57 protein-coding genes (1 of these 57 only partly in view) are annotated in these 57,671 nt (G+C 43.9%); 18 read left to right on the forward strand and 39 right to left on the reverse strand.

The window, feature by feature from the left end; all coding sequences use genetic code 11:
* A protein-coding gene (locus BV11031_RS13330) for an aldo/keto reductase (protein WP_010329203.1) crosses the window boundary here: on the reverse strand, window positions 1-36 show its 5' portion. It extends 960 nt beyond the left edge of the window; 36 of the gene's 996 nt are visible here — the first part of the coding sequence; its start codon is at window positions 34-36; its stop codon lies beyond the left edge, outside the window.
* A 196-nt stretch (window positions 37-232) separates the two neighbouring features.
* Between BV11031_RS13330 and sigM the strand changes: the two genes are divergently transcribed.
* The 3 genes from sigM to BV11031_RS13345 are packed head-to-tail and all read left to right on the forward strand — an operon-like array spanning window position 233 to window position 2,068.
* On the forward strand, window positions 233-724 hold the full coding sequence (gene sigM, locus BV11031_RS13335; protein ID WP_003224177.1) for an RNA polymerase sigma factor SigM: 492 nt from the start codon (window positions 233-235) through the stop codon (window positions 722-724).
* Window positions 714-1,790, forward strand: a complete 1,077-nt coding sequence (locus tag BV11031_RS13340) for an anti-sigma factor (protein WP_082246323.1) — start codon at window positions 714-716, stop codon at window positions 1,788-1,790. Before sigM ends, BV11031_RS13340 begins: the two co-directional genes overlap by 11 nt.
* Complete coding sequence (locus tag BV11031_RS13345) at window positions 1,778-2,068, forward strand: anti-sigma-M factor (RefSeq protein ID WP_010329201.1); 291 nt, start codon at window positions 1,778-1,780, stop codon at window positions 2,066-2,068. Before BV11031_RS13340 ends, BV11031_RS13345 begins: the two co-directional genes overlap by 13 nt.
* Window positions 2,069-2,301: 233 nt before the next feature.
* Here BV11031_RS13345 and BV11031_RS13350 read toward each other — a convergent pair whose 3' ends face one another.
* Window positions 2,302-2,730 (reverse strand): GNAT family N-acetyltransferase, encoded by a 429-nt coding sequence (locus BV11031_RS13350; protein WP_026014472.1) that lies wholly within the window; start codon window positions 2,728-2,730, stop codon window positions 2,302-2,304.
* Window positions 2,731-2,839: 109 nt separating this feature from the next.
* Between BV11031_RS13350 and pdxR the strand changes: the two genes are divergently transcribed.
* The gene (gene pdxR, locus BV11031_RS13355) at window positions 2,840-4,243 is read left to right on the forward strand and encodes a MocR-like pyridoxine biosynthesis transcription factor PdxR (RefSeq protein WP_010329199.1); all 1,404 of its coding nucleotides are present in this window, start codon (window positions 2,840-2,842) and stop codon (window positions 4,241-4,243) included.
* Window positions 4,244-4,276: 33 nt separating this feature from the next.
* Here the strand turns inward: pdxR and BV11031_RS13360 are convergent, their stop codons facing one another.
* The 4 genes from BV11031_RS13360 to citA form a co-directional block, all read right to left on the reverse strand.
* A complete protein-coding gene (locus BV11031_RS13360; protein ID WP_010329198.1) occupies window positions 4,277-5,632 on the reverse strand; it encodes a sodium-dependent transporter in 1,356 nt (451 codons plus the stop codon).
* A gap of 120 nt (window positions 5,633-5,752) precedes the next feature.
* The gene (gene bcaP, locus BV11031_RS13365) at window positions 5,753-7,150 is read right to left on the reverse strand and encodes a branched-chain amino acid transporter BcaP (RefSeq protein WP_010329197.1); all 1,398 of its coding nucleotides are present in this window, start codon (window positions 7,148-7,150) and stop codon (window positions 5,753-5,755) included.
* Window positions 7,151-7,400: 250 nt separating this feature from the next.
* Window positions 7,401-8,270 (reverse strand): SDR family oxidoreductase, encoded by an 870-nt coding sequence (locus BV11031_RS13370; protein WP_010329196.1) that lies wholly within the window; start codon window positions 8,268-8,270, stop codon window positions 7,401-7,403.
* Window positions 8,271-8,343: 73 nt separating this feature from the next.
* Window positions 8,344-9,444, reverse strand: a complete 1,101-nt coding sequence (citA, locus tag BV11031_RS13375) for a citrate synthase CitA (RefSeq protein ID WP_010329194.1) — start codon at window positions 9,442-9,444, stop codon at window positions 8,344-8,346.
* Between the two features lie 108 nt (window positions 9,445-9,552).
* Between citA and citR the strand changes: the two genes are divergently transcribed.
* Window positions 9,553-10,428: a transcriptional regulator CitR gene (citR, locus tag BV11031_RS13380; protein WP_129550775.1), complete on the forward strand. Its 876-nt coding sequence runs from the start codon at window positions 9,553-9,555 to the stop codon at window positions 10,426-10,428.
* Window positions 10,429-10,497: 69 nt separating this feature from the next.
* Here citR and lytE read toward each other — a convergent pair whose 3' ends face one another.
* Window positions 10,498-11,508 carry a peptidoglycan endopeptidase LytE gene (gene lytE, locus BV11031_RS13385; RefSeq protein ID WP_010329190.1) on the reverse strand — a complete coding sequence of 337 codons (1,011 nt, stop codon included), beginning with the start codon at window positions 11,506-11,508 and terminating at the stop codon, window positions 10,498-10,500.
* A 536-nt stretch (window positions 11,509-12,044) separates the two neighbouring features.
* Here lytE and phoA point away from each other — a divergent pair.
* Window positions 12,045-13,421, forward strand: coding sequence for an alkaline phosphatase PhoA (gene phoA / locus BV11031_RS13390; protein WP_010329189.1), 1,377 nt, complete (start codon window positions 12,045-12,047; stop codon window positions 13,419-13,421).
* Window positions 13,422-13,451: 30 nt separating this feature from the next.
* On the opposite strand, the gene spoVR is transcribed toward phoA, so the two are convergent.
* Window positions 13,452-14,858, reverse strand: a complete 1,407-nt coding sequence (gene spoVR, locus BV11031_RS13395; protein ID WP_010329187.1) for a stage V sporulation protein SpoVR — start codon at window positions 14,856-14,858, stop codon at window positions 13,452-13,454.
* A gap of 164 nt (window positions 14,859-15,022) precedes the next feature.
* Here spoVR and BV11031_RS13400 point away from each other — a divergent pair, with 164 nt between their 5' ends.
* The 3 genes from BV11031_RS13400 (at window position 15,023) to lytF (ending at window position 18,690) form a co-directional block, all read left to right on the forward strand.
* Window positions 15,023-16,549: a mechanosensitive ion channel gene (locus BV11031_RS13400; protein WP_010329186.1), complete on the forward strand. Its 1,527-nt coding sequence runs from the start codon at window positions 15,023-15,025 to the stop codon at window positions 16,547-16,549.
* Window positions 16,550-16,659: 110 nt separating this feature from the next.
* Window positions 16,660-17,100 carry a nitric oxide-sensing transcriptional repressor NsrR gene (gene nsrR / locus BV11031_RS13405; RefSeq protein ID WP_010329185.1) on the forward strand — a complete coding sequence of 147 codons (441 nt, stop codon included), beginning with the start codon at window positions 16,660-16,662 and terminating at the stop codon, window positions 17,098-17,100.
* Window positions 17,101-17,250: 150 nt separating this feature from the next.
* On the forward strand, window positions 17,251-18,690 hold the full coding sequence (gene lytF, locus BV11031_RS13410; RefSeq protein WP_010329184.1) for a peptidoglycan endopeptidase LytF: 1,440 nt from the start codon (window positions 17,251-17,253) through the stop codon (window positions 18,688-18,690).
* A 42-nt stretch (window positions 18,691-18,732) separates the two neighbouring features.
* On the opposite strand, the gene BV11031_RS13415 is transcribed toward lytF, so the two are convergent.
* The gene (locus tag BV11031_RS13415) at window positions 18,733-19,056 is read right to left on the reverse strand and encodes a YqzG/YhdC family protein (RefSeq protein ID WP_010329183.1); all 324 of its coding nucleotides are present in this window, start codon (window positions 19,054-19,056) and stop codon (window positions 18,733-18,735) included.
* Window positions 19,057-19,253: 197 nt separating this feature from the next.
* On the opposite strand from BV11031_RS13415, the gene BV11031_RS13420 reads away from it, so the two are divergent.
* Window positions 19,254-19,496, forward strand: coding sequence for a YhdB family protein (locus tag BV11031_RS13420; RefSeq protein WP_003224139.1), 243 nt, complete (start codon window positions 19,254-19,256; stop codon window positions 19,494-19,496).
* A 14-nt stretch (window positions 19,497-19,510) separates the two neighbouring features.
* Here the strand turns inward: BV11031_RS13420 and BV11031_RS13425 are convergent, their stop codons facing one another.
* The 9 genes from BV11031_RS13425 to BV11031_RS13465 form a co-directional block, all read right to left on the reverse strand.
* Window positions 19,511-20,032, reverse strand: a complete 522-nt coding sequence (locus BV11031_RS13425; RefSeq protein WP_010329182.1) for an NADPH-dependent FMN reductase — start codon at window positions 20,030-20,032, stop codon at window positions 19,511-19,513.
* A complete protein-coding gene (locus BV11031_RS13430) occupies window positions 20,029-20,676 on the reverse strand; it encodes a response regulator (protein ID WP_010329181.1) in 648 nt (215 codons plus the stop codon). Before BV11031_RS13430 ends, BV11031_RS13425 begins: the two co-directional genes overlap by 4 nt.
* 2 nt (window positions 20,677-20,678) lie before the next feature.
* Window positions 20,679-21,815, reverse strand: coding sequence for a GAF domain-containing sensor histidine kinase (locus tag BV11031_RS13435; protein WP_010329180.1), 1,137 nt, complete (start codon window positions 21,813-21,815; stop codon window positions 20,679-20,681).
* Between the two features lie 152 nt (window positions 21,816-21,967).
* Window positions 21,968-23,713, reverse strand: a complete 1,746-nt coding sequence (locus tag BV11031_RS13440; protein WP_010329179.1) for a phospho-sugar mutase — start codon at window positions 23,711-23,713, stop codon at window positions 21,968-21,970.
* A gap of 131 nt (window positions 23,714-23,844) precedes the next feature.
* Window positions 23,845-25,512 (reverse strand): glycerol-3-phosphate dehydrogenase, encoded by a 1,668-nt coding sequence (gene glpD, locus BV11031_RS13445; protein WP_026014471.1) that lies wholly within the window; start codon window positions 25,510-25,512, stop codon window positions 23,845-23,847.
* A gap of 141 nt (window positions 25,513-25,653) precedes the next feature.
* Window positions 25,654-27,144 carry a glycerol kinase GlpK gene (gene glpK, locus BV11031_RS13450; RefSeq protein WP_010327773.1) on the reverse strand — a complete coding sequence of 497 codons (1,491 nt, stop codon included), beginning with the start codon at window positions 27,142-27,144 and terminating at the stop codon, window positions 25,654-25,656.
* An 18-nt stretch (window positions 27,145-27,162) separates the two neighbouring features.
* Window positions 27,163-27,987 (reverse strand): glycerol uptake facilitator protein GlpF, encoded by an 825-nt coding sequence (gene glpF, locus BV11031_RS13455; protein ID WP_010327772.1) that lies wholly within the window; start codon window positions 27,985-27,987, stop codon window positions 27,163-27,165.
* Window positions 27,988-28,164: 177 nt separating this feature from the next.
* A complete protein-coding gene (glpP, locus tag BV11031_RS13460) occupies window positions 28,165-28,740 on the reverse strand; it encodes a glycerol uptake operon antiterminator GlpP (RefSeq protein ID WP_010327771.1) in 576 nt (191 codons plus the stop codon).
* 30 nt (window positions 28,741-28,770) lie between these two features.
* Window positions 28,771-30,123: an aspartate aminotransferase family protein gene (locus BV11031_RS13465; protein WP_082246267.1), complete on the reverse strand. Its 1,353-nt coding sequence runs from the start codon at window positions 30,121-30,123 to the stop codon at window positions 28,771-28,773.
* Window positions 30,124-30,597: 474 nt separating this feature from the next.
* On the opposite strand from BV11031_RS13465, the gene BV11031_RS13470 reads away from it, so the two are divergent.
* Window positions 30,598-31,107 (forward strand): MepB family protein, encoded by a 510-nt coding sequence (locus BV11031_RS13470; RefSeq protein WP_010327769.1) that lies wholly within the window; start codon window positions 30,598-30,600, stop codon window positions 31,105-31,107.
* 95 nt (window positions 31,108-31,202) lie between these two features.
* Here BV11031_RS13470 and BV11031_RS13475 read toward each other — a convergent pair whose 3' ends face one another.
* From BV11031_RS13475 to BV11031_RS13490, 4 genes are all read right to left on the reverse strand, one after another.
* Window positions 31,203-32,744: a bifunctional GNAT family N-acetyltransferase/carbon-nitrogen hydrolase family protein gene (locus tag BV11031_RS13475; protein WP_010327768.1), complete on the reverse strand. Its 1,542-nt coding sequence runs from the start codon at window positions 32,742-32,744 to the stop codon at window positions 31,203-31,205.
* Window positions 32,745-32,758: 14 nt separating this feature from the next.
* Complete coding sequence (locus BV11031_RS13480; protein ID WP_010327767.1) at window positions 32,759-33,421, reverse strand: HAD family hydrolase; 663 nt, start codon at window positions 33,419-33,421, stop codon at window positions 32,759-32,761.
* Window positions 33,422-33,546: 125 nt separating this feature from the next.
* Window positions 33,547-33,969, reverse strand: coding sequence for a CBS domain-containing protein (locus BV11031_RS13485; protein ID WP_010327766.1), 423 nt, complete (start codon window positions 33,967-33,969; stop codon window positions 33,547-33,549).
* A gap of 136 nt (window positions 33,970-34,105) precedes the next feature.
* Window positions 34,106-34,504, reverse strand: coding sequence for a YhcU family protein (locus BV11031_RS13490; RefSeq protein WP_010327765.1), 399 nt, complete (start codon window positions 34,502-34,504; stop codon window positions 34,106-34,108).
* A gap of 109 nt (window positions 34,505-34,613) precedes the next feature.
* On the opposite strand from BV11031_RS13490, the gene BV11031_RS13495 reads away from it, so the two are divergent.
* Window positions 34,614-35,522 carry an RluA family pseudouridine synthase gene (locus BV11031_RS13495; protein WP_010327764.1) on the forward strand — a complete coding sequence of 303 codons (909 nt, stop codon included), beginning with the start codon at window positions 34,614-34,616 and terminating at the stop codon, window positions 35,520-35,522.
* Between the two features lie 29 nt (window positions 35,523-35,551).
* Here BV11031_RS13495 and srtA read toward each other — a convergent pair whose 3' ends face one another.
* Window positions 35,552-36,148, reverse strand: a complete 597-nt coding sequence (gene srtA, locus BV11031_RS13500) for a sortase SrtA (RefSeq protein WP_010327763.1) — start codon at window positions 36,146-36,148, stop codon at window positions 35,552-35,554.
* Complete coding sequence (gene yhcR, locus BV11031_RS13505; RefSeq protein ID WP_010327762.1) at window positions 36,145-39,723, reverse strand: sortase-dependent nonspecific endonuclease YhcR; 3,579 nt, start codon at window positions 39,721-39,723, stop codon at window positions 36,145-36,147. The genes srtA and yhcR overlap by 4 nt, the downstream gene beginning before the upstream one ends.
* Before the next feature lie 152 nt (window positions 39,724-39,875).
* On the opposite strand from yhcR, the gene BV11031_RS13510 reads away from it, so the two are divergent.
* Window positions 39,876-40,526, forward strand: a complete 651-nt coding sequence (locus tag BV11031_RS13510; protein ID WP_026014412.1) for a spore coat protein — start codon at window positions 39,876-39,878, stop codon at window positions 40,524-40,526.
* Here BV11031_RS13510 and BV11031_RS13515 read toward each other — a convergent pair.
* Window positions 40,458-41,426 carry a gluzincin family metallopeptidase gene (locus BV11031_RS13515; protein WP_010327760.1) on the reverse strand — a complete coding sequence of 323 codons (969 nt, stop codon included), beginning with the start codon at window positions 41,424-41,426 and terminating at the stop codon, window positions 40,458-40,460. The two genes, BV11031_RS13510 and BV11031_RS13515, sit on opposite strands and share 69 nt — an antisense overlap.
* A gap of 122 nt (window positions 41,427-41,548) precedes the next feature.
* Window positions 41,549-42,130, reverse strand: a complete 582-nt coding sequence (locus BV11031_RS13520; protein WP_010327759.1) for a YhcN/YlaJ family sporulation lipoprotein — start codon at window positions 42,128-42,130, stop codon at window positions 41,549-41,551.
* A 149-nt stretch (window positions 42,131-42,279) separates the two neighbouring features.
* Between BV11031_RS13520 and BV11031_RS13525 the strand changes: the two genes are divergently transcribed.
* The 3 genes from BV11031_RS13525 to BV11031_RS13535 all read left to right on the forward strand — a co-directional run bounded on the left by BV11031_RS13525 (window position 42,280) and on the right by BV11031_RS13535 (window position 44,145).
* On the forward strand, window positions 42,280-42,720 hold the full coding sequence (locus BV11031_RS13525) for a hypothetical protein (protein ID WP_041952517.1): 441 nt from the start codon (window positions 42,280-42,282) through the stop codon (window positions 42,718-42,720).
* Window positions 42,721-43,271: 551 nt separating this feature from the next.
* The gene (locus BV11031_RS13530; RefSeq protein ID WP_010327757.1) at window positions 43,272-43,601 is read left to right on the forward strand and encodes a PadR family transcriptional regulator; all 330 of its coding nucleotides are present in this window, start codon (window positions 43,272-43,274) and stop codon (window positions 43,599-43,601) included.
* Window positions 43,576-44,145 (forward strand): DUF2812 domain-containing protein, encoded by a 570-nt coding sequence (locus tag BV11031_RS13535; RefSeq protein ID WP_010327756.1) that lies wholly within the window; start codon window positions 43,576-43,578, stop codon window positions 44,143-44,145. Before BV11031_RS13530 ends, BV11031_RS13535 begins: the two co-directional genes overlap by 26 nt.
* A gap of 250 nt (window positions 44,146-44,395) precedes the next feature.
* On the opposite strand, the gene tcyP is transcribed toward BV11031_RS13535, so the two are convergent.
* Window positions 44,396-45,787: an L-cystine transporter TcyP gene (gene tcyP, locus BV11031_RS13540; protein WP_010327755.1), complete on the reverse strand. Its 1,392-nt coding sequence runs from the start codon at window positions 45,785-45,787 to the stop codon at window positions 44,396-44,398.
* 171 nt (window positions 45,788-45,958) lie between these two features.
* On the opposite strand from tcyP, the gene BV11031_RS13545 reads away from it, so the two are divergent.
* A complete protein-coding gene (locus BV11031_RS13545) occupies window positions 45,959-47,038 on the forward strand; it encodes a diguanylate cyclase DgcK (RefSeq protein WP_010327754.1) in 1,080 nt (359 codons plus the stop codon).
* A 2-nt stretch (window positions 47,039-47,040) separates the two neighbouring features.
* Here BV11031_RS13545 and BV11031_RS13550 read toward each other — a convergent pair whose 3' ends face one another.
* Window positions 47,041-47,871: a MetQ/NlpA family ABC transporter substrate-binding protein gene (locus tag BV11031_RS13550; RefSeq protein WP_010327753.1), complete on the reverse strand. Its 831-nt coding sequence runs from the start codon at window positions 47,869-47,871 to the stop codon at window positions 47,041-47,043.
* Between the two features lie 432 nt (window positions 47,872-48,303).
* Between BV11031_RS13550 and cspB the strand changes: the two genes are divergently transcribed.
* Entirely contained in the window at window positions 48,304-48,507 is a 204-nt protein-coding gene (gene cspB, locus BV11031_RS13560; RefSeq protein WP_003224086.1) for a cold shock-like protein CspB, read from the forward strand.
* 91 nt (window positions 48,508-48,598) lie between these two features.
* Here the strand turns inward: cspB and BV11031_RS13565 are convergent, their stop codons facing one another.
* The 11 genes from BV11031_RS13565 to yhbH form a co-directional block, all read right to left on the reverse strand.
* Complete coding sequence (locus tag BV11031_RS13565; RefSeq protein ID WP_010327752.1) at window positions 48,599-49,540, reverse strand: ABC transporter permease; 942 nt, start codon at window positions 49,538-49,540, stop codon at window positions 48,599-48,601.
* Window positions 49,533-50,450, reverse strand: a complete 918-nt coding sequence (locus BV11031_RS13570; RefSeq protein WP_010327751.1) for an ABC transporter ATP-binding protein — start codon at window positions 50,448-50,450, stop codon at window positions 49,533-49,535. Before BV11031_RS13570 ends, BV11031_RS13565 begins: the two co-directional genes overlap by 8 nt.
* Before the next feature lie 21 nt (window positions 50,451-50,471).
* The gene (locus tag BV11031_RS13575) at window positions 50,472-51,170 is read right to left on the reverse strand and encodes an ABC transporter ATP-binding protein (protein ID WP_010327750.1); all 699 of its coding nucleotides are present in this window, start codon (window positions 51,168-51,170) and stop codon (window positions 50,472-50,474) included.
* A gap of 1 nt (window position 51,171) precedes the next feature.
* Window positions 51,172-51,537, reverse strand: coding sequence for a GntR family transcriptional regulator (locus BV11031_RS13580; RefSeq protein WP_010327749.1), 366 nt, complete (start codon window positions 51,535-51,537; stop codon window positions 51,172-51,174).
* A 2-nt stretch (window positions 51,538-51,539) separates the two neighbouring features.
* Entirely contained in the window at window positions 51,540-52,301 is a 762-nt protein-coding gene (locus tag BV11031_RS13585) for a hypothetical protein (RefSeq protein ID WP_010327748.1), read from the reverse strand.
* A gap of 165 nt (window positions 52,302-52,466) precedes the next feature.
* Entirely contained in the window at window positions 52,467-52,841 is a 375-nt protein-coding gene (locus BV11031_RS13590) for a hypothetical protein (RefSeq protein WP_010327747.1), read from the reverse strand.
* A 12-nt stretch (window positions 52,842-52,853) separates the two neighbouring features.
* On the reverse strand, window positions 52,854-53,384 hold the full coding sequence (locus tag BV11031_RS13595) for an NAD(P)H-dependent oxidoreductase (RefSeq protein WP_010327746.1): 531 nt from the start codon (window positions 53,382-53,384) through the stop codon (window positions 52,854-52,856).
* A 22-nt stretch (window positions 53,385-53,406) separates the two neighbouring features.
* A complete protein-coding gene (locus BV11031_RS13600; RefSeq protein ID WP_010327745.1) occupies window positions 53,407-55,005 on the reverse strand; it encodes an MFS transporter in 1,599 nt (532 codons plus the stop codon).
* 40 nt (window positions 55,006-55,045) lie between these two features.
* Window positions 55,046-55,711: an HlyD family secretion protein gene (locus BV11031_RS13605; protein ID WP_082022490.1), complete on the reverse strand. Its 666-nt coding sequence runs from the start codon at window positions 55,709-55,711 to the stop codon at window positions 55,046-55,048.
* A gap of 39 nt (window positions 55,712-55,750) precedes the next feature.
* The gene (locus BV11031_RS13610; RefSeq protein WP_010327743.1) at window positions 55,751-56,209 is read right to left on the reverse strand and encodes a MarR family transcriptional regulator; all 459 of its coding nucleotides are present in this window, start codon (window positions 56,207-56,209) and stop codon (window positions 55,751-55,753) included.
* Between the two features lie 159 nt (window positions 56,210-56,368).
* Window positions 56,369-57,547 carry a sporulation protein YhbH gene (gene yhbH / locus BV11031_RS13615; protein WP_010327742.1) on the reverse strand — a complete coding sequence of 393 codons (1,179 nt, stop codon included), beginning with the start codon at window positions 57,545-57,547 and terminating at the stop codon, window positions 56,369-56,371.
* Between the last annotated feature and the right edge of the window lie 124 nt (window positions 57,548-57,671).

A 57,671-nucleotide genomic window follows, 5' to 3' on the forward strand; every position in this document is an offset into this window, starting at 1 on the left:
TTTTATGCCGGTGTCTGCTATACTGGTATATTCCATTGTGCCACTCCTTCACTTTTTCACTCTCTTTTCCCCGCTGGCAAACATGTTAAACATTTCTCGGCACTATCATTTGCGGCCATTTTTAGGTACTATATAGGAATGGTGTTTGATGAGGTATAAAAAAGCCGTTTGCATGTAATGTGCAACTTTAAACCTTTCTTATGCGTGTATAACATAGAGGGGAGAAAAGGCAGTGACGATCGATGAAATTTACCAAATGTACATGAATGATGTTTACAGGTTCCTGCTCTCCATGACGAAAGACAAGCATCTTGCCGAGGACTTGCTGCAGGAAACCTTTATGCGGGCATACATACACATTCACTCCTATGATCACAGCAAAGTAAAGCCCTGGCTTTTTCAAGTGGCGCGAAACGCCTTCATTGATTACGTCAGAAAGCATAAGAAGGAAGTAACCATTTCTGATGACCTAATCGGAAGCCTCTTTCAAAATGCTGTCCAGAGCCCTGCCCATCAGGTAGAGATAAAAGAAGTGCTGACTGGTTATATGTCCGAGCTCCCCGATAATTATCGGGAGGCCTTAACGCTATATTATTTAAAAGAGTTAAATTACAAAGAAGCATCCCATATTATGAATATTTCAGAGGCGAATTTTAAAAGTGTTTTATTTCGTGCCAGACAGCGGCTGAAAGCACTTTATAATAGAGGTGTTAATGATGAATGAAGAATTTAAAAAGCGTTTTGATCAATATAAAAATGGGGAAATGAGCGACCAGGAAATGACCGCATTTGAGGAAGAATTAGAGAAGCTCGAAGTATATCAGGAACTGATTGACAGCGAGCTAAAGGACGATAACGATTGGGATGTCAGCATCAGTCCAGAAAAACAAAAAGCGATTTTAGCCTATGGGAAACGCAAGTCTTATTTACGAATTTCTGTGCTTGCCGTTATTTCGACCTTGATGATTTTGCCGCTTTGCACGCTAGGAAGCTACCTCTATTACGGAATGGGAGGAAAACAAAGCACCGGCAATGAGTTTATGGAAACCGCCGCAGTCACTGTAGCCCTGACCATGCCGAATGTTCTAGTCGATACATCCGGGCTGAAAAGCCAAGTGAAGCTGTTTGGCATGAACACCGAATTCCCGCTGCAAAAGCAAATCGGCACGAACACGGTTGCAGTGGGGAATGAACGGGTTGAAATGTTTTATAATAAAGTGAAAGCGCCGGCCGTTAATTACTACGACCTAGAAGTGCATTCAACCGGCCATTACTTTACACACCCATCAAACGCGTCTGAACAATCAACCGCAAAAGCAGACCAAACGTTAAAGATATTACCCGAAGGAACGGTATCCGAGGTCTACCTTTCCTATGACCGTGCATACCCGACAAAAGAAGTGTATAACAAATTCAAAGGCTATGATGTGAGCTTTTTATGGAACGCAATCGAAACTGAGAAAAACACAAATGAGACCGTATACGCAGAGCCGCTTGGCTATCCTGGGAAGGACTCAAAGTTTTTGGCTGCCCTTAATACAAAAGGCAGTTCCAATGGCGATCAGTTTATCAGCGCCTTGAAATTTATGTCCAAGCACGAAAAATGGGCGCAGGTTATATCAAAACGAAAAGACCTGAATGTGGATAACCGATTGGATTATGTCGAGAAAAACGGTGTTCATGTATACGGTTCGGTCGTAACAGGGCCAACGAAGGAAATCCAGCGCATGCTGAAAAACAAGTCTGTAAAATCAGCGAATGTCGGCGAGGTGGAATTATGGAACTGGTAAGAATTTTTAAAGAACACAATGTATTCGGCTGGATCTCTGTCGGGACAGCGATTCTGTCCCTGCTCTTGCTGAATTTGGCGATTATCAGCAACGTCACATTTTATTCCTATCAAATGCTTCCGTTCGCTATGGCCGCCGTTCCGTTTGGCGTGATCGAACTCTTCATCAAGAGGGGGCGCACAGGCCCCGGCCTGCTTGGCGTCATCCTCAATCTTTTTGTGATCATTTGTGTGTATACCATTGTATCTGTAGATACCAATTTACAGTTTGGCTTTTAAAAGAAAGACGCCTGAAGGGGCGTCTTTCAGATTGTTGACAAAGTCATAAAACGGTTTTCGTTTTATGACTTTGTCATCTTTTCAGCGTGATTGAAAACCCTTGAAGTCTAGGAAGGACGAGCATTGGAGCACAGCGAATGTAGCAATTCGTGAGCACCAACGCACAGGACTGACAACGAATGCGAGGGTTTGTCGACACGCTGAAAGACGCCTGAAGGGGCGTCTTTTTTGGATTACACCGTCTTTCGAAACAGGTAGCTTTCTATCGTAAAACCCATTTTGCCTGTATAAAACCGGTGTGCGTCTTTACGGTGAAGGCCAGATGAAAGGCTGACAAAGCCAAGTCCGGCTTTTCTCGCCCAGTCTGCGGCATAATCTAAAAGCAATTTGCCGTATCCCTTTGACCGGCAAGGCGCGGTAGTTACTAGATCTGCAATCCATAAATACTCCCCTTTATGAATGGAAACCCTCGGCACCGCTCCGCACAGCGCCCTGATTGCTGTCCCTTCATATAAGGCAAACAGCATATACGATTCTTTCTGCACACAGGCTTCAAGCCTTTGTAAATACGTCTCTTTATCAAGATTTGTTCTCAATTCACTCATGACTGAATATGCCTCGGCCCATTCTTCTTTTGTGGTTAATTGTTTCATATGAATCATCTTCTCAATCCCCTTTCCTTTCGTTACAATGATCATAGCGAATAAATGGCACTTCCCAAATAGCCAATATCAGAAAAAATGACCATGCCAGATATAAAGGAGACTCGAGATGGATATCACGCCGTTTCTTGATAAAAAAAGCAAAACACCACTGTATGAGCAGCTTTATACCTTTTTCAAACAAGAAATTTCACATGCGCGGATAACGAAGGGAACAAAGCTTCCGTCAAAACGCATGCTCTCCGGCTTGCTCGGTGTCAGTACAGCAACAATCGAACGTGCTTATGAGCAATTAACTGCTGAGGGCTATGTCAAAAGCAAACCGAAAATCGGTTGGTTCGCGGCGGGCGTAGAAGCAGACTTTCCAGCGGCTCCTGACCATGTTCAGCAGTCTGTGCAACATGTCTTACATGTAAAGAACGCCCCTGCCATTGACTTTCATCAAGGCAATGTTGATCCGGCCCACTTCCCCTTTAACGCATGGAGAAAAAGCATAGTAAAAAGTCTGGACCGCTATGCCGGCCACACCTCCGGAGACCCTCAAGGAGAGCCCGAACTCAGGCGCATGATTGCCCGTTTCGTCAGGCTGTCACGGGGCGTTAATTGCGATCCCGGCCAGATCATGATTGGCGCGGGAACAACTGTGCTTCTGCAGATTCTGTGCCTTACGCTAAAGCCCGGAACAAAAATCGGTTTTGAGGAACCGGGCTTTCACCGGTCAAGAAGAATGTTTGAAGCAAATCGCATGAATGTCATTCCGATTTATTCTGATGAAGAAGGCGTCCTGCCAGATGAGCTTAAAGCGAAACATCCCTATCTCGTGTATACAACCCCCTCGCATCAGTTTCCACTCGGAGGCATTATGACGATAACCCGAAGACAGGAACTGCTCACTTGGGCAAAGGAAGCAAATTCGTTCATTATTGAGGATGATTACGATGGAGAATTTCGCTACAGCGGCCAGCCTATTCCGTCTTTGCAGGGTCTTGATCCGAATGGCAGAGTCATCTATCTCGGCACTTTTTCAAAGTCACTGCTTCCTTCCTTGCGGCTCAGCTACATGATTTTGCCTCCTCTACTCATGGAATCGGTCAGAAAAAACGCTCACTTAATGAAGCAAACGGTCTCTTCCCACTCTCAAATGGCACTGGCAGACTTCATCGAGAGCGGAGAATGGCAAAAGCATATAAACAGAATGAGAGCTCTCTACCGAAAAAAACACGCTGTCCTATTAGAGGCCATACGGTCTGAACTAGGGAACAGCGTTGAGGTTCTCGGAAAAAACTCCGGGCTTCATATCCTGCTGCGGCTTTTGTTTCCGGCAAGTGAAGAAGAAGCGATTAAGGCTGCTGTCGATAACGGCGTGTCCGTCTATCCCGTATCGCCCTCTTATATAGGGCGTCCTCCAAATGTTTCTGTTTTAATCGGTTATGGCGGATTGTCAGAAGAGGACATCTGGCTTGGTATCCAAAAGCTGAAAACGGCGTGGACACCGCTGATCTCAGCTTGTTAAGCAAAACAGGCCCCGGGAACGGAGCCTGTTTTGTTAAAATGATAAAATACCGATTAAATTTAAGAATACAATAATAATGGCCAACGGCACGATAAAACGAAGCAAATAAAACCATGTGTAAAAGAATGCTTTACCTGCATTCGATCCGTTTCTCATTTCTGCCAAGAGCTCGCGCTTCGAAATTTTGAGCGGAATAAAAAGCGAAATGAACAGAGCGCCTAATGGCATCAGTACATTGCTGACAGTAAAATCGGCAATATCAAAAAACGTTTTACCGAATAGGCTTACATCGCTCAATACCCCATAAGATAAGCAGCAAGGGATTCCGACCAAGAAGATCAATAGCCCGCTCGTCCACGACAGTTTTTTTCTCTTCTTCTCGTCCCCTTTTCCGATTGTGGCGACAATAATTTCAACCATCGAAAACGCTGAGGTCAAGGCTGCAAATAAAAACGCAACGAGAAAGCCGATAAAAAACAACGTGCCGAACGGAAGCTGTTCAAAAACGGCTGGAAGCACTGTAAACAGCAATGTCGGCCCTTCATTTGGCTGAAAACCGAATGAGAAAACCGCCGGAAAAATGGCCAAACCCGCCATGAGTGTCACAATGATATTCATCACGACAATGGAGGCTGCCGAACGCGGGATGTTTTGCGTTTTCGGCAAGTAGGAGCTGTAAGTCACCATCACCGAAACCCCCAGTGTTAACGTAAAGAAGGCCTGTCCCAGCGCGAATAATATGGATTCCGGAGTCAAATTGCCGAAATGCGGCACAAGCAAAAATTTCACGCCCTCCATCGCACCATTAAGCGTGAGAGACCGAAGAACGAGCAGAATAAATAATAAAAACAAAATCGGCATGATCACCGCGCTGACCCGCTCAATCCCTTTTTGAACCCCTCTGGCGACAACCATAACAGTCAGCACCATAAAGACAAACTGAGCCGCGAGCGTCTGTACCGGATTTTGGATAATAGAGGCAAACAGGGTTCCAAACTGCGCTTGAGATAGCCCGGTAAGTGAACCAGATGCTGTTTTCACGATATACAGCAAAATCCAACCTCCGATTACACTGTAAAACGACAGCACTAAGAAACAGGCGGCTACGCCGATCCACCCCGTGAGAAACCAAGCTGTTCGCGGCGCTTCTTTTTTATATGCATCAATGGCATTCGTCTGGTTCCGTCTTCCAAATATAAACTCTCCCACTAAAAGCGGATAGCCTAAGAGGATGGTAAATAACACAAAGATAAGAAAAAAGGCGCCTCCTCCATTGGTCCCTGCTACATAAGGGAACTTCCAAATCGCGCCCAAGCCGATGGCCGAGCCGGCGGCAGCCATGACGAAACCGATTTTCGAAGCCCATTGGACTGGTTTTTGCTCAGACAATAAACGTCACTTCCTTTCCAGCCTATATTATCTCTTATTTTTGTTTTCATTTCTATAGATTCATTTGCCAATAACAGAAAAGAGAGCGCATCCTGTTTGACCGCTCTCTTGATTACTTTCTTATTGGTTTAATTTTGAATGCTTTCTTGAATACAAGAAATAGATTGCCAAGCCGATTAACAGCCACACAAGAAAGCGGACAATCGTCACCCATCCAAGATTTAAGATTAAGAACATGCAGAACACAATCGCCAGGCCTGGAATCACCGGAACCCCCGGACATGTAAAGGCTCTCGGAAGATCAGGCTGTTTCTTTCTTAATACGATCACCGCCACAGAAATGAGCACAAATGCTGACAGCGTCCCGATGTTTACCAGTTTTGCAAGTTCATCAAGCGGAACAAGTGAGCCGAGGAGCGCCGACAGCGTTCCGAAAAACCAAGTGGCGACATAAGGTGTTTTGTGCTTTGGATGCACCTTAGAGAGTGAGCCCGGCACCAGTCCGTCACGCGACATGGCAAACATGACACGTGTCTGTCCGTAAAGCATGACAAGCATGACCGTTGTCATGCCCAAAACGGCGCCAATATCAATGATGCCTGCCACCCAGTTTTGCCCGGCGCTTTGAAGAACCAGGGAAACCGGATGATCCACGCCCGCAAACTGGGCAAACGGGATAACCCCTGTCATGATCGCTGATACGGTGACATATAAAATTGTGCAAACCAACAAAGAGAAAATAATGCCTTTAGGCAGATCCTTCGCAGGATTTTTTGTCTCTTCCGCAGCAGAGGAGACAGCGTCAAATCCGATAAAAGCAAAAAATACGAGCGCCGCCGCACTGAATACGCCGCCAAAGCCCATTGGCATAAACGGCTGCCAGTTATGCGGCTTCACGTAAACGGCTGCCACCGCGATAAACAGCAGAACGACCAGCACTTTCAAGATGACCATGATGTTGTTGACTCTTTTTGATTCTTTGATGCCTAAATAAAGCAAAAACGTTATCGCCATCACAATCACGAATGCAGGCAGATTAAAGATGGTGAATGTGCCCTCCACCGCCCCCGGTGCCGCTGTTAAAGCAACCGGTAGATGAATGCCGATCCCTGACAAAAATGATTGGAAATAACCGGACCAGCCGACTGACACCGCGCTAACCGCCAGCATGTACTCTAAAATTAAATCCCATCCGATAATAAAGGCCATAAGCTCTCCCAATGTCGCATACGTGAATGTATAAACCGAACCTGAAACAGGCACACTTGAAGCAAATTCTGCGTAAGACAGGGCAGCGAATAAACAGGCAAGCGCCGCCACAACAAATGAAATGGTCAGCCCGGGACCCGCCGTGACTGCTCCTGTTCCCGTCAGCACAAAAATCCCTGTGCCAATAATCGCGCCGATCCCAAGCAATGTTAAATCGAATGCCCCTAATTCTCTTTTTAAAGATTTTTCACCGCCCGTCGCAGCGATTAAATCTTGAATGCTTTTCTTTCGAAATACGCTCCCTTTCATTCCCCTTCACCCCTAGACTGATGATCTATTTATATATTTATTTGAATTTTCTGAATTAATGAGTGACAATGACCTATTTTCTTTTTTTCCACCCTATTTGTACCGGTGAGCGAATCATTCCTTTCTCCTACACAATATTATATATAAAATCACAAAAATGAAAACAGAATTGTCAGAAATATAGACAATTTTTTATCTTGAAATATCTCCTCACATAAAAAAACCAGCTATTATGCTGGTTTTTCGTTAATCATGATGAAATAAAACGCCCGCCATTCACATGAATGGTCTGCCCTGTCATATAGGAAGATTCGTCAGACGCCAGCAGGACATAGGCGCCCGCATGCTCAACCGGCTGACCCGGTCTTCCCATTGGGGTATCCAAGCCGTGCTGTTTCACTTTTTCCTCAGGGAATGTCGCCGGAATAAGAGGTGTCCAAATCGGACCGGGCGCCACCGCATTCACTCTGATGCCTTTATCCACAAGCGACATCGCCATGGACCGCGTAAAGGAGACAATCGCACCCTTTGTGCTGGAATAGTCAATTAACGCCGTATCCCCTTCATAAGCGGTAATTGATGTTGTATTAATGACGGCACTCCCCTCTTTCAGGTGAGGCAAAGCTTTCTTCGTCATATGAAACATAGAAAAGATGTTTGTACGAAATGTCTTTTCCAACTGTTCTGTTGAAATATTGAGAATGCTGTCCTGCGGATGCTGTTCAGCGGCGTTGTTCACCAAGATATCAAGTTTGCCAAAATGGTCTACGGTTTGCTGCACAGCTTGTTCACAATGTTTCTCATCCCCGACATCTCCCGGGATCAGCAGGCAGCGGACATTTTCCTTTTCGATCCGTTTACGCGTTTCCTCTGCGTCCGAATGCTCATCTAAGTAAAGAATCGAGACATCGGCCCCTTCTTTAGCAAACGCAATAGCTGCTGCTCTCCCTATTCCGCTGTCGCCTCCAGTGATGATGGCGACTTTCCCTTTCAGTTTTCCGCTACCTTGATAGTCTTCGTCTTCTGACAAAGGCAACGGATTCATTTCTGACTCTATGCCCGGCTGTCTGTCCTGATGCTGCGGTTCTTGTCCTTCTGTTTGTCTATCCATTGGGTTCATATTCATCACTCCTAGACATGTGTTTGATACTGAACGTTACCACGTCATAGAAGCAAATAAACGGCAAAAGGTGTTATGAAAGAACTTCTTCAGGAATGGCGCCTGTATATTTCGCCGATGGGCGGAAAATCATGTTGTTTTCTGCCTGTTCCAGCACATGGGCGCACCACCCTACCATTCGGCTTGCTGAAAAGGTTGGTGTAAACAATTCATCATCAAAATCGATCGCCTTCATCACAGCCGCCGCATAAAACTCAACATTTGTGTACAGCTTGCGTCCCGGTTTGTAGATGTCAAGCAAACGAATTGCTTCTGCTTCCACATGCAGCGCAAGATCAAGATCGCGGTCATGGCCGGCCACCTCTTCTGCTTTTTGTCTCAAAGCTTCTGCCCGCGGGTCCTTCGTCTTGTACACCCTGTGGCCGAATCCCATCAGGCGCTCTCCATTTTCGAGTTTTTCCTTCAGATATGCTTCAGCATGTTCTTTTTCTCCAATGTCTTCAAGCATTTTTGTCACCGCAGAAGGGGCGCCTCCGTGGAGCGGGCCTTTCATCGTGCCAAGAGCGGCAGTAACGGCTGACACTAAATCACTCTCTGTAGATAATGTGACACGTGCCGAAAAAGTGGATGCGTTCATGCCGTGCTCCATGGCCAGAATCATATATGTTTCAAGCGCTTTCTTTTTTGCCTTTGAAGGCTGTTCACCTGTGAGCATATAATAGTAGTTTTCGACATGTCCGTACTCGGAAGATGGCGCAATGGCTTGTTCACCGCGCGCCCATCGTTTTCTATATGCAATGATTGAAGGCGTGATGGCAATCAGCCGGATAGCTTCTTCTATTCTAGGATAGAACGTGTACGTATTTTCCCCCAGTGCTGAAACAACCGTCCGCAGCACCGACATGTCGTTCATGTTGTTTGGCAGTGACTGAATCAAACGCTCGATGTGTTCCGGCAGATGCCGCACAGCAGCCAGCTGATCTTCAAATGTCTGTAATTCTTCCGATACAGGAAGCTTTCCAAATAAGATCAAATAAGCGGCTTCTTCAAAGCTGTGATTCAGTGCGATGTCTTTGGCATGATGGCCTCTGTAAATCAGGCGGCCTTTTTCACCGTCAATATGGCTGATCGCTGTTTCCACACATGTAATTCCCTTTAATCCGTAATGTACCATTTGTATTCCCCCTATCCTTTTCTGTTATTATAGTAAATATAATATTTAAAAAATATTGAATATTTTAAAGGGAATTAATTAAAAATATTAATCAGAGGGAGAGTAGAAATGGATTTCAAATGGCTTCACACCTTTGTAACTGCTGCGAAATATGAAAACTTCCGGAAAACGGCGGAAACGCTTTTTTTATCTCAGCCCACTGTAACCGTACATATCAAGCAATTAGAAAAAGAAATCAGCTGCAAACTGTTCGAACGAAAGGGCAGGCAGATCCAGCTGACTGATGAAGGCAGGGCTTATTTGCCGTATGCGCTCAGGCTGCTTGATGATTACGAAAACAGCATGGCAGAGCTTCACAGAGTGAGACAAGGCTACTCTCAAACCTTGCGGCTCGCGGTTTCTCCCCTTATCGCAGATACTGTGCTTCCTTCTGTCATGAAGCGGTACACAGCAATGAATACAGAAACAGAAATCGCAGTTACGATTTTTGAGTCGGCGGAAATCGCGTCGCTGATTAAAGCCGGGGAAGCAGATATTGGACTGAGCTGTTTGAAGGTACAGTCCTCCTCTTTAACCTGCCACTGCTTATATCAAGATCCTGTTGTCCTTGTCGCTCCGCCTGATCAGTGTTTTATGGCAGACAAAGAAATTGATGCCAAAGAGCTGCTTGAGCAATACCTGCTTTTGACCCACAATCATCCTGATTACTGGGACGACTTGCTCCGTCAAGTCAGAGTGACATTTCCATTTGTGAGAACAATGAAAGTCACTCAAACACATATAACGAAACGGTTTATCAAGGAAGGACTCGGAGTTTCATTTCTGCCCTTATCTACAGTAAATCGTGAATTGGCAGAAAAACAGATGATCAAAATCCCTTATCAATCTGTTTCTCTGCCCTATGCCGGCGCTTATGCAATCTCCCTCTATGAAAATAAGAAAGAAAAAAAATTCTTGGATTTTTTATCACATTTTCATTTTTAGAAGCAACCAAAGCGGATGTGCTCCGTCTAATGAAAAAAACCCGTTCCTATGAACGGGTTTCCTTTCACATTAGAATCTTTTCGCTCCAAGGTAACGAGGATTCCAGTAGCTGTTGTCCAGGCTGCTGATTTGAACACCGTTCGATCCTGCATGAACGAAATTGTTGTTACCGACATAAATCCCCATGTGAGAAGGGCCTGATTTATATGTTGTGAAGAAGACAAAATCACCGACAGACGGGCTGGAAATGCTCTTCATAGAACTCCAGTATCCCGCAGTGCTTGTTCTGCTCACACTTGTTTGTTTATTCAGCACGTACCAGATAAATCCGCTGCAGTCAAAGCCGGAAGTCGTTGTTCCGCCCCATTTGTATGGCGTTCCGATTAACGCCTTTGCATCAGAAACCAGCTTGCTCACATTAAGTGATGTAGTAGATGAGGCTTTGCTGCTTGACGATGATGAGCCGGAAGAAACAGTTTTTGAGCTTGTGCTTGTCCCTTTCACTTTCAACACTTGGTTGACATAGATCATATCTGATTTTAAGCCATTCAAGCTTTTTAAATGACTAACTGTCGTGCCGTATTGCTTTGCGATTTTAGACAGACTATCCCCGCGTTTCACTTTATAAGTAGAAGTAGAAGACGTTGATACCTTCGATGGACTAGAGCTGCTTGAGCTTGTTGAACCTTTCAGTTTCAGGACTTGTCCGATACGAAGCAAGTCTGACTTTAATCCATTCATTTTTTTCAGTTCACTGACTGTCATGCCATATGTTTTCGAAATTTTCCAAAGGCTGTCCCCGCTCTTTACTTTGTATGTAGAAGATGAAGAACTGGAAGAACTGCTGCTTTTTGAACTTGACGTTTTACCATTAATCGATAAAGTCTGCCCCACATAAATCGTGTCTGAACGCAGGCTGTTCTCTGATTTAATCTTACTGATGGTTGTATCGTATTTTCTAGAAATTCCCCATAACGTGTCGCCTTTTTTCACCTGGATGCTTTGTGCAGATGCCGCTCCTGCAAATAATGTCGATCCTAGAACCACTGCTGTCGTAGCTGTAACGATTTGCTTTTTCATATTTTCCTCCCCAAATAATTATATCTATATATGTATCTCTTTTTTAAATTAATCTTATTGCTTTCTATTATAAGGATAGATTCCCAACAGAAATAGTCTTGACTTCATATGACAAATTACTTAATTATTCGTTTTTAAAAAAAGTTTTTAAGGGTATAAAATATTTCATTTTCATTTCAAAGGTGACAAAAAACGCGCTCTTTTGTCATGTTCATAAGGCTATTGTTCACGACTGAGGAAATAGATGGCAATAAACTAGGAGAAACTCACATGCGGAAGAGTGAGATATAAAGAAGATTCGAGGAAAGCTGCGGTTGTTCGCAGTTTTTTTATTTAAATAAACATATCACGCAAGAACAAAGAGGTAAAGATTTTTCAGAAAAACGAATGCTTTAATTGAAAAAAGGAAAGATAACGAAACAGCAGTTTTCATTTCCTTACAATGCTTTACTTCATGTTTACACGATGAATAACCGCATTTAACAAGATTCCTCTAACATGACAAATAGAATACATAAAAGGGAGGCATGTGAAAAATGAGTTTGTTTCAGAGTATGAAATCTAAACTGCTGCCAATCGCAGCTGTTTCCGTGCTTACAGCCGGCATATTCGCCGGTGCAGAACTGCAGCAGGCCGAAAAAGCAAGTGCCAAAAAACAAGACAACGATGAGATCAGAAATGTCATTGTGATGATCGGTGACGGCATGGGAACACCTTACTTAAACGCCTACAGATCCATGAAAAATAACGGGGAAACACCAAATAACCCGAAGCTGACCGAATTTGACCGTAATCTGACAGGCATGATGATGACGCATCCGGATGATCCGGACCATAACATCACAGATTCAGCAGCCGCCGGAACAGCATTAGCGACAGGCGTAAAGACATATAACAATGCCATTGGCGTCGATAAAAACGGAAAAAAAGTGAAATCTGTGCTTGAAGAAGCCAAACAGCAAGGAAAATCGACCGGGCTCGTCGCAACGTCTGAAATCAACCACGCTACACCAGCCGCATACGGCGCCCACAATGAATCACGGAAAAACATGGACCAAATCGCCAACAGCTATATGGATGACAAAATAAAAGGCAAACAAAAAATAGACGTATTGCTTGGCGGCGGAAAATCCTATTTTAATCGCAAAGACAGGAATTTGACGAAGGAATTTAAACAAGCCGGCTATAGCTATGTGACAACAAAACAGGCCCTGAAGAAAAATAAAGATCAGCAGGTGCTCGGGCTTTTCGCAGACGGAGGGCTTGCCAAAGCGCTAGATCGTGACAGCAAAACACCGTCTCTCAAAGATATGACGGTTTCAGCAATTGACCGCTTGAACCAAAATAAAAAGGGATTTTTCTTGATGGTCGAAGGCAGCCAAATCGACTGGGCGGCCCATGATAATGATACAGTAGGAGCCATGAGCGAGGTTAAAGACTTTGAAAAAGCCTATAAAGCCGCGATTGATTTTGCGAAAAAAGATAAACATACACTTGTCATCGCAACCGCTGACCATACAACCGGCGGATTTGCGATTGGCGCAAACGGGGAAAAGAATTGGCACGCAGAACCGATTCTCGCCGCGAAAAAAACACCTGAATTTATGGCAAAAAAAATCAGTGAAGGCAAACCGGTCAAAGATGTGCTCGCCCGCTATACAAATCTAGAATTCACACCAGAAGAAATCAAAAACGTTGAGGCCGCTGCGCAGGCTGACAAAAGCAAAGGCGCCTACAAAGCCATCATCAAGATATTTAACACACGATCTAACAGCGGCTGGACGAGTACCGATCATACCGGTGAAGAAGTGCCAGTTTACGCGTACGGCCCCGGAAAAGAAAAATTCCGAGGACTGATGAACAACACCGATCAGGCAAACATCATATTTAAGATTTTGAAAACAGGAAAATAAAGAGGATGCAGAACGCTGCATCCTCTTTTTTTATAAATACCTGCGGTGAACACCTTTTCCATCGTACGAAAACATGACTTCCTTATCCTCAAGCACAGACTCGATGTGCACACTTCTGCCCCATAGCTGGAATAAGTAAGGGAGCACCTTCTCTACATATTTCAAATCCAGCTCTATGCCCTCATACCAATGCTTAATATAGAGCTCGTTATTTTTCATATAGTCGCCGTCGTTTACTGTCAAATACGGAAACCCGCCGTTTACCCGCATGCTCACGAGCTGGTCGCGCACCGACCTCCACTCTTTATCGACGATTTTATAATCTCTGCCCTGTTTTTGAAACAAATAAAGATCCTCGCGCATGACTAACTCTTTTGTTAAATAATTGCGGATGAAAGAAATATCGGATTCAATTTCCCTGACCTCAAACATCTTCTCCCGGCCCGAGTCAGACTGAACGCCCATTTTCTTCATTTCATCCGTCGGGTTATTGTACCGCTCCTCGATGTCTTCAAAAATTTTCAGCCCTAAATAATAAGGATTGATGCCTGTTTTGGATGGCTGAACAACCCCGGCATTCAGCTTGGCGAACTCGATCGCTTCATCAGAGGTTAAATCAAGCTCCCGTATAATTCGCTGGTGCCAATAGGAAGCCCAGCCTTCATTCATAATCTTTGTCTCCAGCTGAGGCCAGAAATAAAGCATTTCCTCCCTCATCATCGTTAAAATATCACGCTGCCACGGCTCCAGCTCCCGGGAATGCTCCTCGATAAAAAGCAGAATATCCTTTTCCGGCCGCGGCGGGAAAGGTTTTTTCGATTTTTTCATCTGTTTTTTCGGTTTCTTTTCATCCAAAGACCATAAATCATCGTACGGCGTTGCTGCCTCTTCCATTTCATCTTCCTCATCATCCACACTCCATAGGAGCTTCGGACGGACCAATGAAGGATCGATATGTTCCTGAATCGATAGGATCGCGTCTAAAAAAGCCTCTACTTCCTTTATGCCGTGAACCTGTTCATAATGCTTAATCCGCTCGGCCGTTGCCGCCATGCTTTCCACCATATCGCGTTTCGTGTTTTGGAAACGGCAGTTGTTTTTGAAGAAATCACAATGGGCGAGAACGTGAGCGACAATCAATTTATTTTGGATCAGTGAGTTGCTGTCCAGCAAAAAAGCGTAGCACGGATCTGAGTTAATGACCAGCTCATAAATCTTGCTTAATCCAAGATCATAATGCAGCTTCATTTTATGAAACTGCTTGCCGAAGCTCCAGTGGCTGAATCTTGTCGGCATCCCGTACGCGCCGAATGTATAAATAATTTCAGCCGGGCAGATTTCATATCTCATCGGGTAGAAATCAAGGCCGAATCCTTTTGCGATTTCGGTAATTTCCTCAATTGCCCGCTGTAATTCCTTCTTCTCCTCCGCGTTCAACCGAATCCCCCCTACTTGGACTTATCTATAATGTATGAGCCCGCCTGGCAAAAGATGATAGCCGCACTTGTGCAAGACAAAATTCACCCGGCACATTCAGCTGTTTGCCGATTTTGCCAATGGGTAATAACACACCATATTACGAAAAAAAGGAGCGATACCAATTGAATGTAGCAGACATGCTTTCTTCTTATCTCAGTAAGCTGCCAAACTTAATCATTGCACTACTCGTTTTATTAATCGGATGGGCTATCGCTAAAATTATTGAAAAAGCGGTATACAAAGGGCTCAGAAAAACAAGAATTGACGACAAGCTTTTTGCTGGGAAAAAGCCATCACGCTATTCCTCTGAAAAAGTCATAAGCAAGGTCGTCTATTTTATCGCATTGATTATCGTCTTTATTTTATTCTTTAACATTTTGCACCTGACAACAGTGGCATCACCGTTTGTCAGCATGCTTTCCGCCATTACCGCGGCTATCCCAAGCGTGCTGAAAGCCGGACTCATTCTGCTGTTAGGATGGGCTGCAGCCTCTGTTTTGAGCTTCCTCGTCAAAAAAATGGGGATGAAGCTGAACACGAGTGACAAACTGCGCAAGTGGAATGTGGTCTCTGAAGGAAAAGATATTCATCAGGCAGTCAATGCCGCTTCACAAGTTGTCTTTTATCTCGTGCTGCTTGTTTTCCTGCCGGGGGTCTTATCTTCTTTAAAAATCAGCGGCATTTCAGGTCCGTTTACAAATATGATGGAAAGCGTGCTCGCTTTTCTGCCGAAATTATTCGCAGCCGCGCTTATCGTTTTAATTGGCTGGCTTGTAGCCCGTCTTGTGCGTGACATCATTACAAATTTCCTTGCAAGCATCGGAACGGAACGATTCGCCGCACGCATGGGTTTATCGGTTTACTTAAAAGATACAAGCCTTTCAGCGGTCATCGGAACAATCGCTTATGTGCTGATTTTAATACCGGTTGTCATTTCAGCGCTTGATCAGCTGGATGTCGCCGGCATTTCGAAACCGGCTGTCTCTATGCTCAATAGCATTTTGAACATGCTTCCGAACATCATCATTGCCATTGTGCTTGTTTTAGCGGGTATATGGGCAGGAAAATGGGTGAACAGCATGGTGTCCCGACTGCTCCATCGCGCAGGCTTTGATTCTATGTTAGGAAAAATGGGCATGGGAACGGAAACATCTGCAAAGCTGTCCCTGTCTCAAATTGTCGGTATGATTGCGCAAATCATTGTCATCCTGCTGTTCACAGCGGAGGCGCTGCAAATTGTTCAGCTCCATTTTCTCGTAGAGATTGCAACTGGCATTATCGCATATCTGCCGAATGTCCTTGTTGCCGTATTCATTCTCGGAATCGGCCTCTACGCTGGAGAATTGGTGCGAAAAGTGCTTTCGAGCATCATTAAAGGCCAAGAATTCAAGTCTCTGGCGGCGATTGCCAAATATACAATTATCGCACTTGCTTTCTTTATGGCCTTGGATCAGCTTGGTGTCGCTGACACGATCGTCAATTCCGCGTTCATCATCGTGCTTAGCGGCTTCGCCCTCGCTTTCGGTTTATCCTTCGGCCTTGGCGGAAAGGATTTTGCATCACGTTATCTGTCTGCATTTGAACGCAAAATGCAAAACACTGAAATCGATAAAAACGGCAAAAACCAAAATCCGCCGCATAACATGTAAACCAAAAACGTGCGCCCAAACTGGGTGCACGTTTGTTTAAATTCCTTTTTTTTTCATTTTTCAATCGATTATGATAAGATATAGAAAATGTCTTATTCCGAGGTCTTATTATGAAATTAACGAATTATACAGATTATTCATTAAGAGTGCTAATTTTTCTGGCGGCAGAACGTCCGGGAGAACTTTCAAACATAAAACAGATTGCCGAAACGTATTCTATTTCAAAAAATCACCTCATGAAAGTCATCTACAGGCTCGGCCAGCTCGGCTACGTAGAAACGATACGCGGACGAGGCGGCGGCATACGATTAGGCATGGCCCCTGAAGACATCAATATTGGTGAGGTTGTCAGAAACACGGAAGACGATTTTAATATTGTTGAGTGTTTTGATGCGAACAAGAATCTCTGCGTCATTTCTCCGGTGTGCGGCTTGAAGCATGTGTTAAACGAAGCGCTTATGGCCTATCTTGCGGTTTTAGACAACTATACACTGCGCGACCTTGTCAAAAACAAGGAAGATATCATGATGCTTTTAAGAATGAAGGAATAATATAGATTCCTTCTTTTTTTATGTCCTTTTTCCCCCTTTTTGTTAAGAAAATTGGGCTGTTTTAAAAAAAAGGCAAAACGATGAGACGAAGCTGCCGATATAAAAAAGAAATAGCAAATTCAAATCAGTGGGGGAAAAAGGAGAGCTCAGATGAAAAAGAAATTAGCAGCAGGGCTGACAGCTTCTGCGATTGTCAGCACAACCTTAGCAGTCACACCAGCTGAAGCAGCAACGATTAAGGTCAAAAGCGGAGATTCTTTATGGAAACTGGCCCAAAACTACAATACAAGCGTGGCAGCCATCACATCCGCCAACCATCTTTCGACTACCGTTCTGTCGATCGGCCAGACGCTTACCATTCCAGGCAGCCATTCCGGAACTTCATCTACTTCAAGCTCAACAACCAAAAAGAGCGGAAGTTCTGTTTACACAGTGAAAAGCGGTGATTCACTTTGGCTGATCGCAAATGAGTATAAAATGACGGTGCAGGAACTAAAAAAATTAAACGGACTCAGCAGCGATATGATTCGTGCAGGGCAGAAATTAAAGGTATCCGGCACGGTTTCTTCAAGCTCCAGTTCTAGTTCCAGTACAAAGAGCAGTTCCACAAAGAGCTCTAGCTCTTCATCTTCTGCCGGAACATACAAGGTGCAGCTTGGCGATTCGCTTTGGAAAATCGCAAACAAAGTCAACATGTCCGTCGCCGAACTAAAGGTCTTGAATCACTTAAAATCAGATACCATTTATGTGAATCAAGTGTTGAAAACAAAATCAAGCGGCTCTGATACGTCTTCCAAAGACACTTCATCTCATTCGAGCCAACCTTCAGCTACAAAGACTTATACTGTAAAAAGCGGAGATTCACTTTGGAAAATTGCAAACAACTATAACTTGACTGTACAGCAAATCAGAAAAAGCAACAGCCTAAAATCTGATACGCTATACGTCGGGCAAGTGCTGAAGCTGACAGGTAAAGCATCTTCAGGCGCTTCCACACCGTCATCGTCTTCTTCGTCAAATGCAAGCTCTGGCACGGCGACAACTACATACACGGTGAAAAGCGGCGACTCCTTATGGGTGATTGCCCAAAAGTTTAACGTAACAGCGCAGCAAATCCGAGAAAAGAACAATCTAAAAACGGATGTCTTGCAGGTTGGCCAAAAGCTGGTCATTAACGGGAAAGCTTCCCACTCTTCCTCATCCGGTTCTTCAAACACGTCCAGCTCAACAAGCGCGAAGATTAATACAATGATTGCCGCCGCTAAAGAACAGCTTGGCGTTCCGTATCGCTGGGGAGGCACGACACCGGCCGGATTCGACTGCAGCGGTTTCATTTACTATGCACTGAACAAAGTCACATCCGTATCAAGATTAACGGCAGCCGGATATTGGAATACAATGAAACCTGTCAGCCAGCCTGCTGTCGGAGACTTCGTGTTCTTTTCAACATATAAAGCCGGCCCTTCTCATATCGGAATTTATCTCGGTAACGGGGAATTCATTAACGCCAATGATTCTGGAGTTGTCATTTCCAGTATGAACAACTCTTACTGGAAACAGCGCTATCTCGGTGCAAAACGATACTTCTAAAGCAGAAACTGTATGGCCGTAGCGGCTGTACAGTTTTTTTGATTAGAGCCGGAAAACGTTAATGCTGATCATATGTTTTGTCACCGGATGAAAATAGACTTCGGCCCGAACAGAAAAGGTGTCGTCATTCTGTCTGACCGTCACCCGAAAGACATCTTTTGTTTGCTGATCATTCACCTCAGTCCGCCCCATATAAGCGTAATCAGAAAATGAAGCGTGCTTATATTCATCCTGAATTCTGCTCCAGGCGAGCTGTTCCCACTTTTGAACAGATTCGTTTGTGTCCGCTGAATGCCCTTTTGCAGCCATTGATACAATGATCAATCCGCAAAAAAGCAGCGCAATGGAATACGGCAGAGATTTCATATTTTCAGTCTCCTGTGCCTAGATTAAGTTCTCTCATAGGTTTTCCAAAAGCAATGGCTTCATTCAGGCATTTTGATTTTATGTCTCCCTCTTATTGCTACCCTGTACTGCCGCAGACGCCAAGTTTTGCAACGTCAATAACATGGGATGCGGCATAAACTAATCATGAACTTCTCACAAGAAAGGAGAAGCGATTCATGGATTATGCCGATTACGATAAAGCGCTATATTACACCCACCGTTCCCAATGGGATAATTTATTAATTTTAATGGTGCGTACAGAGGATGATTTGTTATCAAAACGAATCGAGCATTTTCTGCACGCTTATCATTTTGAACAGGATTACGCCGTCCTGGAAAAGATGCTGTATTCCCTTCTCCGTTATATTGATCATGCCACAGAGCTGACATACGAAGACCAATTAGCCTTGCTCACATAAACAAATCCCGGCGTTTAAACGCCGGGATTTCCTTTTGCAAACATGCTAAGTTCTTGGATGAGCTCTTTTATGCTGTTCGTTATAGGTTCCGTCAATGCAGCCTTTTCAATATCAATGTCCACCGGATCAACCACAAGCTGCTTCGGAATCACATTGGCGTAAACACCCCGCATCACAGTTCGCATATTGTTCAGGGCGTTAATGCCGCCTTTTCCGCCTCCCGCCACTGCCAATAAAGCAACAGGCTTATATTTGAATTGTTCGCTGCTTAGAAAATCCAACGCATTTTTTAAAGAACCGCTCATTCCGCTGTGATATTCAGGCGATAATAAGACAATCGCGTCCGCTTGGGCAACCCGCCGCTTTAGCTCCTGTACCTGTAAATGTTCTAATTGCTCCGCCTCACCATTAAAAATCGGCAATATAAACCCGCTTAGATCAATCAGGTCCGTGTGATACAGCTTAGAAATACAAGATGCGGTTATTCTTGTTCTGCCATGTTTTCTGGGTGAGCCATTTATCACTAACATGTTCATGTCGCGATCTCTCCATTCAGGTTATATTTCACTACGAAAAGCGCTGCTTGCGTGCGGTCGGCCACTTCAAGTTTTGCTAAAAGATTCGACACATGGGTTTTCACTGTTTTTTCTGAAATAAACAAGGCTGCCGCGATTTCTTTATTGCTTTTCCCGTTCGCAATTTCGTTCAGTACGTCCTTTTCCCTGCGTTTTAATTGATAAAATTTTTCTTTTGCCGGATCATGCTGCTTTCTCATATGTGTCAGCACATGGGGCATAATAGCTGGAGAAAGCTTGTATTGGCCGGCATGCACTTGTCTTAGTGTTTTCAACAATTCCTCGGGCTCTGTATCCTTTAATTGATATGCCTTCGCTCCCGCCTGAAGCGCGGGGATGACGTGATCCTGGTCGGAGTAGCTCGTCAGCACAATGATATTGATCCCCGGAAATTGCTGCACTGCTTTTTTTATGGCTTGTATCCCATCCATTTCGGGCATGGACAGATCCATCAGCACAAGGTCGGGCTTTGTTTCCTCAATGATACGAAGTGCTTCTGTTCCGGTTGCAGCCTCTCCGGCAACTTCAATATCGTTCTGGGTGGCAAAGAAAAAACGAAGCCCCTTTCTGACAACATGGTGATCATCTGCAATTATAATTTTCATTGCTAAGCCCTTCCTTTCTGATCGGTTAGCGGAAGCCTGACGGACACCTTTGTCCCCGCTTGAAGGTCTGACTGAATCAAAAACGCCGCGCCCGCTTGTTCCGCCCGTTCTTTCATTCCCTTAATGCCAAATGAAGGAAGACCGGCATGCGCTTCATAGCGAAACCCTGCCCCGTGATCGGTTATATCCAGCTCTGCCTGGCACGAAGAAGCAGTCAGGCTGACATACGCCGTATCAGTTCCGGCGTGCTTTTTACAGTTATTTAAAGCTTCCTGTACGACGCGCCACAGCATATGCTCCTGCTCATCAGTAAGAACCGGACAGCCTTTTTGTGTAAACATGACATTCAATCCGATGAGCGCGCCATAGCTTTTAATGGCTTCAGACAGCCCTTTTTCCAATCCTCCGGGGCGGAGCTGCCAAATTAACGCTTTCATTTCTGCTAGCGCGTCCTGTGATAGGTTTTGAATAAAATCAATCATCTGCTGCAAATCTTCATCTTTTGTTAGCGTCTTTGCCGCTTTGGCTGTTAAACTGACGGAAAACAGCATTTGATTGACAGAATCGTGCAGTTCCTGAGCGAGGCGGTTGCGCTCCATTAACAGAGCATTTTTTTGTTTATATTCAGAAAGCTTCATGCGTTGAATCGCCGTTCCGATCTGATAGGCGACAGACTCGAGCAAATGCAGCTCTCCTTCATCAAACATGGTTTTTCCGGCCGCCGCTACATTTAACAATCCGAATCTCCTGTCTCCGTCTTCTAAAGGCACCGTTGCATGATGCGTAATCCCTTCTGTGTCAAAATAGTGCAGCTCTTTGGCTGACTCTATGCGTTTGCAGTTCATGATATTCGCCGCCCTTCTGAGCCCGCCTGTATTGAATTTCGTCAGGCAGTAGCACTCGCCTTCGCACATCAGCACTTTTTCCTTGCGGCTTAAAGCCGGGGGCAGATAGGCGTCAGCCGCTAACGTATATGAACCGTCTTCTTCAATTAGAAAAATCCAGCCCGCTTGAAGGTTCGTTACACTCAACAATTCTCTTACTACCTCATCCAATGTCGCTTTGACATCGTGTCCTTGATTTAAGGTTTCCGCAATCGTTTTCAGCGTTTTTAATTTTTCCATCCTCGTTTTGCTCACGTTTCTCACTCCGGCATTCATCTCTTGTTATTTAAGATTATACCAGTTTATGTCATTCGTTACTTCGCCTGGGGGATGATTTTCTTTCAGACTTTTGGATGAAAAAAAGCCGGATCATATACAATGATCCAGCTTTCCTTACTTTCCTTATACTATTTAGCTGTAGCCTCTACAATGTCGTCTACCGTCTTCATGACATCGTCAGAAAGCTCGGCAAGACGGTTTTCACTGTCTTCTAAAGATGTTCCTTTTACGGCAAAATAGAATTTGACCTTCGGCTCGGTTCCGGAAGGACGAAGACAGAACCAAGACCCGTCTTCCAGGAAGTATTTCAGTACGTTCGATGTTGGCAAGTCAATCGCTTCTTCTTTGTTTTCCGCCAGAAGCATCCGTTTGCTTACAGCGTAATCTTCGGCTGTCACAACCTGTTTGCCGGCCATCGTTTTCGGCGGGTTTTGCCTGAAGGATGCAAGGATCGCTTCAATTTGCTCTGCTCCCTGTTTTCCTTTCAGCGTCAAGGATTTCAGCCCTTCACGATAAAAACCGTATTCGTTAAAGAGATTGATGAGCGCTTCATATAACGACATCCCTTGTTTTTTATAGAATGCGCAAACCTCAACTGCCAAAAGCGCAGCTTGAATGGCGTCCTTGTCACGGGCAAAATCCCCGATTAAGTAACCATAGCTCTCTTCATAACCGAATTGGAACGTGTACTGGCCTGATGACTCGTATTCCTTAATCTTTTCACCGATAAACTTGAAGCCTGTGAGCGTATCAATCGTATCAAGACCGAATGAAGAAGCGACCGCGCGCCCGATTTCACTTGTGACAATTGTTTTGAGGACAACGCCGTTTGAAGGCAGGGTGCCTTGTTTTTTCTTTTCAGAAAGCAGGTAATGAAGCAGCAGCGCTCCGGTTTGGTTGCCTGTCAGCACTGTATATTTGCCTTGATCGTTTTTCACCGCGATGCCGAGGCGGTCAGCGTCAGGGTCTGTCGCGATGAGAATATCTGCGTCCCGCTCCTCCCCGAGTGTAATGGCATATTTGAAAGCCGCATGCTCTTCCGGGTTTGGAGAGGTAACAGTAGAGAAGTCTGCATCGGGCAGCTCCTGCTCTTTGACAACCGCTACATTGTTGTAGCCGAGTGCATCAAGACCTCGTCTGACAGGCTTATTGGCTGTTCCATGCAGCGGTGTGAAAACAACGTTTACATCAACTTCTCCGGATAATTCAGGATGGACGGATATAGAAGCCAGTTTTTCTGTATAGACTTTGTCAATGTCTTCACCGATGATCTTGATTAAGCCTTTTTCTTTTAACGTATTTTCATCGTCGACTGTGATTGTCAGCTCATTTTCAATCGCGTTTACCTGCTCAATGACGATGTCCGCTTCCTTTGGAGGCAGCTGGCCGCCATCATCTCCGTATACTTTGTAGCCGTTATATTCAGGCGGGTTATGGCTTGCCGTCACCACAATCCCTCCGCAGGCATTCAGCTGTCTGACAGCGAATGACAGCTCCGGCGTCGGGCGAAGCTCATCAAAGACGTATGTTTGGATGCCTTGTGTCGCAAGTGTTTTTGCCGCTTCCATCGCAAACTCCGGCGATTTATGGCGGGAATCATAAGCAATGACAACGCCCCGTTTTTTCGCTTCCTCACCTTGCTGGGAGATGTATGCCGCAAAACCGGCTGATGCTTTGCGCACAGTGTAAATATTCATCCGATTTGTTCCGGCCCCAATTTCTCCGCGCATCCCGCCAGTGCCGAATTCAAGGTTTTTATAGAAACAGTCTTCAAGAGCCTGTTCATTCCCTTCTAATTCAGTGAGGCGCTCCTTTAGCTCCGGATCTAAATGTTCTGTCTGTTTCCAGCGTTCATAGCTCTTTCTCCAAGTCATATTCGTCCTCCTATGTATTAGCTTATGCCGTTATTTTAATATGAAGCGAGTGCCTCTGTCACTTGAAATCCTTGGATTCCGGCTTTCGGCCTTAAATAGAAATAACGGGCTGAGAGACAGCCCGTTATGATTTATCGTTCGAGCGGCACAACCGCATCGTGTAAAAGCTTGTTGAGGTTTTCTGTATGTTTGTTTTTCGTCTGCTCATCCCATTGGAATCGCTCGCTCATAAAATCAATAACGGCATCTTTATATGTTTTTACCCAATTGATATCAAAAAATAAACGTCCCGTTCTGCGGACAAAGAAGTCAGCAGGTGTTGCAGCCAACTCTTCTTCTATACTGTATTCTGCCTCAGCAAGAATATGAACCGGAATGTGGCGTTTCGCCGCCTCATCTTTCAGCGCTTCCACTCGGTTAAAGACTCGTTCTACGTTGGAGCCGTATCTGATCGCCAGCTGTTTTGCGTCTTTTTCTGATAAGCCGGCTGCGATTCCTTCTTTTGTTTTCGTCGTCACAAAGGACAGGAGATTTTTTGAACCGCCGACGTGTCCGCCTGAAATTGGCATGTTTTTTGTTTTACATGGACCAAAGTCCGTTTCGCCTTCTTCTTTCAAACGATCATTCACAAGATCGACGATATGCTCCGCCATTTTTCTGTATCCGGTCAGTTTCCCGCCGGCAATGGTGATTAAACCTGAGTCAGATGTCCAAATCTCGTCTTTCCGTGAAATTTCAGAAGGGTCTTTGCCTTCTTCATGAATGAGCGGACGCAGCCCCGCCCAGCTGGATTCAATGTCATTCGCAGTGATATTCAGCTCCGGGAACATGTAATTGATTGAACTGATGACGTAATCTCGATCCTCCGTTGTCATTCGCGGATGCTCCAGCGCCTCTTTGTAAACGGTGTCTGTCGTTCCCACGTATGTTTTGCCTTCACGAGGGATCGCAAATACCATACGGCCGTCAGGCGTATCGAAGTATACCGCCTGTTTCAGCGGAAAGACAGACTGGTCAAATACAAGGTGAATGCCTTTTGTATGCTGCAAATGCTTTCCGTTATTCGAATGGTCTTTTTCTCTGAGCTGATCGACCCAAGGGCCTGTCGCATTAACAATTTTTTTTGCGTACACTTTATATTCTTTCTCTGTCAGCACATCTTCAATTAATACACCGACCGCTTTGCCTTTTTCGTAAAGAAGCTCCTTCACCTTGGAATAATTCACAGGCTCTGCCCCGAATTTTACCGCTTCCTTCATGACTTCGATTGTCAGTCTCGCATCGTCCGTACGGTATTCCACATAATACCCGCCCCCTTTTAAGCCGTCTTTTTTCACCAATGGCTCTTTTTGCAGCGTTTCCTTTGCAGAAAGCATGCTTCTTCGTTCTGACTTTTTCACACCTGCTAAGAAGTCATACACTCTTAAACCGATAGAAGTTGTGAATGAGCCGAATGTGCCGCCTTTATGAAACGGAAGCAGCATCCATTCCGGTGTCGTGACGTGCGGGCCGTTTTCATAAACAATCGCCCGTTCTTTCCCGACCTCGGCCACCATTTTCACTTCAAATTGTTTTAAATAGCGCAAGCCGCCATGAACAAGCTTCGTTGACCGGCTTGATGTTCCCGCCGCGAAATCCTGCATTTCGCTGAGCGCGACCTTCATTCCCCTTGATGCCGCGTCAAGAGCCGTTCCCGCTCCTGTAATTCCTCCGCCGATAATGAATAAATCGTATGTTTTTTTCGTCATGTCTGTCAGCATGCGATCTCTTTCAAGACTAGAAAATTGATGTTTCATTATTGCTCCTCCTTGTTGTCACGGTGTGTAAATAGAAAAAGAGACCACAACAGCCAAAGTGCATACGTACACTTTGGTGCTGTGGTCTCTCCCCATCTCAGGACCGTTCTTATTAACTTGTCATCAGTATATCATACTCTCATTCTATTTAAAAGCCATAGCTGCTTTTACGGCTTTTTGCCAGCCTTTATACAGCTCATTTCGTTTTTCTTCTTCACAGTCAGGTTCAAACCGTTTATCCAGATTCCACTGGTTCGCGATTTCAGAACGGTCCTTCCAGAATCCCACAGCAATACCTGCCAAATAAGCCGCGCCAAGTGCAGTTGTTTCATTAATTTCCGGTCGTTCCACAGGAACATTCAGAATATCTCCTTGGAACTGCATCAGGAAATTATTTTTTACAGCGCCTCCATCTACACGAAGCGTCTTTAATGAAATGTTTGAATCAGCTTCCATTGCGTCAAGCACATCTTTTGTCTGATAAGCCAACGCCTCCAAAGTCGCACGGATAAAATGTTCTTTTGTTGTGCCTCTTGTCAGGCCGAAAACCGAACCGCGCACATCGCTGTCCCAGTAAGGTGTTCCCAAGCCGACAAATGCGGGAACAACGTATACGCCGTCGGTTGAATCCACTTTTTCCGCGTAAGATTCACTTAATGAGGAATCCTGGAACATTCTCAATCCGTCTCTGAGCCATTGGATGGCGGAGCCTGCGACAAAAATACTTCCTTCTAAAGCATATTCAACTTTTCCGTCAATGCCCCATGCAATTGTCGTCAAAAGCCCGTGTTCGGACTTAATTGCTTTTTCCCCTGTATTCATCAGCATGAAACATCCTGTGCCGTACGTGTTTTTCCCCATGCCTTCTTCAAAGCACGCCTGGCCGAACAGTGCGGATTGCTGGTCGCCTGCCGCTCCCGCAATCGGGATGTTTTTTCCGAAGAAATGATAATCAACAGTTTCCGCATACACATGGGAGGACGGCTTCACTTCAGGAAGCATGGACTTCGGAATATCGAGAATATCGAGCAGCTCATCATCCCATTTCAAGTCGTAAATATTAAACATCAGCGTTCTGGACGCATTGGAGTAATCGGTCACATGCGCTTTTCCACCGGACATTTTCCAAATAAGCCATGTATCAATCGTTCCAAACAGCAGCTCGCCTTTTTCCGCTTTTTCTCTCGCGCCTTCCACATTGTCTAAAATCCATTTTACCTTCGTGCCGGAGAAATACGGATCGATTAAAAGTCCCGTTTTTTCTCTGAACACATCTTGATATCCTTTTTCACGAAGCTCCTCACAAATGTCGGACGTCTGCCTGGACTGCCAAACGATCGCATGATAGATAGGCTTTCCTGTATCCTTATCCCACACAACCGCCGTTTCACGCTGGTTTGTGATACCGATGCCGGCAATTTGAGAAGCGCTGATGCCTGATTCAGAAATCACTGATGCGATAACAGCGAGAACAGAGCCCCAAATTTCATTCGCGTTATGCTCAACCCAGCCTGGGTGCGGGAAGTATTGTGTAAATTCCTTTTGAGCGGAGTGAACGATTTTTCCTTCTTTATTAAACAGGATCGCTCTTGAACTTGTCGTCCCTTGATCTAAGGATAAAATGTAAGTTTCCATAAGATGTCTCCCCTTTGATTAAATATATTTTGAATTTGATAATGTTTTAGCTGAATGTGTTTTCGTATAGCCATAGAGCCCTAACAATACCACAACCAATATAACGCTTACAATCCAGAAACTGCTTGTGATATGCCCTTTAAATGCGGCGTTGTAAAATACGCCCCCAAACGAACCGCCTAAGATCGGGCCGACTACCGGTATCCAGGCGTATTTCCAGTTTGATGATCCCTTCCCCGGTATCGGAAGAAAAGCGTGGACAATCCGCGGACCTAAGTCGCGGGCCGGATTAATCGCATAGCCGGTGGTGCCCCCCAGAGAAATACCGATCGCCACAATGAGAAAACCAACGATTAAAGGGTTAAGCCCTTCTGTAAATTGATTTGCCCCAATGGACAAGATGCCAAGCACAAGGACAAATGTCCCGATCACTTCACTTAACACGTTTGAAAATGTGTGCGGAATGCTGGGTCCGGTTGAGAAAACACCCAGCTTGGCAGCGGGATCATCCGTTGTTTTCCAATGCGGAAGGTAATGCAGATAGATCACAACCGCACCGATGATCGCACCGATCATTTGCGCCGCAATATAAACCGGAACCTCTTTCCACGGAAAATCCCCAACAAATGCAAGCGCTATCGTTAGCGCCGGATTCAAGTGGGCTCCGCTGATGCCGCCAACCGCATAAGCCGCCATGGCAACACCCAATCCCCATCCGAATACAATAACAATCCAGCCAGACTGGAATGAAAGCGATTTCTTTAAATTGACACCCGCACAAACACCTGCCCCAAAAATGATCAGCAGCATCGTACCGATGACTTCTCCCCAAAATGCTGTCATAGCACATTCCTCCTAAAGTCACGATTAACAGTATGATAGAGAAGAAGAGAATAAAAAAACCACAACAAACCGCTTTACTGGTGCATAGACATGTACCGTAAAGAGCTGCTGTGGTCTCCGAGTTCTCCATCACAATGTATTAACCTAGTGCAATTGTATCAGTGGATGTAAGCGGTGTCAATCACTTTCTGTCAAAAAGTTTTCATATTCCTTCCATAATTTGGTGTTTGATGTTGTGACGGCCACAGCCCCCGCTTTCAAGGCCCGTTCCACATCCTCTTCCGTGCGGATGAAACCGCCGGCAAAAATAGGAATCCCCGTTTTCTCTTTTATTTCTTGGATGAGTGACGGAACGATGCCTGGCAGCACTTCAATGAAGTCAGGTTTATGCTTGCCGACAAATTCCATGCTTTTCTGCATCGCGCTTGTATCAAGCAGAAATAAACGCTGAATCGCATAAATCTTCTTTTGCTTCGCTTTGGCAATCACGTTCGATCTTGTGGAAATAATCCCGGCGGGCTTAATGTCCTGGCAAATGAACTCCGCTCCGTATTCGTCATGCTTAATTCCTTGAATAAGATCGACGTGCACCATCATGTTCTTTCCGTGCTTTTGTGCCTCTCTGATCACGCCCTTCAGCTGGCCGAGATGAATATCAAGAATAACACCATAGGAAAATGAACTGTTCAAAAACTCATCAAATTGCTTCATATTGCGAATAGCCGGTAAAATCGGCTGGTTGTGAAAACTCATCGTGTGCTCCTTTAATCATTCACTTTTATGTTAAATCGTCTGAAAGCTATCTTTCACCGTTTTCACGATAAAGGAAAGGTCCTCTTCTGTCAGGCAAAATGGCGGCGCGATCTGGATGACGTTGTTGTAGCCGGCGACTGTATCGCCGTTTTTGCCGATAATCAGCCCTTTTTCTTTACACGCCGTAACCACTTGGTTTACTTTATCTGCATCAGCCGGTTCTTTTGTCAATTGATCTTTGACAAGCTCAATTCCGATCAGCAGCCCTTTTCCTCTCACATCTCCGACTGCCGGGTGTTCTCTTAAGGCTTGAAGTTCACCCAAAAGCGTTGCTCCAAGATCGCGGGATCGCTGAATCAGCTGTTCGTCCTCCATGATTTGCATGTTTTTCAACGCCAACGCACAGGCAGCCGGGCTTCCGCCGAACGTGTTCACATGGCGAAAACGGTCGTAAGGCGCTTCCCCCTGATACGCTTCGAAAATGTCCCGTTTAACAGCAGTCGCTGACAAAGGCAAATACGCACTGGTGATTCCCTTTGCCATCGTAATGATATCAGGCTTCACGCCGTAATGCATAAATCCGAACGGCTCGCCTGTCCGTCCAAACCCGCAGATGACTTCATCGCAAATCAAAAGAGCTCCGTGACGGCGGCAAATGTCCTCCACCTTTTTCATATAACCATCCGGCGGCATTAAGATGCCTCCTCCTGTAATGATGGGCTCCATGATGACCCCGGCAATCGTTTCGCTTAACTCCCATGTCATGATGCGGTCAATTTCATTTGCGCTTTCAAGCGTGTCGGCATCCTCCGGGTTCCGGTATACATCTGGCGGAGCTGCATGCAGGAACCCTTGGCTTAATGGCTCATATTTATATTTCCGCTGCGCCTGTCCGGTAGCTGAGAGCGCTCCCAATGTGTTGCCGTGGTATGCCCTGTATCTTGAGATAAATTTATAACGGCTGTGGTCGCCGTTTTGCAGATGGTACTGGCGGGCGATTTTAAAAGCAGTTTCGTTTGCTTCAGATCCGCTGTTGGAGAAAAAGATGACATAATCGCCGCCAAGCCATTCATTCAGCTTTTCCGCCAGTTGAATTGCCGGCGCATGACTTTGTGTTAACGGGTAATAAGGCAGCTCCTTTAGTTGTTCATAGGCAGCCTCAGCAAGCTCCTTTCTGCCATAACCTATATTGACGCACCACAAACCGGACATCGCATCCAAATAGCGGCGTCCGTCTATGTCGGTCACCCAGGCCCCCTCGGCCTTTTGGGCAATCAGGCTGTCCGCTTGATGCGCTCCCTTCATGGCATGCCACACAAATTGCTCATCTTTTTGCTTTAATCCCTGATGTTGCTGAATGTTTTCCATCCCCATCATCTCCATTTCATTAGCATTCACTAAAGTGCCAATTCAATTGAAACAGACCTTCTCTTATGTGGTGTCTTGGTGATGATTTCCCTGCCTTCAATATAAAGCCAGACGGGGTTAGAGTCAATAAACCACGGAAAGAATAAAACATCCGCAGCAGAACAGGCACATTGTTCTTGTTACAGGTGCATGGAGAGCCTATCAAACGATGCAAAGGAAAAAGGAATAGAACATTATCGTATTTTGGAAAGACATTGTGAAAGTTTTATACCTATTCAAATGTTACTGGACTGCCCACACGTCTAACACATTGGATCAACCGTTTTAAAGGTGTGAAACTACATATTTAGCTCTTCTTTAACTAACGGAGCAGAATAACGATAAGAAACATGATAAAACGAGAACATCTTTGACGATATTTTATCACTAGCCTATTCTATTCAAGAAGGCTTTGGAAGAAGAAGTATTAAAAATAAGGAGTACAAAGCAGTGAATGAATTTTATAAGGCATTAACATATGTAAATAAATTGTTTTATGAACCAAATCACTTCACTATAAATGCAATTCGAGAAGAAGCTCAAAATTCAGATTACGGAGCGGGTATATTTCAGCTTCACTCAAAATCGATAAGATTTAGAGTCGCAAAAATAACACCTAACAAGATCGGGCAGTTTGTTGCTTTTTGGGAAAAAGATGGGAATGATAAAAACCAAGCCTTTTCATATGAAAAAGCTACTGATTTATTGGTTATCAATACGTTTACCAATCATAACAAGTTTGGACAATTCGTTTTTCCAAAAGAAGTTCTTGTCAAACAAAATATCTTAAAAACAGCCACTACAAAAGGAAAAATGGGAATTAGAGTTTACCCTAGATGGGAAACCCCCACTAGCAAACAAGCTATCGAAACACAAAAATGGCAGTTAGCGTATTTTGTCGAGGTGAACAATACAAACCGTTTTTCAGTGCGAGAATTATTAAAGCTATATTCTAATTAAAATCGGATAACCGAGTAGCTGGGAACCTCAAAATGTAACAAATTTTTCAATTCCGCTTATGATAAAAAACCCGCCAATTCAGGCGGGTTTCAGAATTATTTTTTATATTGAATATGATAAATATCACGGCGTCTGTCTTTTAGCTGGCGTACTGTACCGTTTTGGCGCTGCCTTCTGAGAATTTCCAGATCAACATCACCGATGACGACCATCTCGATATTTGGATTTGTTTCGCCGACAATGCCGTCTCTGGCGAATTCAAAATCAGATGGTGCGAAAATGCCTGACTGAGCGTATTGGATATCCATGTTTTCCGTTTGCGGAAGGTTTCCAACCGTCCCGGAGATGACCGTATAAATTTGATTTTCAACCGCTCTTGCCTGCGAACAGTATCTAACACGCAAGTAGCCTTGGCGGTCTTCTGTGCAAAACGGCGTAAAAATGATTTTTGCGCCTTTATCCGCCGCAATCCGGGCAAGCTCAGGAAATTCGATGTCATAACAGATTTGAATCGCGATTTTTCCGCAGTCCGTATCAAACACGCGCACCTGGTCTCCGGCGCTGATTCCCCACCATTTGCGCTCATTCGGCGTAATATGGAGTTTATATTGCTTTTCGATCGTCCCATCCCGTCTGAACAAGTAAGCGATATTATAGATCTTGTCTTCCTCTTCGACAAAATGAGACCCGCCGATTATGTTGACGTTGTACTTTACGGCCAAATCAGTAAACAGGCTGATGTAATCTTCTGTATACTCGGTAATTCTCTGAACCGCCAAGCTCGGTGACCGTTCCTCGAGGAAAGACATCAGCTGGGTTGTGAAAATCTCCGGGAACACCGCGAAATCTGAGCGCGCGTCGGAAGCGACATCGACATAGTATTCTACTTGATTGGCAAATTCCTCAAAGGAATAAATTTTCTTCATTTCGTATTGGATGACACAAATTCTTACAGGGAAAGCCGATTTATAATAGCGTTTTGTCTGCTGCGGAAGGTAATCGACATTATTCCATTCCATCAGCGTCGCATACTTGATCGAAGCCGTATCATCCGGGAGATAATTCGGGTTAATCCGCATAAGGGTAAAGCCGTTCATCAGCTGAAAAGAAAGGACCGGATCGTAAATTTGGTGGCGTGTCACCTGTTCCACATACTCTCTCGCCGTCATTTCATCCGCATATTTGTGAAAGTTTGGAATCCGTCCGCCTATAATGATGCTTTTCAGATTTAAACGTCTGGCCAAATCCTTTCTCGCCTCATACAAACGGTGGCCGATCTTCATCCGTCTGTATTTCGGATGCACCATGACCTCAATGCCGTACATATTCAAGCCATCCGGATTATGATTGGTGATATAACCGTCATCTGTAATGTCCTGCCACGTATGGCGGTCATCGTATTCATCAAAATTAATCAGGAGGCTTGAGCACGAACCGATAATTTCGCCTTCGAATTCTGCACAAAACTGCCCGTCGGGAAAATGCTCCAAATGGCTGATTAAATGCTCCCGCTTCCAAGGCTCCATCCCCGGAAAACAGTCCTTTTGAAGATCAATAATCTTGTCGAGATCTTTCTCTTCGATATTGCGAATAATCATTTTCTTTTCAAAACGGGTCAAATCTAATTTCTCAGACATCTTCTCGCTCCTTTCTAGTGTTGTGCGTTCAGGTGGTCAAGCAATAGGGCGAGCTCCATTTCCGCCATTGATTCAAGCCGGTGATCATAGTCTTCAAACAATAAGGTGCCCGTCACTTTATTCGGGACGATGACACACTTCATCCCCGCCCTTTTCGCAGCAATCGAACCATTAACAGAATCCTCAAACGCGAGACATTCAGATGGCGATACCCCAAGATTTTTAGCCGCCAATATATACAGCTCTGGATTCGGCTTCACCTCTTCCACATCATCCGCCGTTTGAATGACCTCAAATTCATCAAACAGGCCGATTTGCTTCAAATGGCCCGACACCCACTTATAATCAGAACTGGAGGCAAGCCCTACTTTTAAGCCTAAATCCTTTGCCGCATTCAAATACGCTTCGACACCAGGTCTCGCTTTTTCTGTTTCCATGCGTTTCGTAAACCGCTCTCTTCTCAAAGTTGTCAGCTCTTCATGGTTCAGCTTTTGGCCGATCTGCTCTTCTAAATATTCAAAAGGCTGAAATCCCGCGGCTGTTCCGATGACCTTTCCCCAAACGGATAGCGGCAGGACTGAGCCATGTTCCTCAAATATTTCCTGAAGGACTTCATATTCGTGTGTTTCAGTATCAAGAATCAGTCCGTCAAAATCAAAAATTAACGCTTTAATCACTGCGTACAACTCCTTTAGCCCAAATTGAGACATATGTATACACTCACTATACCCCGAAACATGCCTGCATTCAAAAAGTAAGGTTTATGTGAAGAAAGAGCCTGCACACCGCAAGCTCTTTCTGATTAATGAATGTTTTGATGAGAAATGTTTGTCAACGCTGCTCCCGCAGATTCGTTCGACATCTGATTGACTGCCAGGTCTCCAAGCGCAACGATCCCGACTAGATTGTTTTGATCTACAATAGGAAGGCGGCGGATTTGGTGCTGGGCCATCAGCTGCGACGCGTCTTGCAAGCTCATATTAGGATTTCCTGATATGAGGTCTGTTGACATCACTTCTGAAACGGGTGTCTGGCCATCTCGGCCCTCTGCTGTGGTTCTTAATGCAATGTCGCGGTCAGTCAGCATTCCTTTTAAAGCACCTTGCTCTACAACGGGAATCGCCCCGACATTATATTGGTTCATGAGAGAAGCCGCTTCCTGAATCGTTTGATTCGGAGAAACGGTCGCCACCTGCGTTGTCATTGTATTTTGAACTGAACTCATAGTCAGCACCCCTTTCAACCATTAGTATGTTCAGACACGTGCTGATTAAAAAGGGAGTTAGAGGAAAGGTTTTATGATATGATTTCTTTGATGCCAAAAGGAGCTTTTCTGAAAACGAAAAGCTCCTGCCGGCGGATTATACCAACCTTCTGTAACCGGAAAAGGCTTGATTTGCCTTCAATTCAAAGTCAGAAAAAGCAAACGGAAAATAAATTCCAAAATCATTCAGCATTTTGCTGTTTTTCTCAAAAATCGCCTGATTGTTTACATCAGTATGCGGGGAAGGCTTTGTCAGAATAATATGTATCATTTGCAGACAAGCCATAATTTGAAATGCTTCTTTTAATGTTCCTTGGTAATCATGGTTATTATTTAAAGACAGAACGCCTTTCTTTTTAAAGCGCTGAATGTCCAGTTCGGAGAAATAAAGAGGAAATACATCATGAAAAAGTTTCATTGACAGCTCCTTGATAAAGCTCTCCTGTTCTGCAGTTGCTGCGTTCACAATTCTCACGTCAATCACCTTTCTTGCCATCGAATATCCTAACTCTTACTCAAGAATAGCACAGAAAAAAACCCGAAAGCTAAGGTAAGTGTTTCCTATGAGAAACAGCGGCCTTCCGCTTTGAAAAGGAGTTATTAATATGAAACAAAAAAACAGAGGGCTTGAGCTCCTCATCAATGACAAACACGATGGCCAATTGCTGTTTGCTGTCCTGAAACAAGAGCTTAACGCCTCTAAACCCGTGATTCAAGACTGGGTGACCCATCATCGAATAAAAGTCAATCACGATTCCGTCATCAACAATGTGATCGTAAAAAAAGGAGACCGCGTGTTCATTGATCTTCAGGAAAGTGAAGAGTCCTCCGTTATACCTGAGTATGGAGAGCTTGATATTTTATTCGAGGACAATCACATGCTCATCGTCAATAAACCTGCGGGCATAGCGACACATCCAAATGAGGAGGGCCAAACCGGCACACTGGCTAATGTCATCGCGTATCATTATCAGGTGAATGGCGAAACATGCAAGGTGCGGCATGTCCACCGCCTTGATCAGGATACATCGGGCGCCATCGTGTTTGCCAAGCATCGTTTAGCACACGCCATCCTGGATCAACAGTTAGAAAAAAAGACGCTGAAACGCACGTATACCGCCATCGCTCACGGAAAGCTAAAGATGAAAAAAGGAACAATTGATTCACCGATCGGCAGAGACCGATCACATCCGACTAGACGCAGGGTTTCACCGGGCGGGCAAGCGGCCGTCACCCATTTTAAGGTCATTGCCCGCAATTCGAAAGAGCAATTGTCGCTCGTTGAATTAGAGCTTGAAACAGGCAGGACACACCAAATTCGTGTTCATATGGCGAGCATTGGCCATCCGCTGGCAGGAGATACGCTTTACGGGGGCGGAAGCATGCTATTAAACAGACAGGCTTTGCATGCCAGAAAGGTACAAGCGATTCACCCAATAACCAGCGAACTGATTGTTGCAGAAGCGCCTTTCCCAGCTGATATAGAAAACCTTTGCCACTCATATTTTTCATGAAGAAAAGCCGCAGGCATCGCCCGCGGCTTTTAAACAACCCGTTTTCCATAAATAATATAGCGCTTCGGGGCATTGCCCACATATGAAAATGGGTAGCAGGTCGTCAGAATGAGCTCTTCCTTTTCATGCTGGAGCGTAATAATGGATGTATCATCCTTATCGACAATTTTTGTTTTGATGATTTCATACGTAAAATCTCCATATGAAAGGAGAATGCGAAGCCTATCTCCCTTTTCAAGCTCTCCCGTTCGGCGAAACACGGTATCCCGATGTCCCGACAGTACAATTTGTCCGTTCTCATCAGGATAATAGCTTTCCTTATAGTGCCCGACCCCTTTTTCTAAATCATCTGGATCGGTGCCCTCCACGATCGGGAGCTCCGCATTGATTTTTGGTATTTCTAAAATGCCGCTCGCATGTCCGGTCTCAGGCTTAAATGATGCTTGATTCTCTGCTTGATTCGCGCTTTTTTTCGCGCTTGAAGCTTCTTGCGGCTTATCAGCCGCGAGTTTTGCTTCTTTTAATGTCTGTTCGGTCTTCATATTCGTATCGATCAGTTTAAGGCCTCCATAGCCTGCGATCATCAGACCGGCCGCAATGATGACGAGTGGAATTACTTTTTTCACGTTCTGGAGACGCTCCTTTTTCTTCTGACATAAAGATACGTTCCGGACAGTGTCATCGCCGCCCCGATCACGATAAAGTTATAGTAGCCCGCAGATGTATCCGGAAGCTGATGATCAGACCCGCTTTCGGCAATCCCGTTTTGTACTGGCAATGTACTGATATTGCCATCAGTAACAGCGGGTTTTTTCGGTATTTCTCCGATTCTCGAAATGGCAGAAGGCGGAAACTGATGAACTGGCACAGTACCCGGAGTCTCTTTGATATCAGTCTGATCCTCCCCAGGTTCTGGGATTTCATTTACCGGCTGATCCGTCCCTGGTCCATCCCCCGGCTTTTCTGTAACTGGAGCTTCTGTTACAGGGTCTTCAATGCCACTGGCTTCAGCAAGCTTAATTCTTCCCTCTTTTGTATACGAGATAGGTTCATCAAAGCTTTTTACGTACTCAACTGTCGCGTCCAAATCCTCAGGCCCTGTCACAGGATGTTTCCCAACCAATCCGATTGGCTGATATTTGGTACCTGTCGCCGTCGCCATAAAATTGTTAACAGTCAGTGTATATGTGGCATCGGGCTGAATCTCGGTGCCATCTGCCATTTTTATCTCGACAGCTTTTCCGGTTTTTTTATCCCATGTATACGTAAACCCGCTGATGCTGTAGTCAGGCCCAAAAACCGGCGAGATTTGCGCATTGATAATCTCTCTTAAATCTTTTCCTTTAATCTCAAGCTTTGTTAACACATTTCCAAACGGCTGGATATTGTACAGATCTCCCCATGTTATGGGTCCTTTCTTCAGCGCTTCGCGTATTCCGCCGCCATTCATAAGGGCAAAATCCGTTTTCATGGCCGCTCTCATGCCATCCGCAATCAGATTTCCTAGAGGCGTGTCCCCATCATTCGAATATCCGCCTTCCATATCAACAGCCGCTTCACCGACAACCTCGCTGATAATCGGCTCAACGAGTGTTTGATATTTCTTTAAAATGGCTGAAGCGCTTGGATCCGGGTCTATTTTACTTTGATCGACATATACGATGTCCGCCGACTTTTTCACGATGTCTTTTGTCGTTTTATCGATCTCTAGATCTACAACTCCTATCGCTTTTCCATACTCAAACGCCTGAACAATCAGTTTTCCATTCACTTCACCGTTAACAACCTTATGATTATGCGCTGCAAAAATCACGTCAATTTCGGAATCTGTTTTTTTTGCAAGGTCAGCAGATTCACCGGTAATTGCGGTGCCATTTTGATCGGCTGACATATGCGCGAGAACAGCCATGGCCTTCACGCCTTTTTTCTTCAGCTCTTCAGCCGCCTCATTCACCGCTGTGACCTCATCTGTAAACTCGATGTTTTTTATTCCGTCAGGCATGACCATACCCGCTGCCGACTGCGTGACAACCCCGATAAAAGCAACCGGTATGCCCTCAACCTCTATGATGTCATATGCCGGCAAAAAGGGCTCACCAGTAGATTTCATCTTACAATTGGCGCACACAAGGGGAAAGTTCTGCCCATCATATCCGCTCGTGCCATTCGGGTGATCTCCTCCGTTTAAGATCCTCAGCAGTTCATCCGTACCTTCATCGAACTCGTGATTGCCGACCGTTCCGACATCAAAACCGATATCCTCCATCAGTTCCACAGTTGGTTCATCTTCAAGAAGAGATGAAACTGGTGAGCTGCCTCCGATCATATCACCAGCATGAACAATCAGCGTGTTTTTCTTTTCAGCCTTTTTTTCTTTCAAATATGCGGCGGCATAGTCCATACGCCCAAAGACGCCGTCTGCAGTTCCGTTTCCATCAAGATCTAGCTCATATTGCTGATCAATCTTGCCATGCAGATCGTTCATACTGAGTATTCTAAGCGGTACACGTTCTTGCGGTGCCGTTTGCCTTTTTTTATATCCTGCGTTTTCCGCTTCACTTGCAGAGGCGAAGAAAATTCTATTTTCCACAGCTACCTGTTTCCAGTCAGCCGGCTCCACATACGTTTTATTTGACGAATCCCCCACATATCTTGTCAGGCCTTTTCCTTGCTCTCTGGCTCTAAATTCAAACGGCATTTCCAAAAGGGGATCGTCTTCATTCCAAATTCCTTTTTGCTCTTGTTTCGCAGCAGCTGCAGCAGCCTGAAACTGCTGATAATCCTCTTCATTGTCAACCGGCCAAATAAAATACGTCGGAGCATAGCCATTTTTCACAAGCTCTAGGTTCACATTTGAACCCGATTCCGTTATGACCTGCCCAAGAAGTCTGCCATAGCTGTCCTTCGCTTCTCTCCCGACCTTGACAGTAATCCTCTCTCCTGGAGACAATATTGTTTTTAGATAATCAGATGCTTTTTTGCCAAACCTTAATTGATTTTCGTCTGCTTCATTTTTGGGTGTGTGATACGTTTCAGGTGTATCTACATGTACAAACCGGATTTTTGTCGTTCCAAGTACGGGAGATTTGAGATGAATGGTATCACCATCAACAACCCTGTCAACAATACCTTCATATTCACCCTCCGCAGATGGAGGAGCGGGCTGTTCTTCAAGCAGCTTCAAGTCAGACGTTTTTCGCGGAAGAAGCTGAAGGGTTTGGTATCTGCTTAACACACCGGTAAATTCATACCATTTGCCCTCATCAAGTTCGTCTATGACCCCTGTTTCATTCATTACTCGAAGTGTCATAGCATGGTGATCTCCATCAATCATCGTTACATTAAAGCCGCCGCCGGCAGGAGAATGTGGAATTGAGGAAACAAACGCTTTTAGTGTCACAAGCCTGCCTTCCAACTGGTCACCCACATTGCTGTTAACCAGTTCATTGATTGTTGATTGTTTCGGAGCCGGGAGGGGTTGTTTTGTCTGGTTGATTTTGATGCCTGATGATTTTGGAACAATTTCTATCAGCCCTTGGTACGTCGTGATTTTTCCTTCAACTGTGATTTCCATGCCTTCTTTTAATTCAGGAAACAGTTCAGGTGAAGGCGAATATATGTTAATGCCTCCGGTTCCATCCTGCATAAAGGTCGACAGCTTCCCGCCTCCGACCGCGCTTTGATCAGCTGTGACAATCCCTTTTATCGTCACTGATTCATTCAGCCGTCCCCGCGCTTCATTTATTGTCACTGGCTGTTCAGGCGGCGGAGTTTTCATGCCATCAGTTAACACCATTGACTGAACGTTTTTAAGTCCTGTCGTGTTAAAATAGCCGTCAAGCTGTCCTTGAACAGTTATCTTTTTTCCAAGAAGAAGCGGGTTGGTTTGCAGCCCAAATTGGCTTCTAGAGGCGGATGGGATTTGCACAGGAAGGATGTGATCCGGCGATGTCTCGTTTTTACTATCTGCCAGCGCAACATGATAATCATTAGAAAAAGGGCTTGTCAGTTTATACCGCTGCGCTGAGACAGCCTGACCGACAGCATATCCTTCAACAAGCGCCTGTCCATCTTTTTGCTGTATCGCCTTATCAACCGGTATCGGCTGTTGTGGCTCAGCTGCTTTTACAGCTTCGCACGTATACATCACATTTAAGAACATCAATGCAGTGATCAACATCATATGCAGAATACGCCTCATCATTTTTCCTCCCTTAATATACACCATTATGACAATGACTTTGTCTGCTTATCATTTCGACAGACTCCATATAATTCCTTTCAGGCTTCTGCATAAAACGAGGCAGACTGTCACAAAATATAGTCGATCTGAAAAAAAAGGAGGAATTCGGTTTGGATCAGTTAAATCAGCAGCAACCCCAAATGAACAAAGGTATCCCTGGCAAACCTCATAAAAATCACGGCGGACATGAAATGTTTGATATGCATGAGGTGCTTTCAGGAACACTTAATGTCCTTGACCAGTTTACGATGCTGAAACAATTTTGTAAGGATCAGGAATTAGTAAACATCCTTGATCGTCAACATCAATTCATTGCGTCTCAATATAACTTAACTGCAGAATGCTTTAAAACAGGAAACGAGCCTTCACAAAAAACAGCAACTTATATGATGAAGGAAGACAATCAGACTGTTTACGGCATGCAGCCGTCAAAGCCTAAAAAACCTGTTCAATCCATGAATGATATTGATGACAGCATTATCAGCCGACAAATGCTTTGCACTGTTAAAGCACAGGCTTCTATGCTGACAATGGCTTCTCTGGAAATGACGAATCCAGCCGTAAGACGCGTATTGTCCGCTCAGATTCAACAGTATGTTGAAATGGCTTTCGAAATTTTCCTATACCAAAACAAACACGGCTATTACCAAGTTCCTCAGCTAGATGCGCAAGACATGGAACAAATGAAAAACTCATTTGCGCCTGCACAAGGACAAATGCCTCCAACTCAAGGCGGCATGGGCCAACAAGGACTTCATTAATAACAAAGGCATTGGATAGGATCTATCCAATGCCTCACTGTTTTCATCAAATCTTTTCTTGAAATCTTTTTCAAATTGATCAAGACTTTCATTTGTTGCCGATTTAAACCCTTTTGTAAAATCCCCTTTTTTTGCCGTTTCCTTTATCATTTCAGAAATAATGTCTTTCCCGTATTTGTCCGTCAGCTCATTGACCATATAAAAGCTTTGCAAATAGACATCAGTGTCATACTCGACTCGGGCTTCCTGCCAGTCTTGGTCTGTCTGCAAACGGTCAAAGGGCACCACAGAAAACGTGACCGGGTCTATGAGCAATTCATAGTTCGCAATCCATTCGCTTAACCCTTCATGAAACCATAACGGAAACGCTTCAGGATTTGCCTCAAGCTCCTTCAATTTCTGATGAAACGCATGATGCGTATATTCATGGATCAACAATCTTTGATACAAATAAACCGCTACCTCGTCACCTTCTAAAAGCTTCTTTTCCTCTTCAGGCAACAATCCGATCAGCTGCTCACGCTCAGAATAAAAACCGACGACATCCAATAAACCGGAGTAATCCTCCATCAGTTTTTCATTAGGAAAAAAAATAATATCAATAGGCTTTTGATTCGAATATCCAATCATAATCTGATTAATACTGACCGCATATTCAAGCGTTTCTTTCGTCAACGGCAATAAGGACTTTTCTTTGGAAGTATAATAAATATCGGCCTGTTTGAATGACTCTTTTTTCATGTGCTTCGTCACTTGTTCTTTCGTTATACCAGATGCCTGCCCTGGCAAAGACAGTATATACAACGTGCTTGATACGATGGCCGAGCTTACAGCCAGCATAACAAGGACTCCGCACAGGAATAGAGCGGATGCCGCACGCTTTCCTATGCCATCCCGCAAACGTCTCCCTCCCTGAGCCGGTCCGTCTTGTACCTTTTATTTTCACTCTATGCAGCAAGAGTTTGCGGTGTGCCATTCACGCCAAAAAAGCCGCACAAATTGTGCGGCTGCTTTGTTCATCCTTATTCAGGTTGCGGGAATATACGCTGTACAGTTTCACTGAATTCATCGAAAAACCCTGCAACTGGATCGCCATTTTGTATCCGCTCGCCATATCCCTGCATTCGGTCTACAAAGTCAGGATTGGCTGAAACATAGACATTATCCATGTTTTTATCAGTGTCTTTTACTTTTTCGGAAATTTTCTTTTTCAGATCCTGTCCAACTTCTTCTTTTCTTCCATTTTTCAATACAACTGCAACATACGCTTGATTTCCTGCAACGATGACATTTGCTCGCTCTACTTCTTTCATATCAGAAATTTTATCAGCAGCATCATCAGCAACTTCTAATTGCCGATTATCATTACCATTGTTATTGCCGTTATCGTTAACATTATCGGTTACATTATTATCGACATTGTCACGATTGTTATTGACATCGTTAATGTTTCCTCTGCCATTATCGTTCACTGGATTGCGGTAGTTAACGTTTTCTGGATTTGCTTGATCACGTCTGCCCTCACCCTGATTGGCCATACCGCAGCCAGTCATAAGCAAAGGGATAAGAAGCAAGGACGCAAGGGCTTGTTTTTTTCCAAGCATGTGAATTCCTCCTTTATCACTTTACCTATAGGTTTTTCTAAACAGCTTTAATTATGCATGTAAATCTGAAGGAAATGCTTTCCCGGGAAATAAAACGGTTAATTTGTCTAATGAAGGGGAACATATGAATACACCAAGAAGGAGGGATTATGTTGTTCAATCAGCGAAAAGGAATCAGTCCCGCAGCATTGGTGATAGGCTCAACTATGCTTATTGCTGCTTTATCACCTCAGATCCGCAAAAGATTCAGCGGGTTTATCACAGGACAAATGAACAGACGGAATTCTGATAATAAGATGTTTGATGCTGCTAATGTAGGAAACATGGTCAAACAAGTATTGGGCGGCGGCAATCAACAGGAACGTTCGCAACAACAAAGCCAGCGGCAAAATGGCCGGCAGCATCAGCATGCCGAACAGCAGAAAACACAGCATCAGCACACACAGTCACAAACTAGGCAAACTGAGACAGCTGCGGAAAAAAGACAGCCTCACTACGCCGAGCCCGTTCATTTCGACCAAAGCGCAATGAACGTTATGGATGATAACACCATGATGGGAATACTCGAGGATTTAGAACCCGGCCGTTAAAAAAACGTGTCATTCAAGATAGATTGCATAATGGTTCAAATCGTTAATTTTGCTTTTTATTTTCCTGCCTGTTTTAGAGTACAATGGGTAGCATTAAAAAAAATCCTTCTTGCGTGAAATAAACGTTTGAAGGATTTTTTTATTTATGCTGCCACTGAATCCAAAGCACTCTTTATCGATTCATGTTACTCCCGACATTAAAAAGTTGAAGCAAGAACACTAGATAACACTGTTACCGCTAGTATAACCCGCCTGGGTTTCATTATTTATATTCACTTTACGTAGGAAGTCCTGTTTCTGATGAAAAACTGCGCTACTTCAATCGCATTCTAAACGTTCATTCATTTTCATTGAATCAAAATATACATATGTCCATTAAATAATTCATACAAAAAGTCGCTTTCTCTTACATAAGGAAAGCGGCTTTTCAGGTTGATTTCCCCCTTTTTATCAAGCTTTTACTTTTGAAAATATTGTTGACTATTCAGTTGAACTGTATTATGTTTTTATTAAGTTAAACTATATAGTTGAACTGAAGAGAGGGTGAGGGTATGAAACATAAATTATTACCGTTGTCTGAAACGATGCATTATATTTTATTAGCTCTGCGTGAACCACTCCATGGCTATGCCGTCATGCAGAAAATAGAAAAGATAAGTAACGGTACTGTTATGTTAGCAGCCGGTACACTATACGGTGCGATTGAAAACTTGAATAAGCATGGTTGGATTGAACCTGTTGGAGAGTCAGGCCGGAGAAAAGTTTATATGATAACTGCGGAAGGAAGCACCATTTTGAAAATGGAACAAAACAGGTTATTGCATATTTTATCCCTGTACGAAGGAAGTGAATCAAATGAAGAAAATGAAGATGTTTTTTGATATTGAAAAAGAGGAGCAATGGCTGAACGAGCAATTACAAAAGGGTTATCGTTGTACCAATATTAGCGGATTAGGGATATATTCTTTCAAAAAAACTGACAAGAGATATGTGATGCGACTGGATTATCAGGATTATTTGCCTAAGAAAAAGTTGGTCGAATACAAAGGGATATATGAAGACTTCGGTTGGATGTATATAAATGGATCCTGGCTTAGCGGAATACGATATTGGCAAAAAGAGGATGATGGTCAAAATGAAATCTTCTCGGATCGCCAATCAAAGTGTCATTATTATAAAAGATTGATGAATTATTCTTCTGGTTTAGGTTTACTGTGTTTGTTTTTTTCTTACATGATTTACAAGGATTCAGGTTTATATTTAACTGAAGGTCTTTGGAGTATGAAAGGTGCATGGTTTTGGAAAGCATTTTTATTTGAAACTCCATTTGCTCTTTTGAGGTTGCTTCCCGCCCTTATGTTTGCTTTCTTTGCCAGCAGTTACTACAAAGCGTATCGAAAGCATTCAATGTTAAAAGAACAATAATGAGAACATGCATTTACCACAGTCAGGCGCGCTTCTTTCATTCGTGGCTGAAATTCAGAAATCACAACATATCGCCGAAAGCCTCTTCAAGAATGTCTTGATCATGATCTAGACGAAATCCTTCTAAAACCTAGTTACTTCTGGACAGTGGAATAAAAGCATGAAAAAAGAACCCATGAAACCTTTACATGACAGGGTTCATGGGTTCTTTTATTGAAATGAACATCAAAACGAAGCGGGTTACACGCTGTTACGCTTCTTCAGCTTCAATCACTCTGGATTGATCATTGAATACATCTGTATCAATTTCCTTTGTGATCTTACTGGTAATAAGGCCTGATGTCATGCTTCCGCTGACATTCAGAGCAGTACGCCCCATGTCGATTAAAGGTTCGATTGAGATTAATAAACCAGCGAGCGCCACGGGCATATTTAATGATGATAAAACAAGAAGCGCTGCGAATGTCGCTCCGCCGCCAACTCCGGCAACACCGAAGGAGCTGATGGCCACGACTGCGATAACTGTGATGAGAAACACCGGATCGAACGGATTCTGGCCGATCGTCGGGGCAATCATCATTGCCAGCATCGCAGGATAAATGCCTGCGCATCCATTTTGCCCGATCGAAAGGCCAAACGAACCGGCAAAGTTGGCGATTCCTTCCGAGACGCCCATGCTTCTCTGTGTTTTAATATTCAAAGGCAAAGCACCCGCGCTTGAGCGTGATGTAAATGCAAATACAAGTACAGGCAGCGCTTTTTTCAAATAAACAATCGGGTTCAAGCCGCTGAACGTCAGCAACAGCAAATGTATGATAAACATAGCGATTAACGCGGCATACGAAGCAACCACAAACATACCTAATTTCAAAATGCTGTCTATATCACTCGTTGCGATCGTTTTGGTCATAATTGCCAGCACTCCATAAGGCGTCAGGCGCAAAATAAGGGTGACGACACGCATGACAATGGCATAAACGGCATCAACCAGCTTTTTAAACGTTTCCGCCTGTTCCGGCTGTTTACGTTTTACGCCGAGGAATGCCATTCCAAGAAAAGCCGCAAAAATAACGACAGCGATTGTTGAAGTCGGTCTAGCTCCTGTAAAATCTAAAAACGGGTTTCCCGGCAGCAGTTCCACAATCTGCTGCGGCAGCGTTTTTGCTGCCATATCCTCTGATTTCTGCTCAAGCTCCTGTCCCCGCGAAAGCTCGGTATCTCCTTGGTCAACCTGGATCGCCTGCAAATCAAAAGAAAGCGCGGACGCAATACCGACAGCTGCTGCTACAGCTGTTGTTGCCACTAAAATCCCGATAATTAAACCACTGATTTTCCCAAGATTTTTTGTCAGTTTCAGCTTTGTAAATGCACCGAGAATTGAAATAAAGACGAGAGGCATAACAACCATTTGAAGCAATTTGACATATCCGCCCCCGGCAATATTAAACCAGTCGGCTGTTTGAATGACTATATTTGAAGTCGGGCCGTAAATCAGCTGAAGCGCAAATCCGAATACAATCCCCAGCCCCAACGCAGTAAATACACGTTTAGAGAAGGAAACATGTTTTTTCTGCATAGCAAAAAGCCCTAAGATAAGTAACAATAAAATAAATACATGTAATACGACTAGTAAAGTCTCCAAAGCAGGTAAACTCTCCCTTCAAATTTTCTTTTTTACTATATTACACTAATTCCGATAGGTCAAGTACGAATTGTTTTAGCTTATGCCCCAAGGAAAAAAAACCTTATATAACCCTTTTTTGTTCTTTTCTTTCCCTTCCATCTTTAGTACCTTATATAAAGGTGATGACATTTGCTGAAAGAGCTGTTTGTAAACTTGACCATTTTAATCACATTTAATTATCTCTTCACCCACCTGTTTAAAGAAAGGTTAGTGCATAAAAAAGACAGCATATTCTTCCAAGCTGTTAAAGGACTGGCCTGCGGTTTGCTCGGGGTTATTCTGATGTTTTTCGGATTGGAATACCAGCATTCAATCATTGATCTTCGACATATCCCTATTATGATTGCCGCTCTTTATGGAAGCTGGGTTTCAACGGCAACGGCTTTGGTTGTGATTGCCGCAGGCCGTATGCTGATTACGATGAATACTTCTGCGATATTTTCGATGATTATCATTTGTATCGCTGCCATCCCGCCACTCATTGTTTCTAGAAGAAAAAAAGTTCAATTAAAACATGCTTTCTATCTTTTAATGATCACAAACAGTATGATCTCCTTTTTCTTTTATTTTCTTATAGATCTGCATTCATATGAACTTCACTTATATTTTTGGGTCACCTCATTAGCGGGCGGCATGCTCAGTTTATACATTATTGAGCATGAAACAAATGCACATCTGCTTTTTAAGCAATATAAATTTCAAGCGCACTTTGACTTTTTGACGGGCATATATAACCGAAGAAAATTTGAAGACATCACACAATCCCTGTATGAACAGGCGGCCAATACCCCGCATTTTCAATTTGCGCTGATTTATATAGATATCGACCACTTTAAAACCATCAATGACCAGTACGGACATCACGAAGGAGATCAGGTGCTGAAAGAGCTGGGGTCTCGTCTGAAGCTGAGCATCCGAAACACTGATCCTGCCGCACGGATTGGCGGCGAAGAATTCGCCGTGCTCCTGCCAAACTGTACGCTTGATAAAGCAGTCAGAATCGCGAAACGGATCAGGCGCAATGTCAGTGATACACCGATTGCATTAACAAATGGCGAAGAACTGTCAGTTACGATATCACTGGGAACCGCTCATTACCCCAATAATACGAAGCGTCCTGAATCTCTGCCGATTCTTGCCGATCAAATGCTTTACAAAGCGAAAGAAACAGGGCGGAACAAAGTATGTTTCTCAGAAAAAAAAGAATGAATTCAATGTACGAATTCATTCTTCCAATCTGAAAGACGTTTCAAAGGCAGAAAAGCCGGGACAAGGTCCCCCTGATATTCTTTTTCTATCAATACCGCTGTATCATCAGCTTGATAGAGCTCGAGAATGGTTTGCAGTGCTTCCCGATCCTGATCCTCAGTTCTGACGACAATCAAATTCATCTCTTCCTCAGACATGAACCCGCCGCTCTTTATGGCATGTTTTCCCGTCTGCAGCCCCGCTTTTTTGGCTTCAGAAGGTTTCATGACAAACACGTCGGCGCTTCTCACAGCATCCTGATGCCGGACTGCCTTCAATTTCAGGTGTCTCGGATTGTTTTTGATCATATCGGCTGAACCTGTTCCGTTAAATCCGTTTTTCAGCGTTAGCAATCCCGCCCCCTGAAGCACCGTAAGCGCCCTGCCAAAATCGAACGCTTTATCCGGAACAGACACCACAGCTCCGCGCGGTATATCTTGAATTGAGCCAAATCGTTTTGAATAAATGCCCATAGGCGTTATGTATGTTGTGCCAAGCGGCGCCAGCTTATGTTTGTATTTTTCAGTGAACGACCGAAAATATGAAATGGTTTGCAAGGCATTGGCATCAATTTCTTTGTTGGCAAGCGCGATATCAGACTCCGCATAATCAGAAAAAAAGATCAGTTCAATATCCAGTCCCGCCTCTTCTGCCTTCTCGGCAATATAATTCCATATTGCCTCGTCAGACTCAGCAATACCGATTTTTATCGATTCATGTTCTGCCGACGGTGAGCATGCAGTGAATGAAACGAGCAGAATAAAAACAAAACTGCATATAAGCCACTTTTTCATTGTGACCATACCCCTATCTATGTATTAGAGCATGCAATCAATATCAGACATAAAAATCGCTCTCTTTAGTTGATAAACATTGTCATTTGTCATATTGATAACTTTTACCTTACGCATATCCAGTAGGGTTGTCAATTCCTATTATATTCTCTTCCCGTAAAGAGAGCATACCCAATACAAACATATGATCACGTATCGAAAAAGCAGATGAATCTCCGTGAATAAATATCAAATCGAAAAATAAATATGTTATTTTCCGAAAAAGTTTCATTTTGCAGTTGTTTTTTCTGAAGATTACTGGTAGAGTAAAGGTAATTATTTTTGTTCGAACTATCTTTAAGAAGAAAGTTTTGTAAGAGTTTTCGTCTTGAAAGTTTGTTAAGAGCAAGAATAGTGAATTTAAGCGTTATGATCGCTTTAGGAGGAAATTTCATGTTAGAAGGTAAAGTAAAATGGTTCAACTCTGAAAAAGGTTTCGGATTCATCGAAGTAGAAGGTCAAGACGATGTATTCGTTCATTTCTCTGCTATTCAAGGCGAAGGCTTCAAAACTTTAGAAGAAGGCCAAGCTGTTTCTTTTGAAATCGTTGAAGGAAACCGCGGACCACAAGCTGCTAACGTTACTAAAGAAGCGTAAGCATAAATTGATATGAAAAACTGCAGGTGCAAGCCTGCAGTTTTTATTTCGATAAAAAAGCTGTTTTGCTTATGCAAAACAGCTTTTTTCATTAGTTCGCAATATCCCGTTTCATGAAGATTCCAAAAGCAAGCAGTAAAAAGACAACAAAGTAAACTGCCAGTATCACAATGGAGAAAGTCATTGTCATCCCTTCTACCAACGGTGAGCCCTCTACATATTGCATTAAACTAACATTGGCAAATAAAATATACTTCGCCCAGTCAAATTTCAACGCAATAAATGCAGTGGCTGTCGTACCCGTTACCAACAAAAAGATGGAAAAGCCTACTGCTAGAGAGCTGTTTCTAAAGACAGCCGACAGCATAAACGCCATCGTTGCGATCATTAAAGCTGCAACGGATTCTGAGAGATACGTTTTCGCCAAATATCCCATCATGTTTTGCTCAATGACATGGCCGTCTCTGTAGATTAAATGAACATTCGCAGCAGTGTCCCCGCCTGTCCCGAAGAAGATCAGCCCTAATAAAGCAGACCCCATAAATAAAATAAACAGCAATAAAAACCCAAACAGGAGAACTGTAATATATTTAGAGAGTAAGATTTGAAAACGGCTGAGCGGCCGGATCATTAACAGCTTAATCGTTCCCCAATTAAATTCGTTCGCGACAATTCCGGCTGCGATAATAATGGTGAATAGACCGGTGAGGATCGTAAAACCCGCTGAATCCGTTACATAAGACCAAACAGTATACCCTGCGTCATCAGGGATGTTATGTTCAATACGATAGTTGTTGACTGTAATTGTTTCTTCATAGCCATCTTTCAGTGAAGGATCTTCTTTGATTTCTTTCTTCAATGCGGCATTTTCCGCTTGAAGCGTTTGTTTCCATTTCGGATTTGCTTCATCGGATGTAAAGTGGTTTGTTAAAAACGCCCAGCCAATCATTGTTAAAGCCAGAATCCCGATCATCACCCATGTTCCGGCACGGCTGAAAATTTTGACCCATTCATTATAAATCAAATTAAGCATGTTGAACCTCCTCTTTTGCTTCACCTGTTACTTCTAAGAAACGGTCCTCTAATGATTTAGCCTTTACTTTTACTTCATAAATCCGGATTTGCTGCATCACCAGCAATTCAATGGCCGCAGGAACTTCGTCTTTAGACAATTTGACTTCTATACCGTTTGTCTTGCCAACCAACTCATACTCCTTTAGAACAGAAGCGGCTTCATTCGGCTGCTCAACGTTGAAGAAATATGTATCTTTTTCATCAGTGAGATCATCTTTTACATTTTGAATATCGATAAGCTTCCCTTTTTGCAAAATCGCAATTCGGTCACACATCAATTCCATTTCTGAAAGCAGGTGGCTTGAAACGATGACAGCCATTCCTCTTTCTCGCGTCAGTTTTTTTAAATGATCTCTGATTTCCCTGATTCCAGCCGGATCAAGGCCGTTTGTCGGTTCATCCAAAATGAGCACTTTCGGATCATGAAGAAGACATTGCGCCAAGCCAAGACGCTGTCTCATCCCAAGTGAATATGTTTTCACCTTGTCATGGATTCTGTCCGTTAAACCGACTAGTTCAATGACTTCATCAATTTTTTCCTTCGTAACGCCCTTGACCATCCTTGCGTATTGCTGGAGATTTTTATATCCACTTAAGAATTTATACAGCTCTGGGTTTTCTACGATCGCCCCAATATGCTTAATCGCCTTGGCGTACTCTTTCGTAATGGATTGGCCGCAAATAAGCACATCACCTTTTGATAGTTTCATTAATCCCACCATCATCCGGATGGTCGTCGTTTTCCCTGCTCCGTTCGGCCCCAAAAAACCGAATACTTCGCCTTCACGAATCGAAAAACTCAGATGATCAATAATCGTTCGGCCTCTGATGTTTTTTGTTACATTTTTTAACTCCAACACTGTCTTCATCATGTTCCTCCTCATTCTTTTCTAGTAAACTTCCATTTTTGATTTAAACCACTGCAAAACAGACATGCCTTCCTGCTCACGAATCTCCTCCACATCACGCTGCGCAACTTTCTCTCCATTAGCAAGCACGATGACTTCGTCAAGCAAGGTTTCTATTTCATCAATCTCATGTGTGGCGATGACGACAATCTGCTGCTCAAAATCAATGTACGAAACCAGACTGTTTACGATAGAGTCCCTGACCATCGGATCAAGCCCGGAAAAGGGTTCATCAAGCAAGATGACGGATGCCCTTCTTGCTAAAGCAAGGACGATTTTCAGCCTTCCCCGATTTCCTTTTGATAACTTTTTGATCTTTTTTTCCGGATCCAGCTGCATCTCACTCAACAGCTTATACGCTTGTTCTGTTTGAAAATCAGGAAATTGTGACTGATAAAAATTAACCATATCCTTTACAGTAAAGTGCGGATAAAACATATCAAGCTCTGTAAGATATGCCGTTTGACGCACCATATCTCTCGTAATCGGCTCTTCATCCGCTTTCACGAATCCTGAAGTCGGAAAGAGAAGGCCAGCCATCATTTTTAAGGTCGTTGACTTTCCGCTGCCGTTTGGACCAATCAAACCATAAATCCGTCCGGATGATAAAGAGATCGATACATCTTGAACAGCGGTGTGGCGGCCGTATTTTTTTGATACATGTTCTAAAGTGATTTCCATCTCAATCTCCCTCAGTGAATGTTTTAATCCTTTCCACCATATCTTCTTTCGTTAGCCCCAGCTCTGTCATTTGCTTCACAAAGCCTTCCAGCACTTCTCGTGTCAGCCTGTCTTTCAGCTCATCTACGATGTCTGCTTTCTCCGCAATAAACGTCCCTTGACCTCTTCTTGTCTCCACAATACCCAGCCTTTCCATCTCACTGTATGTTCTTTGAATTGTATTGGGATTTACCTTGGTTTGAATCGCCATTTCTCTTACAGAAGGAAGCTTGTCTCCTGGAAGCAGCTCCTTCCTGACCAGCCGATAAAAAATCTGGTCAGCAATCTGCAAATAAATCGGTTTTGAAGACTGGAAATGATTGTCCATATTCACACCTCAATTTTACGATCAAGCAGTTTAGAAGCCGCGATAAGCAGCAGGATTGTGATAACGATGGCAATAGGAAACCCAAGCACGGATAGATGTATCGGTTTTAATTCCACACTCCAAACGTCGCGTAATTGGAAATCAAAATCACAATAAACGGTTACAGGCCAGAAATGCTTTTGAGATACCACTAGAGGGCTTATGATGTATTCATCGAAGAAGTACCACACCCCGGCCAGCAGTCCCATCGCAGCCCAACGCAATCCGCGCCAATTCCTAAGCGAGTGAAAAACACTCCAAAACACAATCACTGTCACTGACATATATAACGAGGAAATAAGACCATATATATTCAGCAAAATCGGTGTACTTGATAAATCAGCTTGATGCACCAGCAGGTTTTTCACAGAGAGCATATGATAAATCCATATGCCATAAGCGGTTAATGCCAATTGAATCAGAAATTGATAGAGCAAAGATGCAGCCAATTTGGAAGAAAGCAGCCGGAAACCGCCATTTGGATTGTACAGCCATAGCTGTGATTTCCCTTCTTTGTGGAGGTGCATATACACAAAAACAGGGGATAAGAAAAGCAGAAAAAAAGCAACTGCAGCAAAGAAACCTAAAATGACAAGCGGTTCTTTCGTGCGAGAAGCTATGATATGACCTGTCCCCAAACAGAATATGATTCCGCAACTCCATACTAGCAGCCATATTCTCGAAAGTTTTATATCTTTCTTTAGCAGGCCTATAAAAGAACCCATGTCTTTCCCTCCCGGAAACCTCTTCGGTGTATGAGTAAAATAGTACACTAGTTCAAACCAAAATACAACTTATTCCATGGATTTATTTGATAAAAAATCATAATCCATACATGCTAACAGCAAAAAAGGCAAATCCGCCATGAATAAACGGATTTGCCTTTTTTATCACTTATTCTTGTTTTTCATGGAGAGCAGCGCATTTCGATAGCTGCTGTCCTGCATTTTGTCACTTGTCTCAGTGACCTCTTCTTCTGCCTGATCTTCATCAGAATGCTTAAACTTTTGCAGCGCCTGCCTGTAAATATCATCACCCATTGCGTCTCGTTTCTCTTTTGGAGAATCGTTCTCCACAACGGCTGATGTATGCTCGGCCGCCCTTGCTTCAGCAGGGTATTGCGCTTCGCTATTTCCCTCTTCTGGAGGGGCGATTCTTTCGGCTTTTTCTTGCTTCTCGGGTCCGGGGGAGGCGTTGCGGACGTTAAATGTAATAAGAGCCGCAATGACTATGACAGCAGCAATAATTGCTAGAATAATGGCCATTTTAACCTCTCCTTACTGTCCTGCTGTTAGGTTTCCTGTGACTTGGCTGACGCGTCTTCCTAAGGCGCGTCCAAGCTGAATACCTTCCTCAGACATTAACTCATCACTGTCAACCGGACAAGTGACGCCTGCTCCGTAATAAGAGCCGTACAGCGCGTTTTCTGGCACGTTTCCAGGCAAGCCGACAACGATCATGCCTTGGTGGAACATCGGTGTCATCAAGTTGTGCATTGTCATTTCCAAGCCGCCGTGTGTTGTTGCCGTTGTGCAGAAAACAGCGCCGACTTTGTTGATCAGCTCGCCTTCAGCCCATAAGTAGCCAAGTCTGTCGATCCAAGCTTTCAGACCGGAGCTGATTGTTCCGAAATGACCAGGGCATCCCCAAATAATCGCATCCATATCTTTCAGCTTGCGGATATCAGCCTGATCGACATGGTCGATCAGCACCTCAGCCGCCTCGTTTTCTTTCGCGCCTTCAGCAATGGCTTCTGCAAGAGCCTTTGTGTGTTCACCTTCACTGTCATACACTACATAAATTTTCATTCAGGAAACCTCCTTGTACAGATTAAGATTCCTTCACTTCTTTAGGAGCCGGAAGCAATGAAAGCTCCTCTTTTTTCTTTTTACGCAATTTATCTTTTCTGACGTCACGCAGGAAGATACTTAAAATTAATCCTGCTACGCAGAATAATGTTGCCCACATAAAAGCGTCATTAATCCCCATGACGTTTGAATCGAGTGTCGCGTGTTTATAAATATGAGAGTAGACATACGTTTTCGCTGTCTCGTAGGAAACATTCATATTCACCATTATATTCGAAACTGCATTTTGGAACGCATGGAGGAAGTTCGGGTCCGCCGTGCTTGTTTTATCTGCAATTTGTGAGTAATGGAATGTCGTACGGTTTGTATAAATCGTCGTGATTAAGCTTGTACCGATTGAACCGCTGATTTGGCGAAGCGTGTTGCTCATCGCCGTACCGTGGCTGTTCAGGCGGGCAGGAAGCTGGTTCATCCCCGCTGTCATAACTGGCATCATCAAGAGTGACATACCGAAAGCACGGATTGAGTAAATCAGCATGATGTGTGTATACGGTGTATCAATCGTTAATTGCGTATATTGATATGTTGTAACCACTGTCACGAGAAGTCCGATAATCGCGAGCGGTCTCGGACCGAATTTATCAAACAAAATACCTGAGATCGGTGACATGATCAGCATGACAATCGCACCCGGAAGCAGCAGCAGCCCGGATTGCAGCGCCGTAAAGCCAACAAGATTTTGCAGGTAAATTGGCAGCAGGAACATACCAGTGTACAGCGCTACTGTAATGATGATATTAATGACACTTGATAGTGAGAAAATATCATATTTAAACACTCTGAAATCAAGCATCGGATCGTCATGGCGCAATTGCTGAACAACAAAAGCAACAATGGCTATGACACCAATAATAACTGTAGACAGGACGATCGGATCTGTCCAGCCGTCAGAACCTGCTTCACTGACTCCGTATAGCAAGGAGGCGAATCCGACAATGGAAAGAATCGCTCCAAGCGTATCGAGCTTGATTTTTTGCGGCTCCACCATGTTTTTAAAGATGAAGAAAGCCACGATAATAATAATGGCACCAATCGGTACAAGGCCGTAAAACATAATGCGCCATGTATAATTCTCAATGATCCACCCAGAAAGAGTCGGGCCGACCGCAGGAGCAAACATCATCGCAAGTCCGAAGATCCCCATTCCTTTCCCCCTGCTTTCAGGAGGGAAGATAAACAGAATGGTTGTCATAACGAGCGGCTGCAAGATACCTCCGCCCACGGCCTGAATCAAACGGCCGACCAGCATTGTGGAAAAGTTAGGTGCGATACCGCAGACTAATGTTCCGAGTGTAAAACAAAACATGGCGACGAGAAAGAGACTCCGTTGGCCAAATCTTGTAATCAAGAAGGCAGATAACGGAATCAAAACGCCGTTAACAAGCATGTAACCTGTTGTGAGCCACTGAATCGTCGTTGCACTTACACCAAATTCAGTCATTAAGTGCGGCATTGCGACGTTAAGCAGCGTTTGGTTGAGTATTGCCAAAAACAACCCTGCCATTAGCACAATCAGCAATGACTTTGGGCTTTTTGCTTTATTTTCTTTGCCTGTAGCCATCTAAGACAACCTCCTTTCATGGTTTGATGACTGATCTGTTTTACTCAGAAATCTTAACAGATGCATTCATACCAGGAAGCACCTTATCAGATGGGTTTTTGATTGAGATTTTCACTGGAACCTTTTGTGTGACTTTTGTATAGTTACCGCTTGAATTTGTAGATGGAAGCATATCAAAAGTTGAATTTGTCGCATAACCGATCTCTTCTACAGTCCCGTCAAATGTTGTATTAGGATCTCCATCAACGACTACGTCTACACTATTACCTACTTCAACATCAGCAATATCTGTTTCTTTAATATTCGCAGTGATGTAGAGGTGGTCCATGTCAATTGTTTGGGCAATTGTTGTGCCAGCTTGTACTGTTTGTCCGTTTTTCACTTCGTTTTTCACAATTGTTCCATCCATGATGGATTTTACGTCAACAGATTGTTCACCTTTAATTTTTGCGACTGTGTCGCCTTTTTTGACTGTTTTTCCTTCTTCAAGGTCCCAGTCAGATACTTTGCCTGCTGCTGGTGCTGTAATGGCAGCCATATCGCCGGCTACTTTCGCTTCGTCTGTTTTGATAAAGTTTGTGCTTTGATAATAGTAATAAGCACCTCCGCCTATAATTGCAAGAACAACAATCAAACCGATAATGTTGGTCAGAATTAAACGTCCTCTGTTCATTTTGTTTTCTCCTTTCGTTTCATCCTCTATCATTTTGCGGAACGCTGGTGAAATTATGTGAGAAGTTTTTCATTACCGCTTTTCTGAACAGCCTTCAGCAAGCATCGTTAAGCTTCCGGCAAGCTTACGCAAATATTGAAGCTGGGATGTATCAAGCTTTTGGTACAAACCCGCGCCCATTTTTGCATATTGTACAGCGGCTTTTTCTATCAGTTCTTCCCCCTCTTCGGTTAACTGAATCATGACGATACGACGGTCATCCGGACTGTCAAATCGATTCATCAATCGGCGCTTATATAAAATATCTGTCATCCGCGTCACTGAAGCAGGTTTAAGATCAAGCGACACCGCCAGCTTGCTTAGCGGGGTGCTTCCGCTTTGATGAATTTTAAACATCAGCAAGTATTGAAGGACTGTAATATCAAAAGGCTCAAGCACAATCTCCAATATCTTCTTCTGTTTCTTATAAATCGCCCGAGACGTATCGAAGAGCTGTTCAAAAGTGAGCAAAGCACGTTCTGATTCAGTCAACTCGTTTTCACCTCATTCCTCAATAATAGTTCACAAGATAAAATATTAATAAATGAAAGGAGATTTGTCAAAGGAAAAATTTCTTTTCTTCTCGTATTTTTTTCGCAACCGCTTTCTTACTTTTATTAAATTAAAAAAAGCCCTGAAATGGGCTTTTCATTACGAAAATTGGCGGCTTACACCAGGCTCTTCATTTTTGAAAAAGTTCTTCAATGCCTGAAACACATCAGACTTCTGTTTTAAAATATAGTACTTAAATTTATCGTCTTTCACATTTTTGTAGGCAGACATTAACGTTGAATGCCTGTTGTACTGATTGACCTCTCCGTAGCAGAAAAGATTTGCTTTCTTCATAATATCATTGACCAATTTCACACAGCGCGCGTTATCAGATGTGAGGTTGTCACCGTCAGAAAAATGAAACGGGTAAATATTATAGCGGGCGGGATCGTACTTTTCATTAATCAGCTCAAGCGATTTTCGGTAGACGGAAGAACAGATTGTGCCGCCGCTTTCTCCCTTTGAGAAGAAGTCCTCCTCCGACACGACTTTTGCTTCTGTATGATGGGCAATAAATTCAATTTCTACAGTCTCATACTTCGTCCGCAAAAAACGGGTCATCCAGAAAAAGAAGCTTCTGGCCATGTATTTTTCCCAAACACCCATACTGCCGCTTGTATCCATCATCGCTAAGACGACAGCTTTTGACTCGGGCTTTGTTATGTCATTCCACGTCTTATACTTCAGATCCTCCGGGTAAATCGGATAGAACGATGGCTTCCCTGACATCGCGTTTCGTTTAAAAGCTGACATCATCGTTCTTTTCTTATCAATATTACCGGTTAGCCCTGTTTTACGGATATCATTAAATTCAATATCTGTATGAATGATATTGTCCCGCTCTTTTTGCTGGAGATTCGGAAGCTCTAGTTGCTTAAAAAGCGCTTCTTCTAAATCCATTAATGAAACTTCTGCTTCATAATAATCCTCGCCTGCCTGGTCACCGGCGCCCTGCCCTTTTCCGGGTCCCTGTTTTTTGTCTGACCCATCCCGGGCCACAACATCCCCAACCTGGCTGTCGCCTTCTCCTTGCCCCACATGTTTATTTTTATCATAGTTATAACGGATTTTATACTCATCCAGTGAACGGATTGGGATCTTCACTACATCTTTTCCGTTGGACATAATAATGCTTTCTTCAGTCACGAGGTCAGGAAGATTGTTTTTAATCGCTTCCTGCACTTTTTTCTGGTGGCGCTGCTGGTCGTCAAAACCTTTGCGATGGAGGGACCAGTTTTCCTCAGAAATCAAAAAATGGCCGCTGTCATTTTGGGACATGAATCCCCCTCCTTACCCATTTGTGGTCGTGATACATACGTATTCCTGCTTGTTTCAGATTATGAAACAAGTCTTTCGAAAAGATTTATATTCATCATATGCACTCAAACACAGTTCATTGACA

Origin of the sequence: Bacillus vallismortis (assembly GCF_004116955.1) — a bacterium.
Classification (GTDB): Bacteria; Bacillota; Bacilli; order Bacillales; family Bacillaceae; genus Bacillus; species Bacillus vallismortis.

Coding starts and splice junctions, on each gene's coding strand:
- BV11031_RS13605 (WP_082022490.1), bottom strand. CDS start 55,711: ATGATAGAGGATGAAACGAAAGGAGAAAACAAAATGAACAGAGGACGT.
- BV11031_RS13350 (WP_026014472.1), bottom strand. CDS start 2,730: ATGATTCATATGAAACAATTAACCACAAAAGAAGAATGGGCCGAGGCA.
- BV11031_RS13525 (WP_041952517.1), top strand. CDS start 42,280: ATGTTGTTCAATCAGCGAAAAGGAATCAGTCCCGCAGCATTGGTGATA.
- glpP (WP_010327771.1), bottom strand. CDS start 28,740: ATGAGTTTTCACAACCAGCCGATTTTACCGGCTATTCGCAATATGAAG.
- BV11031_RS13520 (WP_010327759.1), bottom strand. CDS start 42,130: ATGCTTGGAAAAAAACAAGCCCTTGCGTCCTTGCTTCTTATCCCTTTG.
- bcaP (WP_010329197.1), bottom strand. CDS start 7,150: ATGAAAGGGAGCGTATTTCGAAAGAAAAGCATTCAAGATTTAATCGCT.
- BV11031_RS13570 (WP_010327751.1), bottom strand. CDS start 50,450: ATGAAGACAGTGTTGGAGTTAAAAAATGTAACAAAAAACATCAGAGGC.
- yhcR (WP_010327762.1), bottom strand. CDS start 39,723: ATGAGGCGTATTCTGCATATGATGTTGATCACTGCATTGATGTTCTTA.
- BV11031_RS13600 (WP_010327745.1), bottom strand. CDS start 55,005: ATGGCTACAGGCAAAGAAAATAAAGCAAAAAGCCCAAAGTCATTGCTG.
- phoA (WP_010329189.1), top strand. CDS start 12,045: ATGAGTTTGTTTCAGAGTATGAAATCTAAACTGCTGCCAATCGCAGCT.
- BV11031_RS13440 (WP_010329179.1), bottom strand. CDS start 23,713: ATGACTTGGAGAAAGAGCTATGAACGCTGGAAACAGACAGAACATTTA.
- citA (WP_010329194.1), bottom strand. CDS start 9,444: ATGGTACATTACGGATTAAAGGGAATTACATGTGTGGAAACAGCGATC.
- BV11031_RS13590 (WP_010327747.1), bottom strand. CDS start 52,841: ATGGCCATTATTCTAGCAATTATTGCTGCTGTCATAGTCATTGCGGCT.
- BV11031_RS13485 (WP_010327766.1), bottom strand. CDS start 33,969: ATGAGTTCAGTTCAAAATACAATGACAACGCAGGTGGCGACCGTTTCT.
- BV11031_RS13585 (WP_010327748.1), bottom strand. CDS start 52,301: ATGGGTTCTTTTATAGGCCTGCTAAAGAAAGATATAAAACTTTCGAGA.
- BV11031_RS13580 (WP_010327749.1), bottom strand. CDS start 51,537: ATGGACAATCATTTCCAGTCTTCAAAACCGATTTATTTGCAGATTGCT.
- BV11031_RS13340 (WP_082246323.1), top strand. CDS start 714: ATGATGAATGAAGAATTTAAAAAGCGTTTTGATCAATATAAAAATGGG.
- BV11031_RS13550 (WP_010327753.1), bottom strand. CDS start 47,871: ATGAAAAAGTGGCTTATATGCAGTTTTGTTTTTATTCTGCTCGTTTCA.
- BV11031_RS13345 (WP_010329201.1), top strand. CDS start 1,778: ATGGAACTGGTAAGAATTTTTAAAGAACACAATGTATTCGGCTGGATC.
- BV11031_RS13475 (WP_010327768.1), bottom strand. CDS start 32,744: ATGTCTGAGAAATTAGATTTGACCCGTTTTGAAAAGAAAATGATTATT.
- BV11031_RS13530 (WP_010327757.1), top strand. CDS start 43,272: ATGAAACATAAATTATTACCGTTGTCTGAAACGATGCATTATATTTTA.
- cspB (WP_003224086.1), top strand. CDS start 48,304: ATGTTAGAAGGTAAAGTAAAATGGTTCAACTCTGAAAAAGGTTTCGGA.
- BV11031_RS13430 (WP_010329181.1), bottom strand. CDS start 20,676: ATGAAAATTATAATTGCAGATGATCACCATGTTGTCAGAAAGGGGCTT.
- yhbH (WP_010327742.1), bottom strand. CDS start 57,547: ATGTCCCAAAATGACAGCGGCCATTTTTTGATTTCTGAGGAAAACTGG.
- glpF (WP_010327772.1), bottom strand. CDS start 27,987: ATGACAGCATTTTGGGGAGAAGTCATCGGTACGATGCTGCTGATCATT.
- BV11031_RS13565 (WP_010327752.1), bottom strand. CDS start 49,540: ATGCTTAATTTGATTTATAATGAATGGGTCAAAATTTTCAGCCGTGCC.
- lytF (WP_010329184.1), top strand. CDS start 17,251: ATGAAAAAGAAATTAGCAGCAGGGCTGACAGCTTCTGCGATTGTCAGC.
- BV11031_RS13595 (WP_010327746.1), bottom strand. CDS start 53,384: ATGAAAATTTATGTAGTGTATGACAGTGAAGGTGAACACACAAAGGCT.
- BV11031_RS13490 (WP_010327765.1), bottom strand. CDS start 34,504: ATGGCAAGAAAGGTGATTGACGTGAGAATTGTGAACGCAGCAACTGCA.
- BV11031_RS13495 (WP_010327764.1), top strand. CDS start 34,614: ATGAAACAAAAAAACAGAGGGCTTGAGCTCCTCATCAATGACAAACAC.
- nsrR (WP_010329185.1), top strand. CDS start 16,660: ATGAAATTAACGAATTATACAGATTATTCATTAAGAGTGCTAATTTTT.
- BV11031_RS13425 (WP_010329182.1), bottom strand. CDS start 20,032: ATGAACATGTTAGTGATAAATGGCTCACCCAGAAAACATGGCAGAACA.
- BV11031_RS13465 (WP_082246267.1), bottom strand. CDS start 30,123: ATGGAGATGATGGGGATGGAAAACATTCAGCAACATCAGGGATTAAAG.
- glpK (WP_010327773.1), bottom strand. CDS start 27,144: ATGGAAACTTACATTTTATCCTTAGATCAAGGGACGACAAGTTCAAGA.
- pdxR (WP_010329199.1), top strand. CDS start 2,840: ATGGATATCACGCCGTTTCTTGATAAAAAAAGCAAAACACCACTGTAT.
- lytE (WP_010329190.1), bottom strand. CDS start 11,508: ATGAAAAAGCAAATCGTTACAGCTACGACAGCAGTGGTTCTAGGATCG.
- BV11031_RS13370 (WP_010329196.1), bottom strand. CDS start 8,270: ATGAACCCAATGGATAGACAAACAGAAGGACAAGAACCGCAGCATCAG.
- citR (WP_129550775.1), top strand. CDS start 9,553: ATGGATTTCAAATGGCTTCACACCTTTGTAACTGCTGCGAAATATGAA.
- BV11031_RS13535 (WP_010327756.1), top strand. CDS start 43,576: ATGAAGAAAATGAAGATGTTTTTTGATATTGAAAAAGAGGAGCAATGG.
- BV11031_RS13415 (WP_010329183.1), bottom strand. CDS start 19,056: ATGAAATCTCTGCCGTATTCCATTGCGCTGCTTTTTTGCGGATTGATC.
- BV11031_RS13420 (WP_003224139.1), top strand. CDS start 19,254: ATGGATTATGCCGATTACGATAAAGCGCTATATTACACCCACCGTTCC.
- BV11031_RS13575 (WP_010327750.1), bottom strand. CDS start 51,170: ATGGAAATCACTTTAGAACATGTATCAAAAAAATACGGCCGCCACACC.